This is a genomic window from Winslowiella sp. 2C04, from assembly GCF_050037805.1.
Lineage (GTDB): Bacteria > Pseudomonadota > Gammaproteobacteria > Enterobacterales > Enterobacteriaceae > Erwinia > Erwinia toletana_A.
Map to the genome: position 1 here is coordinate 3855686 of NZ_CP188300.1, position 57671 is coordinate 3913356.

Sequence of the window (57671 nt, forward strand, 5' to 3'; positions counted from 1 at the left end):
TCGATAAACGCCAGATGGCGGTGTGACGCTTCACGGGCCTGTTCAGGCTCGCGGGCGACAATCGCCGCAAAAATGCTGGCGCGATGACCGCTCACTTTCGCCAACATTTCCCGGCGCGAGTAGAGCAGTTCAAAGTTCTGTCGTACGTTCTGTTCCAGCATAGGCCCCATGCAGCGTAGCAAATGTAGCAGCACGACATTATGCGCCGCTTCTGTGACGGCTATCTGATACTGCATCACCGCATCCGCTTCGGCATCTAAATCGCCGCTGTCCTGCGCCTGCTGAATCACCACGTGGCAGTCGCGAATGCGCTGCAAATCTTCGTCAGTGCCGCGTAACGCCGCATAGTAAGCAGCAATGCCTTCCAGCGCGTGACGGGTCTCCAGCAGGTCGAACTGAGATTCAGGATGGTCGGCAAGCAGTCCAACGAGCGGATCGCTCAGGCTTTGCCACAGGCTTTTTTGTACGAATGTGCCGCCGCCCTGACGGCGCAGCAGCAAGCCTTTTGCTTCCAGACGCTGGATAGCTTCACGTAAGGAGGGGCGGGAGACATCAAACTGTTTGGCGAGCTCACGCTCAGGAAGCAGCTTTTCTCCCGGGCGCAGCGTCCCTTCCATAATCAGAGTCTCGAGCTGTTGCTCGATTGCATCGGATAACTTTGGTTGGCGAATCTTGCTGTAGGCCATCATCCCTTCTTCTGCCAAATGCCGGAGTAAATTGGTAATACCAATTGCAAAAAGGTGACGCTAAAGTAACAAAGTATTCACCTTGTGTCTATATGGCTTCAGCCTGAAACCGGGGCTGGCTCACGTTGTAAAGATACTGATATCGTGCCAGAAACAGTGGAAAAACCCTAAGACAGCCAAATTAATACGGCTAATTTTTACCAAACCTTACACGTGGTTAGTGGGGTTTCTCATCCTTAACCATAAGGTAACGCTATTCGTCTTTTTTTGCGTTTCATGCCAGAAAAGATCTGTCGCAGAGTGTGAGCAAACGTCGATTTTTTATTCATTCTGCCGCACGAAAAGAGAAACCAAGTGCAATGGCCTGCACTTATCACTATTCTTGTCGCGGAGATAGCATCATCATTATTTTTAAGACGCCGATACTGTAAATTAATCAATACGTTAAATGTAATGTTTTAGTTACACGAACAACTAAAACGGCGGAAAGGCACCAATAAAAATAACGACATAACGAGGTTTATATGGAACAAGTGCAGGGCGATGCACTGAAGCGGGGATTGAAAAATCGCCATATTCAGCTAATCGCATTGGGTGGCGCAGTCGGGACAGGCCTGTTTCTGGGTATTGCACAGACGATTAAGATGGCCGGCCCATCCGTCTTGCTGGGCTACGCCATTGGCGGCTTTATCGCCTTTATGATTATGCGTCAGCTGGGCGAAATGGTGGTCGAAGAGCCGGTTGCCGGTTCATTCAGTCACTTCGCTTACAAATACTGGGGTGACTTCGCAGGCTTTGCTTCCGGCTGGAACTATTGGGTGCTTTACGTGCTGGTGGCGATGGCCGAGCTGACCGCCGTTGGCATCTATGTGCAGTACTGGTGGCCGGAAATCCCGACCTGGGTCTCTGCTGCGGTGTTCTTCTTACTGATCAACGCGATCAACCTGTCCAACGTCAAAGTCTATGGCGAAATGGAATTCTGGTTCTCGATTATCAAAGTGGTCGCGGTGATCGGCATGATTGTCTTCGGCTGCTGGTTGCTGTTCAGCGGCAAGGGGGGGCCGGAAGCACATGTCAGCAATATCTGGGATATTGGCGGCTTCTTCCCGAATGGCGTCTCCGGGCTGGTTATGGCGATGGCGGTGATCATGTTCTCCTTCGGCGGGCTGGAACTGGTAGGGATTACCGCTGCTGAAGCTGACGATCCGGAAAGAAGTATTCCTAAAGCGACCAATCAGGTGATCTATCGCATCCTGATTTTCTATATCGGCTCACTGGCGGTACTGCTTTCGCTCTATCCGTGGACCAAAGTGGTAGAAGGCGGTAGCCCGTTCGTAATGATTTTTCACGATCTTGGCGACAGCCTGGTGGCGAACGCGCTGAACGTGGTGATTCTGACGGCGGCACTGTCGGTCTATAACAGCTGCGTATACAGCAACAGCCGTATGCTTTACGGCCTGGCGAAGCAAGGCAATGGTCCAAAAGCGCTGCTGAAAGTCGACGCGCGCGGTGTTCCGATCATTGCGATTGGCGTATCGGCACTGGCGACCGCCATCTGTGTTCTGGTCAACTACCTGATGCCGGGTGAAGCCTTTGGCATTCTGATGTCGCTGGTCGTCTCCGCGCTGGTGATTAACTGGGCAATGATTAGCCTGGCGCACCTGAAGTTCCGTCGTAAGAAAGATCAGCAGGGTGTCACTACGCGTTTCAGGGCCCTGTTCTATCCACTGGGTAACTGGGTCTGCCTGGCATTTATGGTCGGTATTCTGGTGATTATGGCGATGACGCCGTCGATGGCCATTTCCGTCTGGTTAATTCCGGTCTGGGTGCTGGTACTGGCAATCGGCTACGCGATTAAGAAGAAAACGCAAAAAGCATAAAACGTCGGGGCGGCTTATCGCCGCCCTTATCCATGATTTCCCTGCCGCGACCATTGTTAACTTCCTCACACTTTCTCTCCTACAGTCAATTTGTCCATCTGCGCGACGGTTTACTGCTGCAGTTGCGAACACATAACCATTAATAATGTTTTCTCAACGCAGGCTACTGTCCAGGGGTGGGAGAACAGACGATGAAGGCAACAGCGCTTTCGATTAAAGAAAAAATCGGTTACGGCATGGGTGATGCAGGCTGCAATATGATTGGTGGCGCCATCATGTTGTTTTTAAGCTACTTCTATACCGATGTCTTCGGTCTGGCTCCGGCTCTGGTTGGGGTGCTGCTGCTGTCGGTCAGGGTGCTGGATGCGGTCACCGATCCGATTATGGGGGCGATTGCCGATCGAACCCGCAGTCGCTGGGGACGGTTTCGGCCATGGTTACTGTGGGTTTCACTGCCGTACGTGCTGTTCGCGGTGCTGATGTTTACCACGCCGGACTGGAGTTATGAGAGCAAGGTCATCTACGCCTTTGTGACCTACTTCCTGATGTCGCTGGCCTATACCGCCATTAATATCCCTTACTGTTCACTGGGCGGCGTCATCACTAACGATCCCGGCGAACGCGTCTCTTGCCAGTCTTACCGCTTTGTTATGGTTGGCATCGCCACGCTGATTCTGTCGCTTTCGCTGCTGCCGCTGGCCGAATGGTTTGGCGGAGAGGATAAAGCCCGCGGCTATCAAATGGCGATGGGCGTAATGGCGATTATTGGTCTGTGCATGTTTCTGTTCTGCTTTGCCACGGTGCGCGAACGCATTAAGCCGGCAGTGCCGAGTAATGACCAGCTGAAAGCCGACCTGAAGGACGTGTGGAAAAACGATCAGTGGGTGCGCATTTTGCTGCTGACCTTATGCAATGTCTGCCCCGGATTTATCCGTATGGCGGCCACCATGTATTACGTTATCTGGGTGATGCAACAATCCACCAGCTTTGCCACGCTGTTTATCAGCCTTGGCGTCGTGGGCATGATGATCGGCAGCACGCTGGCAAAAGTGCTGACTGACCGCTGGTGCAAACTGAAGGTGTTTTTCTGGACCAACATCGTGCTGGCCATTTTCTCCAGCGGCTTTTACTTCCTCGATCCGCAGGCTACGGTGCTGATTGTCGTGATGTACTTCCTGCTGAATATCTTCCATCAAATCCCCTCGCCGCTGCACTGGTCACTGATGGCTGACGTCGACGATTACGGCGAGTGGAAAACCGGAAAACGCATTACCGGCATCAGTTTCTCCGGCAATCTGTTCTTTCTTAAGGTCGGGCTGGCCGTCGCTGGCGCGATGATGGGCTTCCTGCTGTCGTGGTACGGCTATGACGCCGGTGCGAAGCAGCAAAGCGCAAGCGCCATTAACGGTATTATGCTGCTGTTCACCGTAATTCCTGGCGTCGGATATCTGATTACTGCTGGCGTAGTTCGCCTGATGAAAGTTGACCGTCAGCTGATGCAAACCATCCAGATCGATCTCGCAAAGCGGCGTGAAAACTATCGCGAACTCAGCGAGTACCGCGATGAAAAGTCCATTGAGATAAAACCAGAAGGAGTGGCGTAATGAGTAACCAGAGCTGGCCCAATCCGCTAATTGAACAGCGCGCTGATCCTTTTATTCTGCGCCATAACCATCACTACTACTTTATCGCTTCGGTGCCGGAATACGATCGGCTGGAAATCCGCCGCGCCAGCACTCTGACCGGTCTGCGCGACGCCACGCCGGTGGTGGTGTGGCGCAAACCGGACAGCGGCCCAATGAGCGAGCTGATCTGGGCTCCAGAGCTGCACCTGATTGACGACAGCTGGATGATCTACTTCGCTGCCGCACCAGAGCGGGCGATCAAAGACGGCCTGTTTCAGCACCGCATGTTTGCCCTCGAGTGTCGCGATGCCGACCCGCTCAATGGCAGCTGGCAGGAGCGCGGTCAGATCCAAACGCCAATCGACAGCTTTGCGCTGGACGCAACCGCCTTTCAGCATCAGGGGAAAAACTGGTATTTATGGGCACAGAAAGATCCGGCGATTCCCGGCAACTCCAACCTGTACTTAGCCGAGCTGGAAAATCCCTGGACGTTAAAAACTCCGCCGGTGATGCTCAGCCGTCCGCAGTACCAGTGGGAGTGTGCCGGTTTTAGCGTTAATGAAGGCCCGGCGGTGATCCGCCATGGCGACAAACTGTTCGTCAGCTATTCTGCCAGCGCTACTGATGAAAACTATTGTATGGGCTTGTTGTGGATAGATGCCGATGCCGATCCGATGCAGGCTGCCAACTGGTCAAAATCGGCGCGGCCGGTATTTACCACTCACTGGGAACATCGCCAGTATGGCCCCGGTCACAACTGCTTTACCGTCGACGAAAATGGCGAAGATCTGCTGGTGTATCACGCGCGTAATTATACGGAAATTGAAGGCGATCCGTTGTGGGACCCAAACCGCCATACGCGTATTAAGCGCTTTAGCTGGGATCAGAACGGCATGCCGGAGTTCGGCGTGCCGCCTGCGGAACAGTGATTACACCAGCGCGCCATAGATAGTCAGAATGGCGACCACCACCACAATCACTAATGAAACTTTCTTCGCCAGAGCCACCGCCACGCGCGGTGTCTCAACTTTATCCAGGTGCGGATCGCGTGCCAGCGAGAACTGTGCCAGGCGGGTCAGCACCTGATATTGTGAACTGTGGCGATCGCCAAGCGAAGCGAACCATGCCGGTAACGCGCGCTCACCGTGGCCCAACAGCGCATAGGCTACCCCGGCGAGGCGCACCGGAATCCAGTCAACCCAATGCAGAATCGCATCAATGCCGGACTGCGAGCGTTCCAGCGGCGAATGGTGCCGCGCCAGCCAGCTTTGCCAGCCGCGCAGAAACGCATAGCCCACCAGCAATACCGGGCCATACGCGCCGCCGACTACAAACCAGAACAGCGGAGCCAGATAGAAACGGAAGTTAATCCACAGCAGCGCATTCTGCAGTTCACGCAGAAATTCACCTTCACTACAGTCAACCGGCACGCCGTGAATCAGCGTCAGCTCTTCCGCCATCGCATCACGTGCATGGCTGTCATTGTGGCTGGCTGCTTTCAGATAAGCGTGATAGTGCAGCCTTACCGACCCAGCACCGATACACAGCAGGCCAATCAAAATCCAGAAAATCAGCTGCACCACGCCGAAAAACAATCCTTTCAACGCGATGAGAATCACCAGGACTGCCGCCATCACCAGCAGCATCATCATTAGCGTGCGCAGCAGCGAAAAACGCTGACGCCCGCGAAACAACGGCTCCAGACGATGATCCAACTGCCAGTGTTCGCCTGACTTGAATAATCTTTCCCAACCTAACACCAGCAACAGGCTAAATAAGGTCATGCATTGCGCTCCTTCGAAATGGCGTTCCTGGACTGATGGCTTAGCCCGTGACGGAATTTTTCCCAGTCGAATGCCGGTCCGGGATCGGTTTTACGTTCGGGGGCGATGTCGCTGTGCCCGGTAATGCGCTCTACGGTCAGCGGATAGTGCTGCATCAGCAACGCCGTTATCTGTTGCAACGCCTGATACTGCGCATCGGTATACGGCAGAATGTCAGTCCCTTCCAGCTCAACACCGACGGAGAAGTCGTTGCAGTTTTCACGCCCCTGCCAGCGCGAAATTCCCGCATGCCAGGCGCGCAAATGGAAAGGAACATACTGCACGATTTCTCCGTCGCGGCGGATCAGGCAGTGCGCCGAAACGCGCAGCTGAGCAATTCCGGCGAAAAAGGGATGTGCACTGGCATCAAGCTGACCGGTAAACAACGCATCAATATACGGGCCACCAAACTCACCGGGCGGCAAACTGATATTGTGTACCACCAGCAGCGAAGGTTCTTCATCTGCCGGACGCGAATTAAAATGTGGCGATGGCACCTGTTTTACACCGACTATCCAGCCATCTTGCAACTGCATGCCCTTCCCTCCTGTCACCGACTTTTCCTCAGAGTAGCACGGTTTTTTTAGCGGCGAGTTTAGAAAAAAGTTTCCAGCGTCTCAGTCACCTGCAGCCGATCGTCCACCACACACAAGCGCCGCCACTTATCAAAGGTCAGGCAAGGATGCGAGGCACCAAACGCGATAATATCCCCCGGCGTGAGCTGATGGTCGTCCGGCACCTCGAGAAAAGCATGCTGATCCATCAGCCTGAGCACCCGATAACCTGCATCAAGCCCCTGTGCATCGCTGCTGCCCTGCGGATAGACTCGTAGCGGTACTGGCATACTGTCGTGGGCAATATCCCGCTTGCCCAACGCGGCAATAACCCGCCCCGGCTCTGGCACCGACTGCACATAAGCGAACACTTCCATCGCCGGTAATAAAGCCCGATGCATTTCAGGATGACGTTCCAGCAGGGCCTGCTGCGCCTGCTGATAAATTCCATGGTCGTGCACCAGATAGCAACCGGGACGCATCAGCGTGATAAAAGCATCACGCGCATCCTCGCGCGCAAAGGCTTCGGCCACCAGATCGTACCAGGCAGAACCGGATGCGGTAATAATTGGCCGCGCGCTGCTGAACTGGCCAGAGGCTTTTAGCGCCAGGGCAATCTTTACCAGCCGCGCGATAAATACTTCCACTTCCTGCTGCTCGCTGTCGCTGTTAATCACCCCTTCATAACCTTCAATGCCGCTGAGCGCCAGCGCGGGATACTGTGCCACCGCCGCTATCACCTCATCAATCTGCTGCTGGCTGCGGCAGCCACAGCGCCCATTCACCACGCCAACTTCCAGCATCACATTCAGCGTTAACCCCTGCGCGGTGAAAAACTGCCCAAGCTGATGCACATTTTCCGCACTGTCGACCAGGCAGTGAAACTCGACGCCTGCGCGCAATAAATCAGCCACGATCTGCATATTGGCCTGCCCCAACAGCTGATTAGCCATCAGAATGCGGCGAATGCCATGCTGCGCGGCGACCGCGCTTTGTGCCGCAGTGGCGAGGGTAATTCCCCACGCTCCTGCTTCTATCTGGCGCTGGAACAGCTGCGGTGCCATGGTCGTTTTGCCATGCGGTGCCAGCTCAGCACCGTGACGGGAGGCGTACTCTTGCATCCAACTGAGGTTATGCAGTAATGCGGAACGGTGTAACACTAACGCCGGCAGTGAGACGTCCTGCAACAGTTGTTTGCCGCTGACCGGCACGCCTTTATCCCGAATCGATGTAACCTGCATACTTTTCCTTAGTCTGTTAGCTATTGATAACATTGATGTGGATACCTTCGCTCTCTGCCATGATGGCGTCAACTGCTTAACAAAAATTGTTTGCAAACGCGCTTTCACCCCCCGCACAAGATGGCAAGCCCTGAACAAACGCGCTAGAGTGTCCGGACTCTTAATTCCGAACTTTCGGAGCTTGATTATGACGACGCGTCGCTACGATTCTGATAGCCGCCGTACCGAACTGCTGGGCCGTATTGAAAATGATATTCCTGCCGCCGTTGCCCATGCGCTGCGGGAAGACTTAGGCGGTGAAGTCGATGCCTGCAACGATATTACTGCCAGCCTGTTACCCGCCGATACTCAATCGCACGCCACCGTTATTACTCGTGAAGCGGGTATATTTTGTGGCAAACGCTGGGTGGAAGAGGTGTTTATCCAGCTTGGCAACCGTACCCGGATCGGCTGGCATGTGGAGGACGGCGACAGCATCAGCGCCAATCAGACGCTGTTTGAAATTGATGGCCCGGCGCAGCTGATTCTCACGGCTGAACGCACCGCGCTTAACTTTGTGCAAACCCTGTCTGGCGTGGCAACCGAAGTCAGTCGCTATGTCGCCCTGTTGCAGGGAACCCATACCCGGCTGCTGGACACGCGTAAAACACTGCCGGGTTTGCGTACCGCATTGAAGTACGCAGTACTCTGCGGTGGCGGCAGCAACCATCGCCTGGGGCTTTCTGATGCCTTTCTGATCAAAGAAAACCATATTATTGCTACCGGATCGATTCGTCAGGCGGTAGAAAAAGCCTTCTGGCTGCATCCCGATGTACCGGTCGAAGTGGAAGTCGAATCGATTGATGAGCTGCAACAGGCGCTGGCCGCCGGGGCAGATATCGTGATGCTGGATAACTTCAGCGTCGAACAGATGCGTGAGGCCGTGGCATTAACCGCAGGACGCGCCCAGCTTGAGGTTTCCGGCAATGTAACCGATGAAACCCTGCGCACCTTTGCGGAAACCGGCATCGACTACATCTCCGTTGGCGCACTGACTAAACATATCCGCGCGCTGGATCTCTCCATGCGCTTCAAATCCGCCTCCTGATACTTTTTGTCATCCGGGAGTGACAGATCACTCCCGGATGTCTCGCTGATACCCTGCCGTTAATTTGCGAAGTGGCTTCCATTTCGTCTGTCACCTGCTGCTTGCTGACAAAAATGGTTGTCGAGTTCTCTCGCAGCGTACTGCTTTGCTGCTGGTGCATCGGATCCAGGCTGCTTAAGGTGCCCTCTGACAACTTAAGGAGAGCAACAGCGATGGACAAGCAACGCGGATTTACCCTGATTGAACTGATGATTGTGGTGGGAATTGTCGCCATTCTCAGCGCGATAGGCATACCGGCTTATCAAAACTATCTGCAAAAAGCCGCACTGACCGACATGCTGCAAACCATGATGCCGTACAAAACTGCCGTGGAGCTGTGTACTGTCGAGCGCGGCGCAACCACCACTTGTAGCGCCGGCAGTAACGGCGTGCCGGTGGGTATCGGCTCCCGCTATGTGCTGAGCGTTGCGGTAACCGCCGGAGTGATTACGCTGGTCGGTCAGGAGAGCCTGACAGGCCTGAGCGTGGTGTTAAACCCGGTATGGAACAGTACTGAAGGCCGGATGAACTGGCAGCGCGCCTGTAGCAGCAGCCAGGCAAGTCTGGTGGAGACCTGCAATGATGTGTTCCGTTTTGATGACGTAACGGCGATAAACTGATGAACAGTGAAAACCAACGCACGATTCAGACACTCTGCCAGCGTTATCAGGCGATCATTCTTGAGCACAGCGCACAACGGCTGCATGTGGCCGTCAGTGAAACGGCGGATGCGCAGATGATTGAAGCACTGCGCTTCGCCAGCCAGTGTGAAGTAACGGTAGATTGCTGGCCGCAGGCACGTATCGAGCAGTATGGCCAGATTGATCCGGCCCGACAGATGGCGCGCGAAAGCGCGCCTGACGAAACCTACAGCGCCTCTGCGGTAGATCTGGTCAATCAGATCTTGCTGGCCGCGGTTCAGCGACGTGCTTCCGATATCCATTTTGAACCACAAGCCAGCGGTTTACGCGTGCGGCTGCGAATTGATGGCGTGCTGCATCCGCTAAAAGGCAACTATGATGGCGTAACCGCCTCGCTGATCGCCCGTCTGAAAATATTAGGTAATCTCGATATCGCCGAGCGACGTATGCCACAGGACGGGCAGTTTACCCTTGAACTGAACGCGAAGAACGAGTCGTTTCGGCTGTCGACTTTACCAACGCGTTTTGGCGAAAAAGCGGTGGTTCGCCTGCTTCAGAGTGAAACCGTCGCCATCGATCTTAACAAACTCGGTATGCCCGCCGAAGCGCTTAAATGTTATCGCGAGGCGTTGGCACGCCCGCAGGGGCTGATTTTAGTCACTGGCCCAACCGGCAGTGGCAAAACCTTCACGCTCTACAGCGGGTTAAGCGCGTTAAATCATCCGGGGCAAAACCTCTGCAGCGTTGAGGATCCGGTTGAAATCCCTTTGCCGGGCGTTAATCAAACGCAAATCAACAGCAAGTCCGGGCTGGATTTTCATCGCGTGCTGCGGGCGCTGCTGCGTCAGGATCCGGATGTGATTATGTTAGGGGAAATTCGCGATGGTGAAACTGCGGAAATTGCCATCAAAGCCGCACAAACCGGGCATCTGGTGCTGTCGACCTTACACACGAATTCAACCAGTGAAACGCTGACGCGACTCGGCCAGATGGGTATTCCCGGTTACCTGCTGGCGTCCGCGTTAAAACTGGTGATTGCGCAACGTCTGGTGCGGCGTTTGTGCACGCACTGTCGCCAGCCGGATCACGTCATTAGCCATTTTCCGCCAGCGCTTTGGTCAGGCAGCGTGCAGAGCTGGCGAGCCAGCGGCTGTGATCACTGCTTTTCCGGTTATTACGGCCGGCTGGCGCTGTTTGAGCTGTTGCCGATCAGCGAGCCGCTGCAGCAAGCCATCGCGGCCAATGCCACCCCGGATGAACTCGCCACGCTGGCACAACAGCAGGGGCTGAACTCGCTGTTCACGGAAGGTCTGCATGCGGTAAATCGCGGCGAGACCTCACTGGATGAAGTTAACCGCATTGTGGGTGCCTGTGATGGCGAAACATACGCTGTTTAGCTGGCAGGCTATTGATGCCAAAGGCGACTTTATTGAAGGTGCCCATCTGAGCCAAAGTTCGCTGGCAGTAATGCAAGCGCTGATGGATGCCGGTCACTCGCCGGTGCGTATCAAAGCAGGTAAAAGCTATCGTCCCGGCGAGTGGCAATGGCAGCAAAAAATCATGCTAATTCGCCAGCTGGCAACGTTACTGAAAGCCGGAATGACGCTGTCTCAGGGACTAAAGCTGTTGGCTGAAGGCCATCCGCATCCCGGCTGGCAGGCGCTGTTACTGGATATTCAGGCAAAGATCGAGCAGGGAGAACCGTTCTCCCAGGCACTGAGCCGCTGGCCGGAAATTTTCCCACCCCTGTTCCCTGCCCTGATGCACGTCGGTGAGGTTACCGGTCAGCTGGATGAGTGCTGCTTTCAGCTGGCCACCCAGCAGGAGCGCCAGCAACAACTGCAAAAAAAAGTGGTGAAAGCGCTACGCTATCCGCTGTTTATTCTGGCGGTGGCACTGGCCGTCACCGTGGGTATGCTGGTATTTGTGCTGCCGGAATTTGTCTCAATCTATGCGGTATTCGATGCGCCGCTACCGGCTTTTACCGCAGGAGTCATGGCGCTGTCGCTGCTGCTGCAAAACAGCTTTGTACCACTGACGCTGGCGATAGCGGCAACCACTTTACTCTGGCGCAGCCAGCGTAAAAAGCGCATCAGCTGGCAGCGTAGCGAACAACGGCTGATGCTGCGCGTGCCGCTGATCGCCCGGCTGTACCGCGGCAGTCAGCTCAGCCAGATCTATACCACCCTGACGCTTACTCAACGCGCCGGACTAACCTTATTGCAAAGCTTGCAAGCGGTGGAGAACACCCTGAGCCACTGTTTATGGCGCGAAGCAATCGTCCAGCTTCAGCAGCATATTGCGGCGGGTAAGCCGCTGCATCAGGCATTGGTGCAACATAAACTTTTTACTCCGCTTTGCCATCAGCTGATCAAAGTGGGTGAAGAGGCGGGATCTCTGGATGTATTACTGGCGCGCCTCGCACAGTGGCATGAGGAGCACACTCACGAACTGGCCGAAAGTCTGGCCGCCACGCTGGAGCCACTGATGATGGTGGTGATTGGCGCAATTGTTGGCATTCTGGTGGTGGCAATGTATCTGCCGATTTTTGGACTGGGGGATGCGCTGGGATAGCGGGCGGCGGTAAATAAAGCCGCCCTGCCGGTTGGATTTAACGGTTAAACACGCGGTTTTCCTGCTCGGCCACCCGGATAAAGGTGGTGCGTTTGGTCAGCTCTTTCAGTCGTTCCGCACCAACATATGTGCAGGCTGAACGCAGGCCGCCAAGAATATCGCGCGCGGTATCCTCAACCGGGCCGCGCAGCGGTAGCTTCACCGTTTTGCCTTCTGCTGCACGATATTGCGCAACGCCGCCAACATGGCGCTTCATGGCTGATTCCGAGCTCATACCGTAGAACAGCATAAACTGTTCGCCATTCTCTTCCACGATCGTGCCTTCACATTCGTTGTGGCCCGCCAGCATACCGCCCAGCATCACAAAGTCTGCTCCGCCGCCAAAGGCCTTCGCCACATCGCCCGGCACCGCGCAGCCACCGTCACTGACGATCTGGCCGCCCAGGCCGTGCGCCGCATCAGCACATTCGATCACTGCCGAAAGCTGCGGATAGCCAACGCCGGTTTTAACCCGGGTCGTACAGACTGAGCCAGGACCAATGCCCACTTTGACAATATCAGCACCGGAAAGAATCAGCTCTTCGACCATTTCACCGGTCACTACATTGCCGGCACAGATAGTTTTACCCGGACAGGCTTCACGCGCGCGCTGTAAGAACTCAACAAAGTGCTCAGAGTAGCCATTTGCCACATCAATACAGATAAAGTTAAGTGCCGGAGAGAGTGCCAGAATCTGCTTCATTTTAATAAAGTCAGCCTCAGAGGTTCCGGTTGAAACCATCACATGTTTAAGGATAGTTTCCGGGACGCGCGCGACAAATTCCTGCCACTGCTCAACGCTGTAATGCTTATGTACCGCGGTAAGAATATCAAATGACGCCAGCGCTTCTGCCATGCGGAAAGAACCAACGGTATCCATGTTAGCGGCAATGATGGGAACGCCTGACCAGGCAATCGCTGAGTGTTTGAAGGTGAACTGACGTTCCAGCTCAACCTGAGAGCGGCTCTTCAGCGTGGAACGCTTTGGCCGGATAAGAACATCTTTGAAGCCCAGTTTTAAATCTTCTTCGATACGCATGACATATTTCCTGGTTAGTGGCGACGATCTGACGATCGGGTGCTGCTGCCCAGCTCCAGTGAAGCTATCATACGCGCTAAAATCGCAACAACAAGACTGCGAAAACAGCTTTATTTACGCTACAATCCCTTAAATTTACCTGTGAAACTCACTTGTGATCCGGTCCTCAAAATTCAGGCTCGTTATTGCATTAACCGACTGAATGATGACTTATTTTCGCAAGTTAATCTGGAATAGGGTTTATGGGCTATATCGTCGCACTGACCGGTGGCATCGGCAGTGGAAAAAGCACCATCGCCAATGCCTTTGCCGAACTGGGCGTTGATGTGGTCGATGCTGATGTCATCGCCCGCCAGGTGGTGGAGCCTGGCCAGCCAGCATTACAGGCTATTAGCGAAAAGTTCGGTGATGAAATGCTGAATGCCGACGGCACTCTGAATCGTGCCAGCCTGCGTCAGCGTATTTTCAGCGAACCGGCAGATAAACTATGGCTGAATAATTTACTTCATCCATTAATCCATCAGCAAACTCGTCGCCAGCTGGCTGAAAGCCAGTCTCCGTGGAGCCTGTGGGTGGTGCCGCTGCTGGTAGAGAACAATTTGCATCAGCTGGCGGATCGCGTGTTGGTGGTTGATGTTGAGCCGTCGATTCAGCTGGCCCGCACCATGGCACGCGACAATATCAGCCTTGAACACGCTAACAAAATTCTTGCTGCGCAGGCAACGCGTGAGGCGCGGCTGGCCGTAGCTGATGATGTCATTGATAACAGTGGGTTACCCGAAAGCGTAGCGCCACTTATTGCTGCATTACACCAGCGTTATCTCGCGCTGGCGGCGTCAGCGAAACAGGATTAACCGCATGAGCACAACGATTCTTTTTGAGCATCCACTGAATGAAAAAATGCGTACCTGGCTACGCATTGAATTTTTACTCAAGCAGCTGCAGGCCAGCCAGCAGATTACCGATCACCTTGGCGCGCTGACCTTCTTCCGCAATACCGCTGAATTACTGGATGTTTTTGAACGCGGTGAACTGCGTACTGATATCCTGAAAGAGCTGGAGCGCCAGCAGCAAAAATTGCGATCCTGGGCAGAAGTGCCGGGAGTCGATATGGAACTGATTAATTCGTTAAGCGGCCGCCTGAAAAAATGCTCGACCACGCTGATGGGTGCGCCGCGTATGGGTCAGCTGTTGCGGGAAGACCGGTTGATTGGCCTGGTGCGCCAGCGCCTGAGTATTCCCGGTGGCTGTTGTAGTTTTGATCTGCCGACGCTGCATATCTGGCTGCATGTTGATCAAGCGGTGCGTGATGCTCAGGTAGCAATCTGGATGGACTCACTGGCTCCACTGCGTGAAGCGCTGACTCTGACGCTTGATTTGATTCGTCAGTCAGGGATTTTTCGTCGTCACACCAGCCTGAATGGTTTCTTTCAGGATAACGCCGAGGGAGCCGATCTGCTGCGTTTACAGCTGATGCTGGAAGATTCGCTGTATCCACAAGTTTCGGGGCATAAGAGCCGTTATGCGATCCGTTTTCTGCCGCTCGACAGTGAGCGCGGTGAGGTCCCTGCCCGACTCGATTTTGAACTGGCTTGTTGTTAAAGGTTTGCCGTAATGAAAGATGAAGTGACCGTAGTAAACTGCCCGACCTGTGGCAAAGATGTGATCTGGGATGAACTGAGCCAGTTTCGGCCGTTCTGCAGTAAGCGCTGTCAGCTGATTGATCTTGGTGAGTGGGCGGCAGAAGAGAAGCGGATTGCCAGTAGCGGTGATTTGTCAGATAGCGATGACTGGAGCGAAGAGCAGATCAATCGTCATTGATAGCTCTGAAGCGGCGGCGGTAACGCCGCCATTCAGGCAGTGAAGCAATTATTCAGCCAGCAACCGTGCCACAATCGGGCTGTTCGCCGGTGGAAACTCTTCCGCCACCAGTTCAGCTTGCGGCACCCAGCGCATCGGTTGTCCTTCACGGCCATAGGGCTCACCGTTCCAGCCTTCGACCATAAAGAAGTGCAGCGTTACGCGAACATCCTGATAAGTATGATCGGCAGTATCGAAAGGCACCGCCGTCGTAACCTCAATTCCGGTCTCTTCCAACAGCTCGCGGCTTAATGCCTGCGCGGCAGTTTCGTCAGCTTCAATTTTTCCACCGGGAAACTCCCACATATTGGCCATATGAGAACTGGCTGAGCGCTGCGCGAGGAAGATTTGCTTACTGGCATTGCGAATGATACCGACCGCAACTTGCAGGTGCTTCATTGTTCAACTCCCTTTTTGATCCTCCTCCCCCGTAGGCCGGGGGAGGAAAGGATTATCAGGCTAAACGGCCATGACACTGCTTGAACTTCTTACCAGAACCGCATGGGCAAGGATCGTTACGACCCACTTTTCGCTCACCGGTCTGGCCAGACAGCTCTTCTGCTGCCAGAGTCTCACTGTCGACATGGCTTAAATGCTGCTGCTGTTGCAGGCGCTCAGCTTCCTGGCGGCGCTGCTCTTCCATCGCTTCCACTTCTTCTGGCATACGCACCTGCACTTTACACAGGGTGCTGATCACTTCGTATTTCAGTGATTCCAGCATCGCGCCAAACATAGCGAAAGATTCACGCTTGTACTCCTGCTTCGGATCTTTCTGCGCGTAGCCACGCAGATGGATGCCCTGACGCAGGTAGTCCATTGCCGCCAGATGCTCTTTCCACAGCGAGTCAAGCGTTTGCAGCATCACGCCTTTCTCGAAGTTACGCATCATCTCGGTGCCAACCACTTCTTCTTTACGCAGATAGACTTCTTTGCCCTGCTCCATGATGCGCTCACGCAGCGTCTCTTCATGCAGCTCAGGTTCTTTGTCCAGCCACTCAGCAATCGGCATTTCCAGATCGAAATCGTTTTTCAGACGCTCTTCCAGACCAGCAACATCCCACATCTCTTCCAGTGACTGCGGCGGAATATAGGTATCGATGGTGGTTTTGAACACATCATCGCGGATGCTGTTAATGGTTTCGCTCACGTCAGACACGTCCAGCAGTTCATTACGCTGGGTGTAAATCGCGCGGCGCTGATCGTTGGCAACGTCATCATATTCCAGCAGCTGCTTACGAATATCAAAGTTGCGGCTTTCTACTTTACGCTGCGCATTGGCAATCGCCTTGGTTACCCATGGATGCTCAATCGCTTCGCCTGGTTTCATTCCCAGTTTACGCATCATATTAGAGACGCGATCGGAGGCGAAAATACGCATCAGTGCATCTTCCATCGACAGATAGAAGCGCGATGAACCCTGGTCACCCTGACGGCCGGAACGACCACGCAGCTGGTTATCGATGCGGCGTGATTCATGACGCTCAGTACCGATAATATGCAGACCGCCGGACGCCAGCACGGCATCATGACGGATTTTCCACGCGGCTTTAATCGCTTCAATCTGTTCGGCCGTTGGCGCTTCAAGATTGGCAATCTCTGCCTGCCAGCTACCACCCAGCACGATATCAGTACCACGACCGGCCATGTTGGTGGCGATGGTTACTGCGCCTGGCTGACCGGCCTGTGCCACGATGTCTGCTTCACGGGCGTGGAACTTGGCGTTCAGTACGCTGTGCTTAATACCCGCACGTTCCAGCTCATGGGAAACCACTTCAGATTTCTCAATTGAAATAGTACCCACCAGAATTGGCTGACCATTAACGGTACGCTCGCGGATATCTTCGATAATGGCATCGATCTTCTCTTTCTCTGTCATGTAGACCAGATCCGGCAGATCTTTACGCACCATAGGACGGTTGGTTGGCACCACAATGGTATCCAGCTTGTAGATAGAGCTGAACTCAAATGCTTCGGTGTCCGCCGTACCGGTCATCCCGGCCAGCTTTTCGTACAGACGGAAGTAGTTCTGGAAGGTGATAGAAGCCAGAGTCTGGTTTTCGTTCTGAATCTCAACGCCTTCTTTTGCTTCAATTGCCTGATGCAGGCCATCAGACCAGCGACGACCCTGCATGGTACGACCGGTGTGCTCATCAACGATAATGACTTCACCGTCTTTCACGATGTAGTCGACGTCGCGGGTAAACAGCACGTGCGCGCGCAGTGCCGCCGTCACGTGGTGCATCAGCATAATGTTGGTTGGCGAGTAAAGTGATTCACCCTCTTCCATAATGCCTTCGCTGACCAGCAGCTCTTCAATATTCACCAGGCCGCGCTCGGTCAGGTGAACCTGGCGCGCTTTCTCATCAACCGAGAAGTGGCCTTCGCCCTGGAAAGTATCAGAGTCTTCTTTCTCCTGACGGATCAGGTGAGGAATAATTTTATTAACTTTGGTATACATCTCGGAGCTGTCTTCAGCCGGGCCGGAGATGATCAGTGGGGTACGCGCTTCATCGATCAGAATTGAGTCAACTTCATCCACCAGTGCATAGTGCAGCTTACGCTGTACGCGCTCTTCAGGGCTGAACGCCATATTGTCACGCAGGTAGTCAAAGCCGTATTCGTTATTGGTACCGTAAGTGATGTCGGCGGCGTAGGCCTCGCGTTTCGCCGGCGCTGGCATACCTGGCAGGTTGATACCGATGCTCAGGCCGAGAAATTCGAACAGCCCACGGTTATTCTCGGCATCACGCTGTGCCAGATAGTCGTTGACGGTGACAACGTGTACGCCTTTACCGCTTAACGCATTCAGATAAGCAGGCAGCGTCGCGGTCAGAGTTTTACCTTCACCGGTGCGCATTTCCGCGATGCAGCGGTCGTTCAGTACCATACCGCCAAGCAGCTGGACGTCAAAGTGACGCATGCCGAACACGCGCTTACTGGCTTCACGTACGGTGGCAAAAGCTTCAGGAATCAGGCTGTCTACGGTTTCGCCCTTTTTCAGGCGCGCGCGGAATTCGTCAGTTTTGGCTTTCAGCTCATCGTCAGTAAGCTTTACAAATTCTGGCTCCATCTTATTGATGGCATCTACAGCTTTACGCATACGGCGTAAAGTACGATCGTTACGGCTACCAAAAACCTTGGTTAAAATTGTCGTCAACATAATAAATACTTCTCTCCAGCCGGGCTTTTATACGGCTTACAGCGTTGTTTTGATTATTTAAGTTTGTAGAGCTGTGCTCTGAATCGTTCAGGCGAGAGTAGCCGGTCCGGCACGAATGCCCTGAACCTGCGCCAGCCACAAACCGCTGTGATAAGCAGCGCGCAGCGCTTCATTACGGCGTGGAGTATCACGGATAATAACCGGAGGACGAGACTCGTGAGTCAATAACGCATTGAGCGTGTCGAGCAGCGCGAGTTTCTGGACTTCAAGCGGTAACGCCTGCTCTGCCGTCGGCAGATGCTGTGGCGTTAAGGCAAAAGAGAGGTGGCGAATAACGATGCGGATCGCATGCTGGTGCCAGTAATCGACGTTAAAGTTCGGACGACGTGCGCTTTCCTGTAGCAGCGCCAGGCTGTCAAAACGTGCGACTTTACCAATAGTCAGGCTATTGGATGACGTTTCAGGGCTTCTCTGCTCGCTGGCATGGGTGACAGGCAGGCCAAAACTCGCCGCGACCATCCCCAACAGGAGATGCGGCCAGAAGTAACGCCTGCCAAATTGTCGCCAACGATTAAGAATGCCGATCACTTTTTTCCGCCACTGCGCCCAAACCTCTGCGGCTGGGGTCACTGAAATCAATAGTTTTACTGAGGCCAAATATTACCATTATTAGTCACTGTCGACATCAGGATATATCTATCCGCAGCGGGAAATGTCCGGTTATCTGCACAAGAAAACAGCAGCTAAACACGAAAAACCGGCAGTAACGCGGCATTGGAGGCAGTAGATGGGATTACTGAAAGAGGAAAAATAATAGAACGACTGGCCTCACTGGCCGGAGAGAGTACCAGCTCAACCAGTCGTAATAGTCAGTTCAGGCTTACGCCAGAACCAGATTTGGTGCCTTGAATGCCAGCGGAAGTTCGGCTTCGTCTTCAAACGTTGCCCATTCCCAGGCTTCCTGCTTCGCCATAACCGCCTGCAACAGCTTGTTATTTAATGCATGACCAGATTTGAATGCGGTAAACGCACCAATGATATTGTGGCCACACATAAACAGGTCACCGATCGCATCAAGCATTTTGTGACGGACAAATTCGTCTTCAAAGCGTAAACCGTCTTCGTTCAATACGCGGTAGTCATCCACCACGATTGCACAATCGAAGCTGCCGCCGAGGCACAGGCCGCGGGACTGCAGATATTCGATTTCACGCATAAAGCCGAAAGTACGTGCACGGCTGATCTGACGCACAAACGCTTCAGCAGAGAAGTTCATGCTGTAACGCTGCGCGCTGGAATCAATCGCCGGATGGTTAAAATCGATGGTAAAGTCCAGCGAAAAACCATTGTATGGCTTGATCTCAGCCCATTTGTCACCGTCTTCAACCCGGACTGGTTGTTTGACGCGAACAAATTTCTTGGCGCTGTTCAGCTCTTCAATGCCTGCGTCCATCAGCAGATAGACAAAGGGTGCTGCGCTGCCGTCCATAATCGGGATTTCAGGCGCATCAACTTCAACCACAATGTTATCAATACCCAGACCGGAAAGTGCTGCGTTCAGGTGCTCGACTGTTGAAATACGCACGCCATGCTCATTAACCAGGCAAGTTGAGAGCATGGTATCACGCACGGATTTGGCATCAGCCGGGAAATCAACCGGTGGATTCAAGTCAGTGCGACGATAGATGACCCCGGTGTTAGCCGACGCAGGGCGTAAAGTCAGCGTGACTTTTTTGCCGGTATGTAAACCGACTCCAGTCGCCTGAACAATACGTTTTAATGTCCGTTGTTTGATCATCGCATTATCTCGCAAAAATTACTCATCCGACCGCCAGTGTATATCACTGACGGGCGAACATTTTAGCACAAAGAGCGGAGAATCCAAATTCTCAGGCAATTCTTAGTCAGCCTGCTTACGCAGGAAGGCTGGAATATCCAGATAATCTGGTTCTTTATTGGTCTGTGCACTTTGATCGTTCACCACTTTCGCGGCCGGTTTTTGCTCCTGAGGCAGTGGAGCCATACCGTGCTGCTGGTAGCGATGATCCATCACTGGCTGGCTGGATTGCTTGTTGGTAACCAGCGTAATTTCTGGACGTTTGTCCATGCCGATACCGGTCGCAACCACAGTCACACGCAGTTCGTCGTTCATTTCCGGGTCGAGAGAAGTACCAATCACCACTGTCGCGTTATCAGACGCGAAAGCACGGATGGTGTTACCCACGGTTTCGAACTCATCCAGACGCAGGTCAAAGCCCGCGGTGATGTTAACCAGCACGCCACGCGCACCAGAAAGGTCGATATCTTCCAGCAGTGGGCTGGAGATCGCCATTTCTGCGGCTTCTTCCGCACGGTCTTCACCACAAGCGACGCCAGAACCCATCATTGCGTAACCCATTTCAGACATCACGGTACGCACGTCAGCGAAGTCGACGTTCATCAGACCCGGACGGGTGATCAGCTCGGCGATACCCTGCACCGCGCCTTTCAGTACGTCGTTAGCCGCACCGAATGCGTCGAGCAGAGAGATACCACGGCCCAGCACTTTCAGCAGCTTGTCGTTAGGAATAGTAATCAGTGAATCGACATGCTTGGACAGCTCGGCGATACCCTGCTCGGCAAAGGCCATGCGCTTTTTGCCTTCAAAATTGAAAGGCTTGGTCACCACGGCAACCGTCAGGATACCTAAATCTTTCGCCACTTCGGCAACGACAGGCGCTGCACCGGTACCAGTACCGCCACCCATGCCGGCGGCGATAAACACCATGTCAGCGCCTTCCAGAGCTGAACGCAGTGCTTCACGATCTTCCTCAGCAGAGTTACGACCGACTTCCGGGTTTGCACCAGCACCCAGACCTTTGGTGATTCCATTACCAATTTGAATCGTCTGACCGACCGCAGTTTTACGTAACGCTTGCGCGTCAGTATTCACAGCGAAGAATTCAACACCTTCGATGCGCTCACGCACCATATGCTCTACGGCATTGCCACCGCCCCCGCCGACGCCGATGACTTTAATCACCGCGTCATTGGTTAATTCCATAGGTTCAAACATAATTTCTCTCCGTTATGTGCCTGTCGCCTGGGGATCTAATAATACCTGTTATCTTTCACGCTACAGCGGTGTTAGCCGTAATGCGAAATTTTTTTAGGTAAGAATCCCCTTTACTAAAAATTAAAACTCTTTTCTCAGCCAGCTGTTGATACGTTTAAACCAGTTACCGACCGAGGCTCTTTTTTCAATATCAGCTTCACCGTTCAGGTGAGACTCTTTTCCGTAGTGCAGTAAGCCTACCGCTGTTGAGTAGTAAGGCTCCTGAGCATAATCGGTTAAGCCGGTTATGTTCAGCGGCTGGCCAATTCGTACCTGCGTGTGAAAAACACGCTGGGCACAGGCAGCCAGCCCTTCAATTTGTGCCGCACCGCCGGTCAGAACAATCCCCGCCGCCAGATGGTGTTTTACGCCCTGCTGACGCAGCTGTTCCTGCAACTGCAGAATCTCTTCATTAACCAGATTCAGCAGTTCGGTGTAACGCGGTTCAATGACTTCAGCCAGCGTCTGACGCTGCAGACTTCTTGGCGGACGCCCACCGACGCTCGGTACTTCGACGTTTTCGTCTTTGCCCACGATGGAGCCAAGGGCACAACCATGGCGAACTTTGATCGCTTCAGCATCGGTTGGCGGCGTACCGAAGGCGTAAGCGATATCGCTGGTCACCACATTGCCAGCATACGGAATCACTTTAGTGTGACGCAGTGCGCCGCCAGTATAGACTGCGATATCCATGGTGCCACCGCCGACATCCACCACGCAAACGCCCAGCTCGCGTTCATCCTCGGTCAGCACCGCAAAGCTTGATGCCAGACCGGCAAAGATCAGTTGGTCAACTTTGAGGCCACAACGTTCAACGGCTTTAACAATGTTTTTTGCCATGTCGTTGTGACAGGTGATCAAATGCACTTTTGCCTGCATACGCACGCCGGATAAACCGACCGGATTTTTGATCCCTTCCTGATAGTCGATCGCATATTCCTGAGGAATAACATGCAGAATACGATGCTCATCACGAACGCGGACTGACTTAGCAGTATGTACCACATTCTCTACATCTTCCTGTGTCACTTCCTCTTCGGAAATCGGAACCATCCCGATTTCATTCTGGCAACTGATGTGTTTGCCCGATAATGCGAGGTAAACCGACGAAATCTGGCAGTCGGCCATCAGTTCGGCCTGATCGATAGCGCGCTGTACGCACTTCACTACCGATTCCAGATCGTTAACGCCGCCTTTATCCATACCGCGGGAAGGACAGCTGCCGACCCCGATAATATTGACCATGCCATCGGGCAGAACTTCCCCTACTAAAGCGGCAACCTTCGCGGTGCCGATCTCGAGTCCAACTACCAGTTTTCTGTCCGTCGACTTGATCATTGTTGTTTAGCCTGTGCCTGATTCTGTTGCTGGTTACTGTCCTGCGGCTCAATAAATGCCGGTGCCCATCCTACTGCCGCGCCAGAGTCATAACGCAGATCTACGTAATCGATGCGTTTGTTCTCTGCCGTCGCCTGCTGCTGTAGCGAAGGATAGAGCTGCATAAAACGCTTCAAACGCTTCATGTCATCATTACGTCCAAGTTCGATGCGGATATCGTCGCCCGTCACCAGCTGCCATGAACGTCGTGCCGTCATTGAGGCCATCTTCAACTTAAACTTATCTGCTGCCAGCACCTGGCTCATCTCGCGATAACCGGTGAGGACTTCCTGCTCGCTGCCTTCAGGGCCATACAGCATCGGCATCTCTTCCTTGCCAAGATGATTTGCCGGGACGCTGAATGATTTACCCTCAGCATCAACCATATGCAGGTCATTCCAGCGCGCAACCGGAACATATTCAACCAGATGAATCTTTAATTCGTCCGGCCACTGCTTACGCACGCTTACCTGCTGAATCCACGGCAGACGTTCAATTTGCTGCTGAATAACGTTAACGTCCTGCGACATAAACGTTCCCGGCGAGCCCAGTGACAAAATCGCCTGACGAATATCGTCATGGGTGGTGTAGTGGGTTTTTCCGGTCACCACCAGCCTCGACAGCGGCAAGCGCGACGCGTCATTCATCCACTTCAGCACCACCAGCCCGCCGAACGCCATGGTGCCTAACACCATGAGCAGGAAAATAATGCCTGCCAGCCGTGAGCCATTACTGCGTCCGGTGCGCGCCTTCTCCTGCGCTTCCCGGTTACGTACATTCAGAGCCGCCTGAGACATATCAGTCAGCCAGCTCCAGAATACGGGTTACCAGCTGCGAGAAAGAGAGACCTGCCTGCTTCGCTGCCATCGGTACCAGACTATGGCTGGTCATGCCCGGCGAGGTATTCACCTCCAGCAGACAGAAAGCGCCTTCGCTATCCATCATTACATCAACCCGACCCCAGCCGCTGCAACCCAGCGCACGCCACGCATCCATCACCAACGCGCTTAATTCGGCTTCGCGTTCGGCGGTCAGGCCGCTTGGGCAGAAGTACTCAGTATCATCAGAGATGTACTTGGCCTGATAATCATAAAAATCACTGGCCGGCTGAATACGAATCGACGGCAGAATGTCTTCGCCGACAATCGCCACCGTGTACTCAGGGCCACTTAAAAATTTCTCAACCAGCACTTCGTCATCATGACGGAACGCTTCTTCCAGCGCTGCTGGCAGATCAGCAGGCTGATTAACACGCGAGATACCGACGCTGGAACCTTCGCAACTTGGTTTCACAAACACCGGCATACCCAGCGCGGCGATGCGTTCAGCCAGTTCGCCCGTCACCCCAGCATTCATCTGCTGACGGTTAATCACCACATACGGTGACACTGGCAGACCCGCGCCCTGCCACAGCAGTTTGGTGCGCATCTTATCCATGGTGATGGCCGAAGCCATCACGCCGCTGCCGGTGTAAGGAATTTGCAGAAACTCCAGCAGCCCCTGTAACGTCCCGTCTTCCCCGCCACGGCCATGCAGAGCGATAAACGCTTTGGCAAAACCTTCTTCTTTCAGGCGCATTGGCGAAAAGTCACGAATATCGACAGCATGCGCGTTAATACCCGCCTGCTGCAACCCTGCCAGAACCGCACTGCCTGAAAGCAAAGACACATCACGTTCTGCGGAGGTCCCACCCAGCAATACCGCTACTTTCTCAGCCATGATGTTCTTCTCCATTAGTGATTTGCGGTTGTAACTTGTTATCCGCCAGTTTACGGGCGATTTTACCTACGTTGCCGGCACCCTGAACCAGGATCAGATCGTTGCCTGACAGAGTCGGAGCCAGCATCTCCAGCACGTCGTCATGATCGGGAACCAGGATCGGATCGACTTTGCCACGGCCACGAATGGTGCGGCACAGCGATCGACTGTCAGCACCCGGGATCGCCGACTCGCCAGCGGCATAAACATCCAGCATTAACAGCACGTCTACCTGCGACAGCACATTGGCAAAATCGTCGTACAGATCACGGGTACGCGTATAACGGTGCGGCTGGAAAATCATGACCAGTTTCTTATCTGGCCAGCCGGCGCGTGCCGCTTTAATCGTCGCATCGACTTCGGTCGGGTGATGACCGTAGTCATCAACCAGCATCGCGCTACCTTCAGTACCGTTGACGTTAGCCAGCGGGTATTCGCCGAGGAAGTCGAAGCGGCGGCCAGTGCCCTGGAAGCTCTCCAGCGCACTGAGAATATCTTCATCCTCAATGCCTTCTTCACTGGCCACTGCTACAGCAGCGGCAGCATTCAGCGCGTTATGTCGGCCTGGTGCGTTAAGCGTGACGTTCATTAACGGCTTATCGTGGCGCACCAGCGTGAAATGGCCCTGAGCACCGTGCTGCTGATAATTTTCGATACGCACGTCAGCATCATCACTGAAACCGTAAGTCGTCACCTGACGGCCAACCCGCGGCAGCAAGTCGCGGATAACGGCATCATCAATACACATTACTGCACGACCATAAAACGGCAGGTTATGCAGGAAGTTAATAAACGTCTGCTTCAGATTTTCGAAGTCGCCCTGGTAAGTATCCATATGGTCGGCTTCAATATTGGTGACAATCGCCACCATCGGTTGCAGATGCAGGAACGACGCGTCGCTCTCATCCGCTTCGGCAATCAGATAACGGCTGCTGCCCAGGCGAGCATGCGTGCCCGCCGCTTTAACCAGACCACCGTTAACAAAAGTCGGGTCCAGGCCACCTTCAGCATAAATACTGGAAACCATCGCCGTGGTGGTGGTTTTACCGTGCGTACCGGCAACCGCAATACCGTGACGGTAGCGCATCAGTTCAGCCAGCATTTCAGCACGGCGGATCACCGGGATACGGGCCTCACGTGCGGCAACGATCTCCGGGTTATACTGAGAAACTGCCGTCGACACCACCACTACGCTGGCGTCACTGACGTTTTCCGGGCGATGGTTAAAATAAATGGTGACGCCAAGGGCCGCCAGATGCTGGGTAACCGGGTTCGGCGCTAAATCAGAACCACTAATCTCATAACCTTCGTTGGCCAACACTTCGGCAATACCGCCCATGCCAGCACCACCGATGCCGACAAAGTGAATGTGCCGGACGCGACGCATCTCGGGCACCATTAAACGCAGTTTCGCCAATTGTTGTGTATTCATCTTTTCTGCCTGTTGCGAGCCGTGTTGATCCGGCCCCTGAAAATCATATTTATAATGCCGTGGCGGCGACGGCGTCAGCGACGCGTTGTGTCGCGTCCGGAATCGACGCTGCGCGTGCCTTTTCAGCCATCAGCAGCAGCGTTGGGCGATCCCAGCCTGCCAGCGTTTCTGCCACCACATCCGCCGTAAACTGCGGCTGCTCAAAAATTTTGGCTGCACCCGCTTGCTCCAGCGGCAGTGCATTCCAGTACTGCTGACGATCTTTATGCTGAAACGGCACAAAAATCGCTGGTAAACCGGCGGCAGCGATTTCGCTGACGGTTAACGCGCCCGAACGACACACCACCACATCAGCCCAGGCGTAGGCCGCAGCCATATCATCGATAAACTCAGTGACTTTATGCTGCGTTTGCCCGACGTCCTGATAAGCCTTTCGCACGCTATCCAGCGCGCCTTTGCCGGTCTGATGCCAGAGCGTGATGCCATCAGCCATTTTCGCCGCGACCTGGGGCAGCGTCTGGTTCAGTATTCGCGCGCCCTGGCTACCGCCGATCACTAACACACGAATCGGGCCTTCACGCCCGGCCAGTCGCTCGCCGGGTAACGGCAGCGCCAGCACGTCGGTACGCACCGGATTGCCAACCACATCGGCATTCGGAAACGCACCTGGAAACGCCTGCAGCACTTTTTTGGCAATTTTGGACAGCCATTTATTGGTCAGTCCGGCAATACCATTTTGTTCATGCAGCACCACCGGGATACCGCAACTCCAGGCCGCCAACCCGCCGGGACCGGAGACATAGCCGCCCATCCCCAGCACCACGTCTGGCTGATACGCTTTCATAATCGCCCGCGCCTGACGCCAGGCGGAGAAAATGCGCATCGGTGCCAGTAACAGAGCTTTCACACCTTTGCCGCGCAGGCCGGTGATACGAATAAAATCAATCTCGATGCCGTGTTTGGGAACCAGATCCGCTTCCATTCGGTCTGCGGTGCCAAGCCAGCGAACCTGCCAGCCTTGCTCCATCAGATGGTGTGCTACTGCCAGCCCGGGGAATACATGCCCACCGGTTCCGCCAGCCATCACCATCAGTCGCTTACCACTCATCGGGCACCTCGTGTAAACGCCTGCGCTTTTGCCAGACGCGTTTCATAATCAATACGCAATAACAGTACGATAGCCGTCGACATAATAATCAGACTGGAACCACCGTAACTGATCAGCGGCAGCGTCAGACCTTTGGTCGGCAGCATGCCCGCGGCAGCACCGACGTTAACCAACGCCTGGAAGCTAAACCACACGCCAATCGAACAGGCTAAAAAGCCGGAAAAACGCTGGTCAAGCTCTAATGCCCGGCGGCCAATCGACATCGCACGAAAAGCGACGAAGAATACCATTAACAGGGCAAAAACCACACCGATATAACCCAGTTCTTCCCCGATAATCGAGAAAATGAAGTCGGTATGTGCTTCCGGTAAATACTCCAGTTTTTGTACTGAATTACCTAAGCCCTGGCCCCAGAACTCACCGCGACCAAACGCCATCAGCGACTGGGTCAGCTGGTAGCCGCTGCCGAAAGGATCTTCCCATGGATCCCAGAAGGAAGTGACGCGGCGCATACGGTACGGTTCAGCAATAATCAGCAAGCAAACGGCAAAAATCCCCGAGCCGATAATTGCCAGAAATTGCCATAACTTCGCCCCTGCCAGGAACAGCATCGCCAGCGTAGTAACAAACAGCACCACCACCGTACCGAGGTCAGGTTGTGCCAGCAGTAACACCGCCAGCACCACCATTACGCCCATCGGCTTACAGAATCCCCAGAAGTTGTGACGGACTTCCTCTACCTTGCGCACCAGATAGCTGGCGAGATAGCAGAACAATGACAGCTTCGATAACTCTGCTGGCTGGATACGTAGCGGCCCAAGGGCAATCCAGCGCGATGCGCCGTTGACCGAGCTACCGACGACCAGCACAATCAACAGCATCACTACCGAGGCCACCAGCATAATATTGCTGTAACGCTGCCAGACTTCCATTGGCACCCGCAGTGTTACCAGCGCCATGCCAAACGCCAGCAGCAGATAGAATGCTTCACGCTTGGCAAAGAAGAACGGATCTTCTGACAAACGCTGCCCCACCGGCATCGATGCCGATGTCACCATCACAAAACCGATAATCGCCAGACCAAAAGTCAGCCACAGCAACGTGCGGTCATACAGCACCATTGACGAGGCGTCTTTTTCACGCGATCCCATCACCCAATCTTTCAGACGATGAGAAATGCCGCCAGCAAGGCTCAGACCAGGAAAACGCATCAGCCAAGCTCCTTAGCCAGTTGCACAAACAGATCGCCACGCTGTTCAAAGTTACGGAACTGATCGAGGCTGGCACAAGCCGGCGACAGCAGCACCATATCGCCCGGCTGCAGCTGGACAGCAATCTGTTCCATCGCCTGCTGCAGGGTCTCGGTGCGTACTGAAATTTCAGGGCGTAAGTCTGCCAGTGCGGCAGCGTCACGTCCGAAGCAGTACACCCGCACGTTATCGCCTTGCAGATAGCGCGCCAGCGGGCTGAAGTCGGCTGATTTACCGTCACCGCCCAACAGCAGCCACAGCGTGCCCTGAACCTGCAAGCCATTCAGCGCCGCTTCAGTACTGCCGACATTGGTCGCTTTAGAATCGTTAATCCAGCGCACGCCGTTATGCTGCCATGCAAGCTGGAAACGGTGCGCCAGCCCGCTGAAAGTGGTCAATGCTTTCATGCTGGTTGCACGCGGCAGGCCAACGGCATCTGCCAGCGCCAGCGCGGCCAGCGCATTGGTGTAATTATGCTGCCCGACGAGATACATCTCATCGGCATTCAATACTTTTTCACCATCCGCACGCAGCCAGGTGCTGCCCTGCTGACGGTTAAGATGATAATCACCGACGTCAGCGCCAAAGCTAATGCAGCGCTTATCCGCCCCGCGCACCGGCATGGTCAGCGCGTCATCGGCATTAACCACGCATACTGCGGCATTTTCATAAATACGTAACTTCGCGGCGCGATACTGCTGCAAACCGAGCGGATAGCGGTCCATATGGTCCTCAGTAACATTGAGGATGGTCGCCGCCGCCGCTTTCAGACTGTGGGTGGTCTCCAGCTGAAAGCTTGACAGTTCCAGTACATACAGCTGCGCCGGGTGCTGCAGTAACGTCAGCGCCGGTAAACCAATATTTCCGCCGACACCCACTGCCCAGCCAGCGGCTTTCGCCATCTCACCCACCAGCGTGGTGACGGTGCTTTTACCGTTAGAGCCGGTAATCGCCACGATCGGTGCTTTCGCTTCGCGGCAAAACAGCTCGATATCACCGATAATCTCAACTCCCGCCGCGGCGGCATCCATTAAAGAAGGATGTGCCAGCGCCATACCCGGGCTGGCAATAATCAAATCGGCGGCCTGCAACCAGCCATCATCGAGCGAGCCTAAATGACGCTCCACCGTTTCCGGCAGCTTATCGAGGCCTGGCGGTGACAGTCGGGTATCCATCACGCGTGGCGTAACGCCTTGCGCTAAAAAGAAATCAACACAGGACAGGCCGGTCAGGCCCAACCCGATAATGACGACTTTTCTACCCTGATAGTCTGCCATGATTAACGCACCTTCAGTGTCGCCAGGCCAATCAGCACCAGCATCAGTGAAATAATCCAGAAGCGCACAATCACGCGCGGCTCCGGCCAGCCTTTCAGTTCATAGTGGTGGTGAATCGGCGCCATGCGGAAAATACGTTGTCCGCGCAGCTTAAACGATCCCACCTGCAGAATGACCGACAGGGTTTCAACCACAAACACCCCGCCCATAATTACCAGCAGAAACTCCTGACGCAGCAGCACGGCAATCGTGCCGAGCGCGCCGCCCAGCGCCAGCGAGCCGACGTCACCCATAAATACCTGCGCCGGATAGGTGTTGAACCATAAGAAGCCCAGACCGGCACCGACAATGGCGGTACAAACAATCACCAGCTCACCGGCATGACGCAGATAAGGAATATGTAAGTAGGCGGCAAAATTAACGTTACCGGTTGCCCAAGCCACCAGCGCAAAGCCCGCAGCCACAAACACCGTCGGCATAATTGCCAGACCATCCAGCCCGTCGGTCAGGTTGACCGCATTACTGGTACCAACAATCACAAAATAGGCCAGCAGCAGATACAGCAAACCAAGCTGCGGCATGATGTCTTTAAAGAACGGCACCACCAGCTCGGTGGCCGGGGTATCTTTGCCGATGGCGTACATCACAAAAGCAACCGCCAGCGCAATCACCGACTGCCAGAAATATTTCCAGCGGGCGATTAATCCTTTAGTGTCTTTACGTACTACTTTGCGGTAGTCATCAATAAAGCCGACGATGCCGTAACCCACCAGTACAAACAGCACGCACCAGACATACGGATTCGACGGATAGGCCCACATCAGTACCGAAATGGTAATCGACGTGAGGATCATAATGCCGCCCATCGTCGGCGTGCCGCGCTTGCTGAAATGCGACTCCGGACCGTCGTTACGCACCACCTGACCAATTTGTAATTTTTGCAGATACGCGATCAGGCGCGGTCCCATCCACAACGAGAGGAACAGCGCGGTCAGCAGGCTGACGATGGCGCGAAACGTCAAATAGGAAAAGACGTTAAAGCCAGAATAAAAAGCGACCAAATGTTCGGCCAGCCAGACTAACATGTTCCTTTCTCCTTTAAGGCCTGTACTACCTGCTCCATGGCGGCACTACGTGAACCTTTAACTAAAATGGTTAACTCTTGATGCTCGGACAGCAGCGCTGATAAACGTGCGATCAGCGCTGGCTTATCATTAAAATGCTCGCCAACACCGCTGGCCTCGCTGATACCTTTACTCAGCGTACCGACACTCAATACCCGATCGATGCCTGCCAGACGCGCCGCGTCACCCACCTCACGATGGCACTCAACGGCTTCTGCGCCCAGTTCACCCATATCACCTACCACCATCACGCGGTAACCGGGCATTTCTGCCAGCACCTGTGCGGCGGCGGTCATCGAGCCAACGTTGGCGTTATAGCTGTCATCAATCAGCAACTGCGTGGCGTTTAACGCTACCGGGAATAAACGCCCCGGCACCGCTTTCAGTGAGGCTAACCCTTGCTGAATCGCGTCAAGAGGCGCATCAACCGACAGCGCCAGTGCAGCAGCAGCCAGCGCGTTAGCGATATTGTGACGACCAGGCAGCGGCAGCGTGATTTCCGCTGCCCCTGCTGGCGTATGCAGGGTGAACTGCGTGCCCTGGGTGCTGAAACGAATATTGCTGGCATAGAAATCGCTGTCTGGCTGCGACTCAACCGAGAAACGCCACAGCGTTTTATGGTGCAGGTGGTTCTGCCAGTGCGGCCAGTCATTGCTGTCAGCATTGATAATGGCGGTGCCGGTTGCTGACAGGCCTTCGAAAATTTCGCCTTTGGCTTTCGCAACGCCTGCCAGCGAACCAAACCCTTCCAGATGCGCCGCGGCGAGGTTATTCACCAGCGCGGTTTCCGGACGGGTCAAATCGGTGGTGTAGGCAATTTCACCCTGATGGTTAGCCCCCAGCTCAATCACCGCAAACTGGTGCTCCGGCGTCAGGCGTAACAGCGTCAGCGGCACGCCGATGTCGTTATTCAGATTACCGGCGGTATACAGCGTCTCACCGCAAACGCGCAGAATCGCCGCGGTCATCTCTTTTACCGAAGTCTTGCCGGACGAACCGGTCAGTGCCACCACACGGGCCGTGCTCTGCTGGCGTACCCAGCCCGCCAGCTGACCCAGCGCAATACGTGTGTCATTAACCACCACCTGCGGCACCGCCACTGGTAAGTGCTTACTTACCAGCAAAGCTGCCGCGCCATTCGTAATGGCATCAGCAACAAACTCATGGGCATCAAAGCGTTCGCCTTGCAGCGCGATAAATAGCGCGCCCGCAGACACTTTGCGCGTGTCGGTGGTGACCTCAGCAAAATTCAGGTCGCCGCCGTGCAGCTTACCTGCGGTAATGTCGGCCAGCTGCTGCAGAGAAAGGGCGATCATGCCACCACTCCCAGTAAGCGGGCGACCGTCACACGATCGGAGTAATCCAGTCGGCGATTGCCGACCAGCTGATAATCTTCGTGGCCTTTACCGGCAACCAGCACCACGTCATCTTCCTGCGCCTGCATAATGACGTTAGTGACCGCTTGCGCACGCCCGTGCACTACCCGTGCGCGGCCTGCATCGAGTAAGCCGGAAAGAATACCTTCGACAATTGCCGCAGGTTCTTCACCGCGCGGGTTGTCATCAGTAATCACCACCACGTCGGAGAACTGCTCGGCAATCGCGCCCATTAGTGGGCGCTTACCTTTATCACGATCGCCGCCACAGCCGAACACACACCACAGCTGACCTTTACAGTGCAGTCGCGCCGCTTCCAGTGCTTTTTCCAGCGCGTCCGGCGTGTGAGCATAATCCACCACTACCGTTGCCTTGCCTGGCGCATTGAACACTTCCATGCGGCCACAAACTGGCTGTAACTGATTACCGGTAGCGATCAGGCCGTCCAGCGGGTAGCCCAGCGACAGTAAGGTCGCCAGCGCCACCAGCAGATTACTGACGTTAAACGCGCCCATCAGGCGGCTGTCGATAACGCCATTACCCCAGCTGGATTCGAAGGTAATTGAGGCACCGTTGTCGTGATAATTAACCTCGGTGGCTTTCAGCCAGCGACCACGGCAACCCGGCTGCAGATTGTTTTGCATGGTGACGGCAACGGCATCCGGCAGGTTAAGTAACCAGCGGTAACCGACTTCGTCATCAGCATTGATAATCATCTGCCCGACCTGATGCTCAGAGAACAGCAGCCATTTGGCGGCTTCATAACGCGTCATATCACCATGGTAATCCAGGTGATCGCGACTGAGATTAGTAAATGCGGCAGCGGCAAATGGCAGCGCCGCAACGCGATGCTGTACCAGCCCGTGTGAGGAGACTTCCATGGCGGCGACGGTCGCGCCCTTTTCCACCAGGGAGTGCAGCACGTGCTGAACATCCACCGCAGAGCCAGTGGTGTTTTCAGTCGACACCAGCTGACCATACAGGCCGTTACCGACGGTACCCATTACCGCGCCGGTTTCACCCAGCAGATTGGCCCACTGCGCCAGCAGCTGGGTGGTAGTCGTTTTACCGTTGGTTCCGGTCACGCCAATCAGGCGCAGTTGCTCGCCCGGTTGCTGATAAAAGCGCCCGGCCAGCGCCGATAAACGCTGTGGCAGCTGTGCCAGATAAATCACCGGCACGCCGTGCATTTCGACGATATCACCATCTTCTGCGACGCCTTCGGCTTCAGCAATCACCGCAGCCACACCCTGCGCGATAGCTTGCGGGATAAAACGTCGCCCATCGGCCTGATGGCCGGCAACCGCCACAAACAGATCGCCGGATGCCGCCTGGCGGCTATCCAGTGTCATTTCACGAAGCGGGCGCTCCGGTGCACCGGGCACCCATGGAGCCAGTAAGTCGCGCAAGTTACGATCTGCCACCTGATCCCTCTTTCTTGTTAAGTACCACATCGTTCTTATCCGTGGTCGGCAGCGCATCCGGCTCGATGTTCATGGTGCGTAATACACCGCCCATGATGGCACCAAACACCGGCGCAGAAACCGCACCACCATAATATTTACCGGCCTGTGGATCGTTAATCACCACCACCAGTGCAAAACGAGGATGGCTCGCAGGCGCAACGCCTGCGGTATAAGCAATGTATTTATTGACGTAGCGACCATCCGGGCCGACTTTTTTCGCGGTACCGGTCTTAATCGCTATGCGATAACCTTTAATTGCCGCTTTTACGCCACCGCCGCCCGGCAATGCCACGCTTTCCATCATGTGCACCACGGTTTTCACCAGGTCTTCAGGGAAGACGCGCTCGCCATTAACCGGCGGGTCAACTTTGGTAATCGACAGCGGACGAGCGATGCCATAGCTGCCAATCGTTGCGTAGACTCGCGCTAACTGTAACGGCGTTACCATTAGCCCGTAGCCGAAAGAGAAGGTGGCCCTCTCTATGTCAGACCACCGTTGTTTTTGAGGATATAAGCCACTGCTTTCTCCGACCAACCCCAAATTGGTCGCCTTACCCAATCCAAAGCGCGCGTAAGTATCTACTAACGCTGAGGATGGCATCGCTAACGCCAGCTTTGAAACACCGACGTTACTCGATTTCTGCAAAACCCCGGTCAGGGTCAATTCGCTGTAGCGCGCCACGTCTTTGATCTCATGACCATTAACGCGGTACGGCACGGTATTCAGTACGGTATTCTCTTTCACCACGCCACGTTGCAGCGCAGTCATCACCACCATCGGCTTCACCGTTGAACCGGGTTCGAAGATGTCGGTGATGGCACGGTTACGCATGACGTCTTTTGGCGTACCGCTGAGGTTATTCGGGTTATAGGCCGGGCTGTTCGCCATCGCCAGCACTTCGCCGGTATTCACATCCACCAGCACCGCAGTACCGGATTCGGCTTTGTTAAACGCCACGGCATTGTTCAGCTCGCGATAGACCAGCGCCTGCAAGCGCTCATCAATGCTTAACGCCAGGTTATGTGCGGCCTGGCTGTCCACCGAGGAGATATCTTCAATTACCCGGCCATAGCGGTCTTTACGCACGGTACGTTCACCGGGCTGGCCAGTCAGCCATTTATCGAAGCTCTTCTCTACCCCTTCGATGCCCTGACCGTCGATATTGGTAAAGCCAATCAGATGTGAGGTGACCTGCCCGGCGGGATAGTAACGACGCGACTCTTCGCGCAAATAAATGCCCGGCAGTTTCAGTTTTTTGATGTAGTCGCCAATCGCCGGGTTAACCTGGCGCGCCAGATAGACAAAACGCCCTTTTGGGTTGGCATTTACGCGGCCAGCCAGCTGATCGAGCGGAATAGACAGCGCATCGGACAGCGCTTTCCAGCGGCTGTCGAGGGTGACGCCGCCATGTTCATGCAACACTTTCGGATCGGCCCAAATGGCGTTTACCGGCACGCTGACCGCTAACGGACGCCCGGCGCGATCGCTGATCATTCCGCGCGCGGTAGGCACTGCCTGCACGCGCAGCGAGCGCATATCACCTTCACGCACCAGCTTGTCCGGGTTGATCACCTGCAGATAAGCCACCCGCAGCAGTAAGCCAGTCAGAGCCAGTAAAATACAACCGCACAGCAACGCAAAACGCCAGCTTACAAAGCTGGCCTGATCTTCCTGTTTTTTCAATTTAAGCGTCTTGGTTGCAGCTTTCATTGAGTCCGTGGTTCCTTATTATTGCTGTACCACTATATTTTCCTGCGCCGGATCGACATGCTGCATCTGCAGCTTCTCGGTGGCCGTGCGCTCAACCCGGCTATGATCGCCCAGGGCATTTTCTTCCAGAATCAGGTTGCGCCACTCAATGTCCAGCGCATCCCGCTCCAGTACTAACTGTTCACGCTGCGCGGTCAGCAGGCGGGTCTTATGGGCAGTTGTTACCACCAGAACCGCTGAAACCAGCACCGCAACCACCAGGATTAACGGAATCTTTCCGTGACGGAGCAGATCGCCACCGATAACACCGGGTAAGCTGTGGCGCTCATTGCCAATCACGAGGCGGTCCTTTCTGCGATACGCAATACTGAACTGCGGGCGCGTGGATTTTCACCCACCTCAGCTTCGCCCGGCATCATCTTGCCCAGCGCCTTCAGCTGACGACCACCGAGGCTGGCCAGCTGCGCTTCGGTCATAGGAATACCGGCCGGAACCTGCGGGCCTCGGCTTTGTTCACGCATAAAGCGCTTCACAATGCGGTCTTCCAGCGAGTGAAAGCTAATTACCGATAAGCGTCCTGACGGCGCCAGCGCGATCAGTGCGCCTTTCAGCGCCAGTTCAATCTCTTCCAGCTCGCTGTTAACCCAGATGCGAATCGCCTGGAAGCTGCGGGTAGCCGGATGCTTAAACTTGTCTTTGACCGGAGTAGCCGCGTAAATCACATCGGCCAGCTCTTTGGTGCGCGTCATTGGCTGTTCGCGATTGCGTTCGACGATGGCGCGCGCAATACGTTTGGCAAAACGCTCTTCACCGAAAGTCTTCAGCACAAAAGCAATATCGCTCTCTTCAGCCTGCAACAACCATTCTGCTGCTGAGTGACCGCGCGTTGGGTCCATACGCATATCCAGTGGCCCGTCACGCATAAACGAAAAACCGCGTTCAGCATCATCAAGCTGCGGCGATGAGACGCCGAGATCCAGCAAGATACCGTCGATCTTGCCGGTTAATCCCCGCTCTTCCACATACTCTGCCAGCGCAGAGAATGGGCCATGAATGATGTTAAAACGGGGATCGGTTATTTCTGCAGCGGCTGCGATAGCCTGCGGATCACGATCAATGGCGTAGAGACGGCCCTGTTCTCCAAGTTGGGAAAGAATCAGGCGCGAATGTCCTCCGCGCCCGAACGTGCCATCAATATAGATGCCGTTATCCTTGAGGTTGAGGCCATTTACCGCCTCATCTAACAGCACCGTGGTATGTTTAAAATTATCCTGCATAGCTATAACGACAAATCCTGCAATCGATCAGATAACGGTTCCTGCGTCGACTGCTCAGCGTCAATATCATCCTTGACTTGTTGATACCAGGTCTGTTCATCCCACAGTTCAAACTTGTTGAACTGTCCAACCAGCATCACTTCTTTAGTGAGGTTCGCATGTTGACGAAGGGTATTCGCCAGCAGTAAACGACCTGCATTATCCATCTGGCACTCGCTGGCATGACCCAATAACAGTCGCTGAACGCGACGTTCGGCAGGGTTCATGCTGGACAAGCGAGACAGCTTTTGTTCAATGATTTCCCATTCGGGTAAGGTATAAAGCAACAGGCACGGCTGGTGGAGGTCAATGGTACACACCATTTGCCCCTCGGATTCCCCGATCAGCGTTTCGCGATAGCGCGTTGGCACGGCAAGCCGGCCTTTACTGTCGAGATTGACTAACGTTGCCCCACGGAACATGCCAGTCTCACCCCCGAATTACCCCTTCTCACCACTTTACACCACAAATTCCCACTAAAAGAGTTTACGGAGCGAAGGAAAACATTGTCAAGCCGCAGTACCAGCCTGAAGGCATTATTTCTGAGAGGAAGAAAAGGAAGGAAAGTTAAAAATAAAGCCTGCCTGAACCAAAACAAAAAAATAAGCCGATGAATAATGACAAAAAAATCACGTTAAATTAAATTATGCTCAAAAATATAGCAGCCCAGGTGGGATTAAATTAACCTGCAAACTTTGCGAGCCGGTCTGCATTTTAGGGTATTTCTGAGAGCTTGCACAGTGGGCTGTAGCCGCATGGTGCCTGAAGGCAGCGAGAAACCCCAGCTTATTCAGGGTGACGAATTCAGTCGTTATGAAGGTTATTTTCAATACTTACTATAATTTACCTTAAACTTTCACCAGCATTTTGAATTCTCAGGCAGATTGCCTGTGTAAATTTAAATTTCAGTAAAAATATTAATAGATGTAAAAAAGGCAGCCTGCGCTGCCTTCAATTCAGATTACCTTACGATTTAACTTCCCGCGGCGGAACAAATTACGCCGGATACGGGTTAAACCTGGTTTCGGTTTTCTTGGTTCGTCGAGACTGGCCAGTACCAGCTCCAGCACGCGTTCCGCCACATCACGGTGGCGTTGCCCTACCGCCAGCACCGGACACTCAAGAAAATCGAGCAGTTCATGATCGCCAAAGGTGGCAATCGCCAGATCAATTGGCAAGCGTCCTTCACGTTTCAGCGTCACATCCATCACGCCCTGCAACAGACCAAATGAGGTGGTGAACAGCGCATCAGGCATCGGATGTTCATTCAGGTAGTTTTCAAACAGTGCCGCCGCGGCGGTACGTTCGTAGCTATTGGCATAAATAAAGTCGATATTACGCGGATCGCCTTCCCACGCCTGGCGGAAACCCATCTCGCGTAAGAAGCTGACCGAAAGCTCCGGCAGCGCGCCAAGAAACAGCACATTGTTGACCGGCAGCTTGCGTAATTCGGCGGCCAGCATCTCGGCATCATCCTGGTCGGCACCGACCACACTGGTAAAGTGTTCACGGTCCAGCGCGCGATCCAGCGCAATGATTGGCAGCGGATCGTTAATCCAGCGCTGATAAAACGGATGTTCTGGCGGCAGAGCAGTGGAAACGATAATCGCATCGACCTGACGCTGGAGCAGATGCTCAATACAGCGCATCTCGTTTTCCGGCAAATCTTCAGAACAGGCAATCAGCAGCTGATAACCACGCTGACGCGCCTGGCGCTCAAGATAGTTCGCAATACGCGTGTAGCTGGTATTCTCCAGATCGGGAATAACCAGTCCTATTGAGCGCGTGCGTCCTGCACGCAGTCCCGCAGCGACCGCATTGGGATGGTAATTATGCTCACGCACCACTGCCATCACTTTTTCGACGGTCTTGTCGCTGACACGATACTGCTTAGCTTTGCCATTAATGACATAGCTGGCCGTCGTGCGCGACACACCGGCAAGGCGCGCAATTTCATCCAGTTTCACAATAACCCCACACTTCTGTCGCTACGACCGCGCTGTTAATAGCCATATCGTAGCCATGGATAAGAGATTTGTTACATCTAACAGCAGAAAACAGCGGTGAGCAACCGCTTTTCATCGACTTAGCGGCTCTGATTAACAAAAGTTTTTAGCCGCCGGACGCTTAAGCCAGATTGATATAAGCCATAAAAAAACCCGACCGAAGTCGGGTTGATGATAAATACGGCACGGTACAGCAGGATATCAGCGCAGAATGCGGTCACCACCGCGCGACACACCAACGATACCCGAGCGCGCGATTTCAACAATTTCCGCGACTTCACGTACGGTATTCAGGAAGGCATCGAGCTTGTCACTGGTACCTGCCAGCTGAACCGTGTAAAGCGCAGGCGTCACATCGATGATTTGCCCACGGAAAATTTCCGTGCTGCGCTTCACTTCCTCACGACCGTAACCGCTGGCCTGAATCTTCACCAGCATGATTTCACGCTCAACATGCGATCCTTTGCACAGCTCGCTGACCCGCAGTACATCCACCAGCTTGTGCAGTTGCTTCTCAATCTGCTCCAGCACTTTCTCATCACCGACGGTCTGAATCGTCATGCGTGAGAGCGTCGGATCATCGGTCGGTGCCACCGTCAGGCTTTCAATGTTGTAACCGCGCTGGGAAAACAGGCCAACCACGCGGGACAATGCGCCGGACTCGTTCTCCAGCAATACTGATAAAATGCGACGCATAATTATGTCCTCTCCGTTTTGCTCAGCCACATCTCGTCCATACCACCGCCGCGAATATGCATCGGGTAAACGTGCTCAGTACCGTCGACATTAACATCAACAAATACCAGACGCCCTTTTGCCAATTCTTCCAGCGCGTGTGTCAGTTTCTCTTCCAGCTCTTGCGGATGGTTAATCGCCACGCCAACGTGACCATAGGCTTCCGCCAGGCGCACAAAATCAGGCAGTGATTCCATATAGGATTGCGAATGGCGTCCGGAATAGATCATATCCTGCCACTGCTTCACCATACCAAGGTAGCGGTTGTTCAGATTCAGAACCAGCACCGGCAGGCCATATTGCAGCGCGGTCGACAGCTCCTGAATATTCATCTGAATACTGCCATCGCCAGTCACGCAGACCACGGTTTCATTCGGCAGCGCCAACTTAACGCCCAGTGCAGCGGGCAGGCCAAAGCCCATGGTGCCCAGCCCACCGGAGTTGATCCAGCGACGCGGCTTATCAAACTGGTAGTAAAGCGCGGCAAACATCTGATGCTGACCAACGTCGGATGTTACATAAGCATCACCGTGCGTCAGACGACAAATGGTCTCGATCACCGCTTGTGGCTTGATTTTATCGCTGGTGCGATCGAACTCCAGGCACTGACGAGAACGCCACTGATCGATGCTCTGCCACCAGTCGCGCAGGTTATCAAAGTTCTGCGTCGCATCGGATTGCGCCAGCAGTTCCAGCATCTGCTCCAGCACCTGCTTCGCATCACCGACAATCGGCACATCGGCGGCAACGGTTTTCGAAATCGACGTCGGGTCGATATCGATATGTAACACCGTGGCATTCGGGCAATATTTCGCCAGATTATTGGTGGTGCGATCGTCGAAACGCACGCCAACGGCGAAGATAACGTCAGCGTTATGCATCGTCATATTGGCTTCATAGGTGCCGTGCATACCGAGCATGCCAACAGACTGACGGTGCGTGGCCGGAAAAGCCCCCAGCCCCATCAGGGAAGTGGTCACCGGCAGATTGAGTTTCTCCGCAATCTCGCGCAGCTCATCGTGACAGGCTGAGTTTATTACGCCGCCACCGGCATAAATAACCGGCTTTTTCGCCGCTAGTAAGCTATTTAATGCGCGTTTAATCTGCCCTTTATGACCCTGAGTGGTCGGGTGATAAGAGCGCATGCTGACCGATTCGGGCCAGGCGTAAGGCAGTTTATTGGCCGGATTAAGAATATCTTTTGGCAGATCGATAACCACCGGGCCAGGGCGACCGCTGGACGCCAGCCAGAAGGCTTTTTTAATCGCGCCAGGAATATCTTCGGTGTGTTTCACCAGGAAGCTGTGTTTGACGATTGGACGTGAAATACCGACCATATCGCACTCCTGGAAGGCATCGTAACCAATCAGCGACGAGGCTACCTGACCTGACAGCACCACCATCGGAATCGAATCCATATAAGCGGTAGCAATACCGGTAATCGCATTGGTGGCACCAGGACCGGACGTCACCAGCACCACACCGACTTCACCGGTGGCACGCGCGTAGCCATCGGCCATATGCACCGCGCCCTGCTCATGGCGCACCAGCACATGGTCAACACCACCGACCGTTTGCAGAGCGTCATAAATATCGAGTACCGCTCCGCCCGGATAACCGAACACATGCTTTACGCCCTGATCGATTAACGACCGGACCACCATCTCGGCTCCTGACAACATCTCCATTTCTTGCCTCCAGGCTTAAGGTGCTGATTCCACTGACTCAGTTCTTGTCATTTGCGCTGCGCGACAAAGTGGAGCGTCGCGCAGACGATGCCAGAGGAAGTCAGAACCTTGTGTTTTATTCTCAGGCGGTGGAAATCATTTCCACAACCCAGGTACAGGGTCGCGAGGCCCTTGCTGATTTCTCGTTAGAGTTGTGTGGTTACCATAACCGCGAAAAAGTTAGCAGGCAAACACCAAACGTTCACGCCTGGAATAATGACGAAATTAAGCAGCTGGAGGAAAGTGAATAGCCTCGACAATTCCACTAAAAGAGTCGCTAAACAAAAGCGGTTTATGCTGCGGGAAATAGCCTGAACAGTGCGATCTAATTCTTCTTAAAATTAACTCATGCTTAATCAGAGACAAGCCTTTCAAAGGTGCGCGTATTTATAGTTATATCTGCTGACCTTTGATTAAGCGACGCTATAATTCTCCAGCGATAATCACTTTAGGCTGTTAAATGAATCCAGCAACAGCCAACACAAAAACAATAACTATCAATAAGTTATACACAATACCTTATTCGCAATCACTTGATTTTATACAGTATATCATCCTGATTTTTTCTTATGCTTTGCCATTCCTCTGCCAACATAAATAACTGCAGAATATTTTACTCAGCCCGTCTGACGCCGAGCTGGAATTGATCGCAGTCAGAAGGTTGACATTAACGGCTGAACCACGTATCAATATTAGCAACACAAAAATTACGGAGTTTGATTCAATGATTCGTACTAACCGCCTACTCGGTCTACTACTAAACGCATCCAATATGCGCGGTAGGCTTGTGGGCGGAATCAATCACTGATTCAGACTTGCAAAACTTAAAAAACCCGCGCCGATGCGCGGGTTTTTTTATGCTCGTAGCAAAAACGGCAGCTTTCAGGAAGGACGATTACGATGAGCTCACAAATTATTATTTTCGATACCACTCTGCGTGATGGTGAACAGGCATTACAGGCCAGTCTGAGTGTGAAAGAAAAACTGCAAATCGCGCTGGCGCTGGAGCGCATGGGCGTTGATGTGATGGAAGTCGGTTTCCCGGTCTCCTCACCAGGCGATTTCGAATCCGTGCAGACCATTGCGCGCCAGATTAAAAACAGCCGGGTTTGTGCGCTGGCACGCTGCGTAGAGAAAGATATCGACGCCGCGTATGAGTCACTGCGCATTGCTGATGCTTATCGTATCCACACCTTCCTGGCAACTTCGCCAATGCATATCGCCACTAAGCTGCGCAGCACTTTGCCGGAAGTGATTGATCGTGCAGTACGCATGATAAAGCGGGCGCGTAACTACACTGATGACGTGGAATTTTCCTGCGAAGATGGTGGCCGCACGCCGATTGACGATCTGTGTCGGGTGGTTGAAGCAGCAATTAATGCCGGTGCCACCACAATTAACATTCCGGATACCGTCGGTTATACCCTGCCAGATGAATACAGCAATATCATCTCTTCACTGATTGCCCGCGTGCCCAATATCGACAAAGCCATCCTGTCAGTGCATACCCACGACGATTTGGGTATGGCAGTCGGTAACTCTATCGCGGCAATTCAGGCCGGCGCACGTCAGGTTGAAGGTACGCTGAACGGTCTGGGCGAGCGCGCCGGTAACTGTGCGCTGGAAGAAGTGATTATGGCGATTAAAACCCGCAGCCAGATTATGAATGTGCATACCAACATTCAGCATCAGGAAATCTACCGCACCAGCCAGATTGTCAGCCAGATCTGTAATATGCCGATTCCGGCGAACAAAGCGGTGGTCGGCTCCAACGCCTTCGCCCACTCCTCCGGTATTCACCAGGATGGCGTGCTGAAAAACCGTGAAAACTACGAAATCCTGACGCCAGAATCGATCGGTCTGCACAAAGTTCAGCTGAATCTGACCTCTCGCTCCGGTCGCGCAGCGGTTAAACACCGTATGGAAGAGATGGGCTATAAAGAAGCCGACTACAGCCTGGATGCACTGTACGACGCATTTCTGAAGCTGGCGGATAAAAAAGGCCAGGTATTCGATTACGACCTGGAAGCGCTGGCGTTTATCAACAAACAAAATGAAGAGCCGGAACATTTCCAGCTGCAAGAGTTTAACGTGCAGTCCGGCTCCAGTATCACCGCAACGGCTTCAGTACGTCTGGGCTGCGGTGACGAAGAGAAATCTGAAGCCGCGACCGGTAATGGCCCGGTGGATGCCGTCTATCAGGCGATCAACCGCATCACTGAATTTGATATCGAACTGGTGAAATATCAGCTGACCGCCAAAGGTCACGGTAAAGATGCGCTGGGCCAGGTGGATATCGTGGTTAACTATAATGGCCGTAAATTCCACGGCATTGGTCTGGCGACCGATATCGTTGAGTCATCGGCCCAGGCGATGATCAACGCCCTGAACAATATCTGGCGCGCACGTCAGGTCGAGCAAGAATTACAACGTAAATCGAAGAACAAAGAGCAAAAGGAAACGGTGTAAACATGTCTAAGTCTTATCATATCGCTGTATTGCCGGGTGACGGCATTGGACCGGAAGTCATGGCGCAGGCGTCAAAGGTTATGGACGCCATTCGTCAGCGCTTTGCGATGCGCATCACTACCAGCGAATATGACGTCGGCGGTATCGCCATCGATCGTCACGGCGCTCCGCTGCCAGCGGCCACCATTGCTGGCTGTGAGCAGGCTGACGCGATTCTGTTTGGCTCTGTTGGCGGCCCAAAATGGGAACATTTACCGCCGGCCGAACAGCCTGAGCGTGGCGCATTACTGCCGCTGCGTAAGCATTTCAAACTGTTCAGCAACCTGCGCCCGGCCAGCCTGTATAAAGGTCTGGAAGCATTCTGCCCGCTGCGTCGTGATATCGCCGATAACGGCTTTGATATTCTGTGCGTACGTGAACTGACCGGCGGCATCTATTTTGGTCAGCCAAAAGGCCGTGAAGGCAGCGGTATGCACGAACGCGCCTTCGACACCGAGGTTTACCACCGTTTCGAAATCGAACGTATTGCCCGCATCGCTTTCGAGTCAGCGCGTAAACGTCGCAGTAAAGTGACTTCCATCGATAAAGCTAACGTCTTGCAGACCTCGGTAATGTGGCGCGAAATCGTTAGTGAAATTGGTAAAGAGTATCCGGATGTGCAGCTGAGCCATATGTACATCGATAACGCCACCATGCAGCTGATTAAAGATCCGTCACAGTTTGACGTGCTGCTTTGTTCTAACCTGTTTGGTGACATTCTGTCGGATGAATGCGCGATGATCACCGGTTCGATGGGCATGCTGCCTTCCGCCAGCCTGAACGAACAGGGCTTTGGCTTGTATGAACCTGCTGGCGGCTCGGCGCCGGATATTGCCGGTAAAAATATTGCCAACCCGATTGCGCAAATTCTCTCGCTGTCACTGCTGCTGCGCTACAGCCTTAATGCAGATGAAGCGGCAGACGCCATTGAGCGCGCAATTAACCGTGCGCTGGAAGAAGGTTTCCGCACCAGCGACTTAGCGGGTGACGGACAGGCAATCAGCACTGATGAAATGGGTTCCATAATCGCCCGGTTCATCACCGAGGAAAAATAATAAAATGAGCAAAACATTATACCAGAAGTTATTTGATGCACATGTCGTCCACGAAGCACCAAACGAAACGCCACTGCTGTATATCGATCGCCATTTAGTGCACGAAGTCACTTCACCACAGGCGTTCGATGGTCTGCGCGCGCACGGACGCAAAGTCCGTCAGCCGTCCAAGACCTTCGCCACCATGGACCATAACGTTTCGACCCAGACCAAAGACATTAACGCGTCTGGCGAGATGGCGCGTATCCAGATGCAGGAACTGATTAAGAACTGCGCCGAATTTGGCGTGCAGTTATACGACCTGAATCACCCGTTCCAGGGCATCGTACACGTGATTGGTCCTGAGCAAGGCATGACTTTGCCTGGCATGACGATTGTGTGTGGTGACTCCCACACCGCCACCCACGGCGCGTTCGGCGCGCTGGCATTTGGTATCGGCACCTCGGAAGTTGAGCATGTACTGGCTACCCAAACGCTGAAGCAGGGTCGTGCTAAAACCATGAAGATTGAAGTGGTTGGTGAAGCCGCAACCGGCATTACCGCGAAAGATATCGTGCTGGCAATTATCGGTAAAACCGGTAGCGCAGGCGGTACCGGCCATGTGGTGGAATTCTGTGGCCCGGCGATTGAAGCGCTGAGCATGGAAGGCCGTATGACGCTGTGTAATATGGCGATTGAGATGGGCGCAAAAGCCGGTCTGGTCGCACCGGACGATATTACTTTCAACTACCTGAAAGGACGCCAGTTCGCGCCGAAAGACGCCAACTGGGACGCCGCCGTTGACTACTGGCGCAGCCTGAAATCCGACAGCGATGCGCAGTTCGACAGCGTGATTACGCTGAATGCCGCCGATATCGCACCGCAAGTCACCTGGGGTACCAACCCAGGCCAGGTCATGGCGGTGAATGAGCTGATCCCGAATCCTGCCTCATTCAGCGATCCGGTTGAGCGCGCCTCAGCAGAAAAAGCGCTGGCTTATATGGACTTGCAGCCAGGCATCAAAATGACTGACGTACGCATCGATAAAGTGTTTATTGGTTCCTGCACTAACTCACGTATTGAAGATCTGCGTGCCGCCGCTGAAATTGCCAAAGGGCGTAAAGTGGCTGCTGGCGTGCAGGCGATTGTGGTGCCGGGTTCCGGTCCGGTTAAAGCGCAGGCGGAAGCGGAAGGTCTGGATAAGATCTTTATCGAAGCCGGTTTTGAATGGCGTCTGCCGGGTTGCTCAATGTGTCTGGCGATGAATAACGACCGTCTGAATCCGGGCGAACGCTGTGCTTCCACCAGTAACCGTAACTTTGAAGGTCGTCAGGGACGCGGTGGACGTACTCACCTGCTGAGCCCGGCAATGGCTGCGGCAGCCGCCGTCACCGGTCACTTTACTGATATCCGCGAACTGCATTAAGGACAAGATTATGGCTACTAAATTTACTCAGCACAGCGGGATTGTCGCGCCGCTGGACGCGGCGAACGTCGATACTGATGCCATCATTCCTAAGCAGTTTCTGCAGAAAGTCACGCGTACCGGTTTTGGCGTGCACCTGTTTAACGACTGGCGTTACCTGGATGATGCCGGTGAGCAGCCGAACCCTGAGTTTGTGCTGAACAAGCCAGAATTCAAGGGTGCCAGCATTCTGCTGGCGCGTGAAAACTTCGGCTGTGGCTCTTCACGTGAACATGCGCCATGGGCACTGACTGATTTCGGTTTCCACGCGGTGATCGCCCCCAGCTTTGCCGATATCTTTTACGGCAACTCATTTAATAACCAGCTGTTGCCGGTTAAGCTGAGCGAAGAGCAAGTGGATGAGCTGTTTAAAAAGGTTGCTGCCGATCCGGGCATCGCCTTCACCGTCGATCTGGAAAAGCAGGAAGTGATCGCCGGCGATCGGCACTACAGTTTTGAGATCGACAGCTTCCGCCGTCACTGCATGATTAACGGCCTCGACAGTATTGGCCTGACCTTGCAGCACGATGCAGAGATTGGTGATTACGAAACCCGACAGCCCGCATTTTTGAATTAATCAGTCTGCGGTACAGCTTCAGCACGGGGGCCGAAAACGGCCCCCGACCAGTCTCAGGCCTTCAGACATCTTTTACCCGCATCGACAGCCCCAGCGCCACCAGCGATAATGCCAGCGTCATCCAGTACACCGAATAATGCCCCCAGGTTTCCGCCAGCGCGCCCTGCAGAATCCCCGCCAGAATCACGCCGGTTGAAATACTGTTGGTAAACAGCGTGGTTGCCGCGCCGGGACGGCCCGGCATCAAATCCTGAAAATAGAGCATGCCAATACCGGCAATAATTCCGATAAACACCGCGTTAAAGATCTGAATAACCATCAGCATGGTGCGCGACTGAAACAGCACCAGCCCAAGGTAAAACAGCACGCCTGAAGCAATGGCAAACAGCATCATATTGCGCTTACCGAAGCGTTTTACGTAGTGCCCCGCCAGCAGCATCGCCGGAATCTCCAGCCCGGCGGCCGTCCCCATCAGTAAGCCTGCCAGTCGATCGGGTAGCCCAAGCACGCTGCTGATATACAGTGGCATATCGATGATATACATGGTGTTACAGGTCCACATCATCATCGAAGCGATAAACAACATGCGCACATTTTTATCTTTCCACGCACTGATTTGCGTCAGCAGCACTTCCGGCGACTGCTCAACGCGCGGAACCGACGGCAAAGCAAACCAGATCAGCGCCAGGCAGATAACAAACAGCGCGGCGGCCACGATAAACATGGTGGTAAAACCATAATTCAGCGCCAGTGCGAAAGAGAGCGGCGGCCCAATCACCCATGCCAGCGACAGCTGGGCGCGCATCACTGAACTGAACATCACCACTTCTCGCGCCGAACTGTCGGCATATTCGCGCGCCAGAGCAAAAATCTGCGGCATCGCCACGCTGGCCAGCGCCGAAAGGAAAACGCCGGCGGTAATCAGCGTCAGATAGTGACGATTAAAAGCAAACAGCAACGCATTCAGCAGCGCCATCAGGCAGCAAAACAGAATCAGCATCCGCCGATCGCCACGGCTGTCAGATCGCTTCGCCAGTAGCAGGCTTACCGCAATTCCGGCAATGGCATTGACGGTATAAAACAGCCCAACCCAGAACGGCCGGACTTCCACTTCGCGGCTGAGAAACAGGCTCAGGGTCGGAGCCTGCAAGGCACCGGCGATGCCAACCATAAAAGAGACTGCCATAAAAGCGACATAAACCGGATTGATGCGACGACGACGGGTCAGCAGCGATTTCATACTTTGATCCTTCCTGGATGGAAGAGGCGAAAAAATGACAAATAAGAAGCGTAGAAGAAACCACAGGGAAAAGAAAAAAGCCAGCAGACATTAATCCACTGGCAGGTGAAAGCACCATACTCAGAATGAGATGAAAGTGCGCCATCAAAAGCGATGCCTCCCGCGCTTCCATCTGTGGCTATTATTGCCATAATACCGGAACTAAAAAACTGATGGCTTTCACTGCGGAGTTCCCCTTTTATGTCCTCTCCCCGCTTGCAGCAACAATTTATTCGCCTGTGGCAGAGCTGTAATGGCCAGTCGCAAGAGACCACGCTTAATGAGCTGGCTAATCAGCTCAGCTGTTCGCGCCGTCATATGCGCAATTTATTGAACGCGATGCAAGGGCACGGCTGGCTGGAGTGGCAGGCGGAAGCCGGACGCGGCAAACGATCGATGCTGACTTTCCTCTATACCGGCCTCGCGCTGCAACAGCAGCGCGCCGAAGATCTGCTGGAGCAGGATCGCATCGATCAGCTAGTGCAGCTGGTCGGCGATAAAAACCAGGTGCGCCAGATGATTACTTCCCATCTCGGGCGCAGCTTCCGTCAGGGCAAACATATCCTGCGGGTGCTTTATTACCGCTCGCTGCTTAATTTATTGCCCGGTTCCCCCTTACGCCGTTCAGAAACGCACCTCGCGAGGCAGATTTTCAGCAGCCTGACGCGGATAAATGAGGAAAACGGGGAACTGGAGGCGGATATTGCCCATCACTGGCAGCAGATTTCCGCTACCCACTGGCGCTTCTACCTGCGTCCGGCGATCCACTTCCATCATGGCCGCGAGCTGGAGATGGCCGATGTTATTGCCTCGCTGACGCGCCTGACCAGCCAACCGCTGTTCAGCCATCTGATCCGCATTGAATCTTCCACTCCGTGGGCGCTGGATATTCATCTGAGTCAGCCGGATAACTGGCTGCCGTGGCTACTCGGAAATGTCAGTACCATGATTCTGCCGCGTGAATGGCCAACCCTGCCCGACTTTTCGCGCCAGCCGATCGGTACTGGCCCCTACTCCGTGGTGCGCAATCAGCAGTCACAGCTAAAGATTCAGGCATTTGACGACTATTTTGGCTATCGCGCGTTAATAGATGAAGTGGCGATTTGGGTATTACCGGAAATCACAGATGAACTGGTTTACTCCGGCGTGAAACTGCAGGGCAAAAAGCAGGACGAAAAATCAGAAGAGAGCCGGCTGGAAGAGGGCTGCTACTTTCTGCTGTTCGATCAGCGCTCGCCGCAGGGCCGCAATGAGCAGGTACGCCGCTGGGTCAGCTATATCTTTAACCCAATAGCGCTGCTGAACAACTCCGGCATCGGCTATCAGCGCTACTGGTTCCCGGCTTATGGTCTGCTGCCGCGCTGGCACCACCGGCGCGATATGACGCCAGCGGAAAAACCGCAGGGGCTGACCAGCTTAACCCTCACCTGGTACAGCGATCATATCGAACACCAGGGCATTGCCAATGCGCTGGAACCGATCCTTGCGGCGCATGGCGTAAAACTGATTACTCAACAGATCGATTACGACAGCTGGTATCGCGGCGAAGCCGAAAGTGATATCTGGCTGGGCAGCGCCAATTTTACCCTGCCACTGGAGTTTTCGCTGTTCGCCTTACTGTATGAGATCCCGCTGATCCATCACTGTGTGCAGATCGACTGGGAAGCGGATGCCGAGCGCTGGCGGCAACAGACATTGTCGCTGGCCGACTGGAGTAAACTGCTGGTCGACAGTTACAGTCTGCATCCTTTGTTCCACCACTGGCTACTGTTGGAGGGGCAGCGCAGTATGCGCGGGGTCCGCATGAACACCCTCGGCTGGTTTGATTTTAAATCAGCCTGGTTTGCCCCGCCGGAATCATGAGTCTTTCACTGAGGGCAGTAAATCAATAGAATGGGCCGTTCTCAACGGGGTGCGGAAAAACCTTGTGATGCCGACTGTTTGCCATCCACCGTTTTTCCGCTGAGAAAAACCCGTCGAACCTGATCCGGCTCATACCGGCGTAGGGATTTGAGAGTGCCCGTCGCTCAGATCATGCGCCTCATATAATCCCCTCTCAAGGAGAGCGCATAGTGTTAAACAGGACCCTGCCTTTGTTACTGCTGTTAGCGGCACCGGCATTTGCTGCCAAACCGACGCTGACCGTCTATACCTATGACTCTTTCTCCGCTGACTGGGGACCTGGCCCGGCGATCAAAAAAGCCTTTGAAGCCGACTGCGACTGCCAGCTGAAATTCGTCGCGCTGGAAGATGGCGTTTCCCTGCTGAATCGTCTGCGGATGGAAGGGAAAAACAGCAAGGCTGACGTGATCCTCGGTCTTGATAACAATCTGTTGCAGGCGGCAGAGCAGACCGGCCTGTTTACCGACAGTAATGTCGATACCCGCAAACTGACTATTCCTGGCGGCTGGCACAACAGCACCTTTGTGCCGTACGACTACGGCTACTTTGCTTTTGTCTACGATAAAACCAAACTGACTAACCCGCCGAAAAGCCTGAAAGAACTGGTCGACAGCGATCAAAACTGGAAAGTGATTTATCAGGATCCGCGCACCAGCACACCAGGGCTTGGCCTGCTGTTGTGGATGCAAAAAGTCTTCGGTGATGACGCGCCGCAGGCCTGGCAGAAACTGGCGAAGAAAACCGTTACCGTCACTAAAGGCTGGAGCGAAGCCTACGGCCTGTTCCTGAAAGGCGAAGGTGACCTGGTGCTGAGCTACACCACTTCGCCGGCTTATCATCTGATCGAAGAGAAGAAAGATCGCTATGCCGCCGCGGATTTCGCCGAAGGTCACTATATGCAGGTGGAAGTGGCCGGACAGCTGGCCAGCAGCAAGCAACCGGAACTGGCACAGCGCTTTATGAAATTTATCGTCAGCCAGCCGTTCCAGCAGGCTATTCCAACCGGCAACTGGATGTATCCGGTTACCGACATTAAGCTCCCCGCGGGCTTTGAGACGCTGACAGTACCGAAAACCTCGCTGGAATTCAGCTCACAGCAAGTCGCCGATCAACGCGCGCAATGGATCAGTGCATGGCAACGCGCCGTCAGCCGTTAATCGCTGGCTGGATGATCCCTGGCGGCCTGGCGGCGACACTGCTGGTCGCCGTCGCGATACTGGCGTTTGGCGCACTGTGGTTTAACGCGCCGGAAACCGACTGGCGCGCCATTGCGCAGGACAGCTATCTGTGGCACGTGCTGGGCTTCTCCTTCTGGCAGGCGTCATTATCGGCACTGCTGTCGGTCATTCCGGCTATTCCGTTGGCAAGAGCGCTGTATCGCCGCCGCTTCCCCGGACGCGCCGCGCTACTGCGACTCTGCGCGATGACGCTGGTGCTGCCGGTGCTGGTGGCGGTGTTTGGTATTCTCAGCGTTTATGGTCGTCAGGGCTGGCTGGCGCAGCTGTGCCAGCTGCTAGGCATTGACTACCCATTTTCACCCTACGGCCTGCAGGGCATTCTGCTGGCGCATGTGTTCTTCAACCTGCCGCTGGCAACGCGCCTGTTGTTACAAACGCTCGAGCAGATTCCCGGTGAGCAGCGGCAACTGGCTGCCCAGCTCGGTATGCGCGGCTGGCACCATTTCCGGCTGGTGGAATGGCCGTGGCTGCGGCGGCAAATTATGCCGGCCGCTGCGCTGATCTTTATGCTGTGCTTCGCCAGTTTTGCTACCGTGTTATCGCTGGGCGGCGGCCCGCAAGCCACCACCATTGAGCTGGCGATTTTTCAGGCACTCAGCTACGACTACGATCCCGGACGCGCGGCGCTACTGGCGCTGCTGCAAATGGTCTGTTGCCTCGGGCTGGTAATGCTCAGTCAGCGCCTGAGTAAAGCGATTCCGGCAGGCACGGCGGCGGTAAGCGGCTGGCGTAATCCGCAGGACAGCTGGCGGGCAAAACTTGTCGATGGCCTGTTAATCACGCTGGCGTTGCTGTTATTGCTGCCACCGCTGCTGGCGGTGATTGTCGATGGCATCAATCAGGGCTTCGGCTCGGTGCTGCGGCAACCGGCATTGTGGCAGGCGACCTTCACGTCGCTACGCATTGCAATTGCTGCCGGGCTGCTTTGCGTGATGCTGACCACCATGCTGCTGTGGACCAGCCGCGAACTGCGCCTGCGTCATCGCGCACTGGCGGGTCAGGCGCTGGAGCTGAGCGGCATGCTGATTCTGGCGATGCCCGGCATTGTGCTGGCTACCGGCTTTTTCCTGCTGCTGAGCAGCACGGTCGGTCTGCCGCAGTCCGCCGACGGACTGGTGATTTTCACCAATGCCCTGATGGCAATCCCCTACGCGATGAAAGTGCTGGAAAACCCGCTGCGGGATATCGCAGAACGCTATAACCGGCTCTGCCTGTCTCTGGATATTCGCGGCTGGAACCGGCTGCGGCTGATCGAGCTGAAAGCCCTGAAGCGCCCGCTGGCACAGGCACTGGCCTTCGCCTGTGTATTATCCATTGGTGACTTTGGCGTGGTGGCGCTGTTTGGCAACGACGATTTCCGCACCCTGCCGTTCTGGCTGTATCAGCAGATTGGCTCGTATCGCAGTGAGCAGGGCGCGGTTACCGCACTGCTGCTGCTGCTGCTCTGTTTCCTGCTGTTTACACTTATTGAAAAGCTGCCGGGTCGCCATGCTAACGCTGAATAATTTAACCTATCTCTATCATCATCTGCCGATGCGTTTCTCTCTGACGATGCAGGCCGGTGAGCGGCTGGCGATTCTGGGCCCAAGCGGGGCCGGTAAAAGTACCCTGCTGAGTCTGATTGCCGGTTTTCTGTCGGCCAACAGCGGCGAACTGATACTGAACGGTGCAGATCATACTGTCAGCGCACCGGCGCAACGCCCGGTGTCGATGTTATTTCAGGAAAATAATCTGTTTCCGCATCTGAGCGTGGCGCAAAATATCGGGCTGGGGTTAAATCCGGGCTTAAAGCTGAATGCGCACCAGCGGCAAATCATCAGCGATATCGCCGCGCGCGTCAGCCTTAGCGACTATCTTGAGCGGCTCCCTGCGCAGCTGTCCGGCGGACAGCGGCAGCGTGCGGCACTGGCGCGCTGTCTGGTGCGCCAACAGCCGCTGCTGCTGCTGGATGAGCCCTTTTCTGCACTCGATCCCGCGCTGCGTAAAGAGATGCTCAAGCTGGTGGATGAGGTATGCAGTGAGCGAAACATCACTTTACTGATGGTGTCGCACAGCCTTGAAGATGCGCTACAAATTGCCGCACGTAGCGTACTGATCGTTGACGGTCGGGTTTACTGGGATGGGCCAACTACCGCTCTGGCAGAGGGCGAAACCGCCGCTGCGGAGATTTTAGGGGTCACGCGGAAATAGCCGGGGCCAGCAAAGCTGGCCCACAGCACGGCCTTACTGGCCGAAAAATACCTGCCACAGCAAATGACGGAACAGCGGCATCATTGGATGGAACTGAATAGCAACAAAACTGGCGATGCCAGCAACGGCAACCGTTGGTGCCAGCCAGCGCAAGCGCGCGATCGGTAAATACGGCGTTGCCCAGTCGTTTTGCTTATTCGCCCGCTTCCAGCGCCAGCACAGCCAGAAACCGAGCCACACCAGTAACGCCACCGCCAGCAGCAACCACTTAAACATGCCGCTTTGCGCATCGTGCGGCACGTCTATTGCTACCCCGGCGAGAATGCCCGGCATAAAATAGAGCGGCGGCCACAGCAGGCAGCCAATCACATTCGGCGGAACAAACTTCCTGATCGGTAACTCCAGCATCCCGGCGACCATCGGAATCAACGGTCGGGTTGGCCCGATAAAACGCCCAACCAGAATGGTGAACATACTGTGCTGATGCAGTGCATGCTCGGTTTTATCCAGCATCGACTTGTGCTTTTGCAGAAAAGACCAGCGATGCAGCGGCCCCTTAAACTGCCAGCCAATATAATATGAGATCCAGTCGCCCAGCAGGCAGCCGATAATTCCCGCCCCCCATGCCGGATACAGCCCCATCTGGCCGCTGCCAATCAGCGCACCTAACGTCGCCATCAGCACGGTTCCGGGTAATAACAAGCCCACTAATGCCAGTGACTCGAGAAATGCCACCAGCATCACGGCGAACAGCGACCACGCCAGCGATTGGGTAATTAATTGTTCCAGCCAGGCTTCCATAAGCTTCCATCCGGTATTCAGGATGTTGGATTGTCCTGACAGCTTGCGGCAGCGTCAAGGCTTGTTTTGTATGCGAACATTGACAGTTATCGCAAGCTTTACCACCCGACGGTTTAAGGTGCCATCATCACGACCTTAAACTGGCTGGGAACGGCACGCATCCCGACCGTATTGTTGCTATTTTGCAGGCTCAGGCTGGTCAACCGCGTTGCCGGTGAGCCTTTCAGCAACACGGTAAACGAAGCCGTCAGATGACGGGCCGGGCCCATTACCGTTCCCGAAGCGACCCCGAGATTAATTCCGGCATTATCGCCATTGGTCAGCGGAATAATCGTTGCCAGATTATGCGCCGGCATCCCAAGAAACAGAATATTCATTGCCACGGGAATAGCGGTTGGCCCCAGTGCGATATTTGGATATGGCAGCGGAACCGGCAACGGCATTGGCGTCAGACAAACATCCGGCAGCGCCAGATCGCTCCCCATTAACTGGCAATTGGCAAACATAGACTCTCCTGCTGCTTAACCCATATGGATCTGACCGGCATCAACTTTGGCGATAGCCTTAGCGGTAATCACCGTATTTTGCGCATGCATCCGCAGATAATTTTCCGCTTTAATATCCAGCTGTCCGGCGCGCAGATGCTCGGTCTGACTGGTTTTGCGAAACACGTTATTACTAATCTGGGTAATGGTTTGCCACACCGACTCACAGCGCTTGCCCACCAGGCTGGTCAGGTTCACCCAGGCGGAAAGCGACTCACCGCTGTATTTCAGCGCATGAATATGGCAATCCGCCTCTTCCGCCGTCATCCGCAAACTTTTACTGTTGAGGCTTAACTCGCCCTGACTGACGATGCGCAAATGGCTTTCAGTACTCAGCTCGGCGACCTGTCGCGGTGAGCTACGATCAAGAATCGCCAGCACCCATATACCTTGTTCAATCGTCACCAGCAGCACCGCATCTCCGACGGCCGGAACCAGCAGGCAGCTGGCGGCACGCCGGCAGTGCCAGCCACGTTCAGCACATTCAACGGTCAGAGTGCCATCGGGAAACAGATGGGTCACGCGCCCGGCCGACTGCTGCGGCGACAACAGCACGGCGGGATAGGTCTGGTTAGCGGTATTCATAGTACAAAACCTCGGTTAACGACGACTTTGGCGAAGTAGACTCCAGGCTTCTGCGGCTAATAATTCGCTATCGTGTTCGATAATATGATTACGATCGGAAAAATGCGCCCCAGCGTGCCGGGCTAAATGGAAACGCGTTCTGAAAAAAACCGCGTGGTTAAAATTGGCGTGACTGATATCTGCCCCGCTGAGATCGGCCCATGTCAGATCGCTTTCGGCAAAGTTTGCCGCCGCGGCATTGACCTGCTGCAAAATCGCCTGATAAAAACGGCTAGCGGTGAAATCGCAGCCCTCCAGCATGGCACCAACAAAAATAGCCTGATCAAAAACGCTGTGCTGGCAACGCGCTCCGCTGAGATCCGCCGTGGTAAACAGCGCTTGTGCGGCATTCACGCGTTGCAAATTGGCTCCCTTCAGCGACGCACCGCTGAAATTACACTGCGTCAGCTGCGCGCGGGAAAAATCAACTGCATCCAGGTTATTGTCAGAAAACTGACAGCCGATAAACACCTGCTGCGCATAGCACTGCTTATGATGGTTACAGGCAAAAAATACCGCTCGTTCGAAACGGGTACGTGCAAATCGGGTGTGACGTAAATCTATGTTAAAAAAAGTAGTCAGCAGACAGCGCATCTTGTCCATCAGTGCGCCCTCCAGCAAACAGTGATAAAACGTGCAATGGCTTAGCGGCGCGCCGGTAAACCCCGCGCGCCGCAGTGAACAGGAGATAAACTGATTTTTATCCTGCTGACTGTCATTAAACTGCGCATCGTTAATTTGGCAGTGGTTAAAAATGGTGTCGGTTATCGCTGTTCGTGCCATATTCACCGCGTTCATTTCACACTGATTAAATACCGCCTGTTCGAGGCGCGCTTCGCTGAATACCGCATCGTTGAGCTGGCAGGCGGTGAACACCGTCTCATGCAGACTGGCACCGGAAAAATCAGCGCCGCTGACATCCACCTCCTGCAATAGTCCTCCGGCTAAATCCAGCCCGCGTAAATTTGCCCCGCGTAACGACACCTGCTCAATCTGTTCGCCGTTTTTGATCTTCAGTTGCAACGCTTCAGCGCTGAGACGGTTCATTGCCGCTCCCGCTTTGGTAGCGTCCTGGTGCGGCTGATAAAGGTATCGTTCAGCTGCGTCGTTTCCGTGATCAACGATTGCGAGAGATCGGTGCGAAACAAATTTGCCCCACGCAGATCGGCCCCGCTCAGCAGGCTTTTTTGCAACACCGCACCGATCAGGTTGCTGTCCACCAGCGAGGCATCACGAAAATTGGTGCGAATAAACAGACTGCCTGCCAGATTGCTGCGGCTCAGATCTGCCTGCTGACAATTGGCTTCACTGAGATCGCTGTTCACCAGCTTCGCCTGGTGAAAACAAGCGTTATCAAGCTGCAACTGACGCAGATTACATTCGGTCAGCGTCGCGAGCGTAAAATCGGCTCCTGACAACTGGCTTTCAGCGGTGATTGCGCAGTTTCGCAAACAAGCACGATGGAAGTTGCTGTACTCCGCACGGCTCTCTACCAGTGAACACCCCGTCAGTCGTGCCTCAGCGAAGTCCGCCTTATCAAGCTGGCACTGTACAAAGCTGACTTTAGTTAAACTTGCCGCGCTGAAATCGGGCTCCGCTAACGACAATCCTAAAAACAACAGGTTATCGAGCGTAGCCTGATGAAAGCGCGTCTGAGATATCATCGCGTTATGCACCACCATCTCGCTCAGTGATGCATCGTCAAAGCGGCAGTGATCCAGTACCGTCTCATGCCAGACAGTACTGAGGAAATGCGCCCCGGAGAAATCGCTGTGCTGACAACGGGCAAAGGCCAGCGAGGCATTGTCAAATACCGCATGACGCAGCGATGCCTGGTTGAACTCAGCGCGGGCGAGTATTGCCTCGCTGAAGTTAGCCCCGTCCAGCTGACTGTGGCTGAAATCCGCACTCTCCAGCAGCGCACGTGAGAAATTAGCTCCCCGCAGATCCATATAAGACAGATCGGCACCGGTAAAATCCAGTCCGCTGAAGTCGCCATTGAGCGCCATCGTCGTCATTGCGCGATTACGCAATACCTGCACCGTTTCGCCCTCGATACGTGCTGCCGCTGGCTGTGCCTGCACCGACATCAAATAGATTTGATGCAGTGAGGAAATGGTTTCTGCGCGCTGCTTCTCGCTCATCTCCTGACTGTGCAATAGCTGATGCATCTGATGCAGCGCTTCCGGCCCGCCGGGCAAGGCAGCGGACGGCGCATTAGCTTGATTGTGGTGCGCAAAGTGTCGTTCTGCTTGCTCGTGCAGCTGGTCAGCCTGCTGCTCCAGCTGCTCAATAAATGCCGGAAGCGCATCCAGATCGGGTAAGCTCAGCTCGCTCAACCCGGAAGGCTGTTGACTGCTCTCCTGCTCCTGTTCGTCCAGCCGGGCGCGATGCTGCTGTCGCAGGTGGATTTCACGGCTGCGCAAATTTGCCGCAATCGGGCTATCCTGCACCGTCCGCTCGGTATCCAGCCATGGCCCAATGGCATCTTCCGGCAGCAGAT

The 57671-nt window shown here is 54.4% G+C and carries 53 protein-coding genes and 1 riboswitch (2 of these 54 running past the window's edge); of the genes, 20 read left to right on the forward strand and 33 right to left on the reverse strand.

All coding sequences use genetic code 11. From position 1 onward, the window contains the following. Nucleotides 1–686: the 5' portion of a pyruvate dehydrogenase complex transcriptional repressor PdhR gene (gene pdhR / locus ACP3TC_RS17545; RefSeq protein ID WP_313857591.1), read on the reverse strand. Its footprint begins 79 nt before the window's first position; only the first 686 of its 765 coding nucleotides appear in the window; its start codon is at nucleotides 684–686; the stop codon falls past the left edge of the window. Nucleotides 687–1210: 524 nt separating this feature from the next. Here pdhR and aroP point away from each other — a divergent pair. The 3 genes from aroP to ACP3TC_RS17560 all read left to right on the forward strand — a co-directional run bounded on the left by aroP (nucleotide 1211) and on the right by ACP3TC_RS17560 (nucleotide 5120). Further along, nucleotides 1211–2566, forward strand: a complete 1356-nt coding sequence (gene aroP, locus ACP3TC_RS17550) for an aromatic amino acid transporter AroP (protein ID WP_313855796.1) — start codon at nucleotides 1211–1213, stop codon at nucleotides 2564–2566. A 191-nt stretch (nucleotides 2567–2757) separates the two neighbouring features. Further along, nucleotides 2758–4170, forward strand: a complete 1413-nt coding sequence (locus ACP3TC_RS17555) for a glycoside-pentoside-hexuronide (GPH):cation symporter (RefSeq protein WP_426816926.1) — start codon at nucleotides 2758–2760, stop codon at nucleotides 4168–4170. Further along, a complete protein-coding gene (locus tag ACP3TC_RS17560) occupies nucleotides 4170–5120 on the forward strand; it encodes a glycoside hydrolase family 43 protein (RefSeq protein ID WP_313855793.1) in 951 nt (316 codons plus the stop codon). Before ACP3TC_RS17555 ends, ACP3TC_RS17560 begins: the two co-directional genes overlap by 1 nt. On the opposite strand, the gene ampE is transcribed toward ACP3TC_RS17560, so the two are convergent. From ampE to ACP3TC_RS17575, 3 genes are read right to left on the reverse strand one after another with little or no spacing between them, the layout of a single operon-like run. Continuing rightward, nucleotides 5121–5975, reverse strand: a complete 855-nt coding sequence (ampE, locus tag ACP3TC_RS17565; protein WP_313855792.1) for a beta-lactamase regulator AmpE — start codon at nucleotides 5973–5975, stop codon at nucleotides 5121–5123. After that, nucleotides 5972–6550, reverse strand: a complete 579-nt coding sequence (ampD, locus tag ACP3TC_RS17570) for a 1,6-anhydro-N-acetylmuramyl-L-alanine amidase AmpD (protein ID WP_426816927.1) — start codon at nucleotides 6548–6550, stop codon at nucleotides 5972–5974. The genes ampE and ampD overlap by 4 nt, the downstream gene beginning before the upstream one ends. Before the next feature lie 59 nt (nucleotides 6551–6609). Next, nucleotides 6610–7809, reverse strand: coding sequence for an amino acid deaminase (locus ACP3TC_RS17575; protein ID WP_313855788.1), 1200 nt, complete (start codon nucleotides 7807–7809; stop codon nucleotides 6610–6612). A gap of 187 nt (nucleotides 7810–7996) precedes the next feature. On the opposite strand from ACP3TC_RS17575, the gene nadC reads away from it, so the two are divergent. The 4 genes from nadC to hofC all read left to right on the forward strand — a co-directional run bounded on the left by nadC (nucleotide 7997) and on the right by hofC (nucleotide 12150). Further along, nucleotides 7997–8896 carry a carboxylating nicotinate-nucleotide diphosphorylase gene (gene nadC, locus ACP3TC_RS17580; RefSeq protein WP_313855785.1) on the forward strand — a complete coding sequence of 300 codons (900 nt, stop codon included), beginning with the start codon at nucleotides 7997–7999 and terminating at the stop codon, nucleotides 8894–8896. 212 nt (nucleotides 8897–9108) lie between these two features. After that, entirely contained in the window at nucleotides 9109–9555 is a 447-nt protein-coding gene (ppdD, locus tag ACP3TC_RS17585; RefSeq protein ID WP_426816928.1) for a prepilin peptidase-dependent pilin, read from the forward strand. Then, nucleotides 9555–10973: a type II secretion system protein GspE gene (gene gspE / locus ACP3TC_RS17590; protein WP_313855782.1), complete on the forward strand. Its 1419-nt coding sequence runs from the start codon at nucleotides 9555–9557 to the stop codon at nucleotides 10971–10973. The genes ppdD and gspE overlap by 1 nt, the downstream gene beginning before the upstream one ends. After that, nucleotides 10951–12150 (forward strand): protein transport protein HofC, encoded by a 1200-nt coding sequence (hofC, locus tag ACP3TC_RS17595; protein WP_313855780.1) that lies wholly within the window; start codon nucleotides 10951–10953, stop codon nucleotides 12148–12150. Before gspE ends, hofC begins: the two co-directional genes overlap by 23 nt. Nucleotides 12151–12187: 37 nt before the next feature. Here hofC and ACP3TC_RS17600 read toward each other — a convergent pair whose 3' ends face one another. After that, nucleotides 12188–13228: a GMP reductase gene (locus ACP3TC_RS17600; RefSeq protein ID WP_313855779.1), complete on the reverse strand. Its 1041-nt coding sequence runs from the start codon at nucleotides 13226–13228 to the stop codon at nucleotides 12188–12190. Nucleotides 13229–13470: 242 nt separating this feature from the next. Between ACP3TC_RS17600 and coaE the strand changes: the two genes are divergently transcribed. From coaE to yacG, 3 genes are read left to right on the forward strand one after another with little or no spacing between them, the layout of a single operon-like run. Further along, nucleotides 13471–14082, forward strand: a complete 612-nt coding sequence (gene coaE, locus ACP3TC_RS17605) for a dephospho-CoA kinase (RefSeq protein ID WP_313855778.1) — start codon at nucleotides 13471–13473, stop codon at nucleotides 14080–14082. Between the two features lie 4 nt (nucleotides 14083–14086). Beyond that, nucleotides 14087–14830, forward strand: coding sequence for a cell division protein ZapD (gene zapD / locus ACP3TC_RS17610; protein WP_313855776.1), 744 nt, complete (start codon nucleotides 14087–14089; stop codon nucleotides 14828–14830). A 12-nt stretch (nucleotides 14831–14842) separates the two neighbouring features. Further along, complete coding sequence (gene yacG / locus ACP3TC_RS17615) at nucleotides 14843–15049, forward strand: DNA gyrase inhibitor YacG (RefSeq protein ID WP_313855774.1); 207 nt, start codon at nucleotides 14843–14845, stop codon at nucleotides 15047–15049. A gap of 48 nt (nucleotides 15050–15097) precedes the next feature. Here the strand turns inward: yacG and mutT are convergent, their stop codons facing one another. The 22 genes from mutT to ilvI all read right to left on the reverse strand — a co-directional run bounded on the left by mutT (nucleotide 15098) and on the right by ilvI (nucleotide 40966). Then, on the reverse strand, nucleotides 15098–15487 hold the full coding sequence (mutT, locus tag ACP3TC_RS17620; protein ID WP_313855773.1) for an 8-oxo-dGTP diphosphatase MutT: 390 nt from the start codon (nucleotides 15485–15487) through the stop codon (nucleotides 15098–15100). Nucleotides 15488–15542: 55 nt separating this feature from the next. After that, nucleotides 15543–18248 carry a preprotein translocase subunit SecA gene (gene secA / locus ACP3TC_RS17625; RefSeq protein WP_313855772.1) on the reverse strand — a complete coding sequence of 902 codons (2706 nt, stop codon included), beginning with the start codon at nucleotides 18246–18248 and terminating at the stop codon, nucleotides 15543–15545. A gap of 87 nt (nucleotides 18249–18335) precedes the next feature. Next, the gene (secM, locus tag ACP3TC_RS17630) at nucleotides 18336–18836 is read right to left on the reverse strand and encodes a secA translation cis-regulator SecM (protein WP_313857590.1); all 501 of its coding nucleotides are present in this window, start codon (nucleotides 18834–18836) and stop codon (nucleotides 18336–18338) included. Nucleotides 18837–19128: 292 nt separating this feature from the next. Then, the gene (gene lpxC, locus ACP3TC_RS17635) at nucleotides 19129–20046 is read right to left on the reverse strand and encodes a UDP-3-O-acyl-N-acetylglucosamine deacetylase (RefSeq protein ID WP_313855771.1); all 918 of its coding nucleotides are present in this window, start codon (nucleotides 20044–20046) and stop codon (nucleotides 19129–19131) included. A gap of 102 nt (nucleotides 20047–20148) precedes the next feature. After that, nucleotides 20149–21303, reverse strand: a complete 1155-nt coding sequence (ftsZ, locus tag ACP3TC_RS17640) for a cell division protein FtsZ (RefSeq protein ID WP_052900285.1) — start codon at nucleotides 21301–21303, stop codon at nucleotides 20149–20151. 120 nt (nucleotides 21304–21423) lie between these two features. Beyond that, a complete protein-coding gene (ftsA, locus tag ACP3TC_RS17645) occupies nucleotides 21424–22680 on the reverse strand; it encodes a cell division protein FtsA (protein WP_313855770.1) in 1257 nt (418 codons plus the stop codon). After that, nucleotides 22677–23516, reverse strand: a complete 840-nt coding sequence (gene ftsQ / locus ACP3TC_RS17650; protein ID WP_313855769.1) for a cell division protein FtsQ — start codon at nucleotides 23514–23516, stop codon at nucleotides 22677–22679. The genes ftsA and ftsQ overlap by 4 nt, the downstream gene beginning before the upstream one ends. A 1-nt stretch (nucleotide 23517) precedes the next feature. Beyond that, on the reverse strand, nucleotides 23518–24438 hold the full coding sequence (locus ACP3TC_RS17655; protein ID WP_313855767.1) for a D-alanine--D-alanine ligase: 921 nt from the start codon (nucleotides 24436–24438) through the stop codon (nucleotides 23518–23520). Further along, nucleotides 24431–25909 (reverse strand): UDP-N-acetylmuramate--L-alanine ligase, encoded by a 1479-nt coding sequence (murC, locus tag ACP3TC_RS17660; protein WP_426816929.1) that lies wholly within the window; start codon nucleotides 25907–25909, stop codon nucleotides 24431–24433. Before murC ends, ACP3TC_RS17655 begins: the two co-directional genes overlap by 8 nt. A gap of 49 nt (nucleotides 25910–25958) precedes the next feature. Continuing rightward, nucleotides 25959–27017 (reverse strand): undecaprenyldiphospho-muramoylpentapeptide beta-N-acetylglucosaminyltransferase, encoded by a 1059-nt coding sequence (gene murG / locus ACP3TC_RS17665; RefSeq protein ID WP_426816930.1) that lies wholly within the window; start codon nucleotides 27015–27017, stop codon nucleotides 25959–25961. Further along, nucleotides 27014–28228 carry a cell division protein FtsW gene (gene ftsW, locus ACP3TC_RS17670; protein ID WP_313855763.1) on the reverse strand — a complete coding sequence of 405 codons (1215 nt, stop codon included), beginning with the start codon at nucleotides 28226–28228 and terminating at the stop codon, nucleotides 27014–27016. The genes murG and ftsW overlap by 4 nt, the downstream gene beginning before the upstream one ends. Then, entirely contained in the window at nucleotides 28228–29544 is a 1317-nt protein-coding gene (murD, locus tag ACP3TC_RS17675; RefSeq protein WP_426816931.1) for a UDP-N-acetylmuramoyl-L-alanine--D-glutamate ligase, read from the reverse strand. Before murD ends, ftsW begins: the two co-directional genes overlap by 1 nt. A 2-nt stretch (nucleotides 29545–29546) precedes the next feature. Next, the gene (gene mraY, locus ACP3TC_RS17680) at nucleotides 29547–30629 is read right to left on the reverse strand and encodes a phospho-N-acetylmuramoyl-pentapeptide-transferase (protein WP_313855760.1); all 1083 of its coding nucleotides are present in this window, start codon (nucleotides 30627–30629) and stop codon (nucleotides 29547–29549) included. Continuing rightward, the gene (gene murF, locus ACP3TC_RS17685) at nucleotides 30623–31984 is read right to left on the reverse strand and encodes a UDP-N-acetylmuramoyl-tripeptide--D-alanyl-D-alanine ligase (RefSeq protein ID WP_426816932.1); all 1362 of its coding nucleotides are present in this window, start codon (nucleotides 31982–31984) and stop codon (nucleotides 30623–30625) included. The genes mraY and murF overlap by 7 nt, the downstream gene beginning before the upstream one ends. Next, entirely contained in the window at nucleotides 31981–33468 is a 1488-nt protein-coding gene (murE, locus tag ACP3TC_RS17690; RefSeq protein WP_426816933.1) for a UDP-N-acetylmuramoyl-L-alanyl-D-glutamate--2,6-diaminopimelate ligase, read from the reverse strand. The genes murF and murE overlap by 4 nt, the downstream gene beginning before the upstream one ends. Further along, nucleotides 33455–35221: a peptidoglycan glycosyltransferase FtsI gene (locus tag ACP3TC_RS17695; protein ID WP_426816934.1), complete on the reverse strand. Its 1767-nt coding sequence runs from the start codon at nucleotides 35219–35221 to the stop codon at nucleotides 33455–33457. Before ACP3TC_RS17695 ends, murE begins: the two co-directional genes overlap by 14 nt. An 18-nt stretch (nucleotides 35222–35239) precedes the next feature. Next, nucleotides 35240–35560: a cell division protein FtsL gene (ftsL, locus tag ACP3TC_RS17700; protein ID WP_313855755.1), complete on the reverse strand. Its 321-nt coding sequence runs from the start codon at nucleotides 35558–35560 to the stop codon at nucleotides 35240–35242. Then, a complete protein-coding gene (gene rsmH / locus ACP3TC_RS17705) occupies nucleotides 35557–36498 on the reverse strand; it encodes a 16S rRNA (cytosine(1402)-N(4))-methyltransferase RsmH (protein WP_313855754.1) in 942 nt (313 codons plus the stop codon). Before rsmH ends, ftsL begins: the two co-directional genes overlap by 4 nt. Before the next feature lie 2 nt (nucleotides 36499–36500). Further along, a complete protein-coding gene (gene mraZ, locus ACP3TC_RS17710; RefSeq protein ID WP_313855752.1) occupies nucleotides 36501–36959 on the reverse strand; it encodes a division/cell wall cluster transcriptional repressor MraZ in 459 nt (152 codons plus the stop codon). A gap of 534 nt (nucleotides 36960–37493) precedes the next feature. Next, nucleotides 37494–38504 carry a catabolite repressor/activator gene (gene cra, locus ACP3TC_RS17715; RefSeq protein WP_313855749.1) on the reverse strand — a complete coding sequence of 337 codons (1011 nt, stop codon included), beginning with the start codon at nucleotides 38502–38504 and terminating at the stop codon, nucleotides 37494–37496. Nucleotides 38505–38744: 240 nt separating this feature from the next. After that, nucleotides 38745–39239 carry an acetolactate synthase small subunit gene (gene ilvN, locus ACP3TC_RS17720; protein ID WP_313855747.1) on the reverse strand — a complete coding sequence of 165 codons (495 nt, stop codon included), beginning with the start codon at nucleotides 39237–39239 and terminating at the stop codon, nucleotides 38745–38747. 2 nt (nucleotides 39240–39241) lie between these two features. Further along, nucleotides 39242–40966 carry an acetolactate synthase 3 large subunit gene (gene ilvI / locus ACP3TC_RS17725; protein WP_313855745.1) on the reverse strand — a complete coding sequence of 575 codons (1725 nt, stop codon included), beginning with the start codon at nucleotides 40964–40966 and terminating at the stop codon, nucleotides 39242–39244. A 20-nt stretch (nucleotides 40967–40986) separates the two neighbouring features. Here ilvI and ACP3TC_RS17730 point away from each other — a divergent pair, with 20 nt between their 5' ends. The 6 genes from ACP3TC_RS17730 (at nucleotide 40987) to leuD (ending at nucleotide 46589) form a co-directional block, all read left to right on the forward strand. Next, nucleotides 40987–41256 carry a hypothetical protein gene (locus tag ACP3TC_RS17730; RefSeq protein ID WP_313855743.1) on the forward strand — a complete coding sequence of 90 codons (270 nt, stop codon included), beginning with the start codon at nucleotides 40987–40989 and terminating at the stop codon, nucleotides 41254–41256. A 473-nt stretch (nucleotides 41257–41729) separates the two neighbouring features. Beyond that, a complete protein-coding gene (gene leuL, locus ACP3TC_RS17735; RefSeq protein ID WP_390902527.1) occupies nucleotides 41730–41813 on the forward strand; it encodes a leu operon leader peptide in 84 nt (27 codons plus the stop codon). Between the two features lie 92 nt (nucleotides 41814–41905). After that, a complete protein-coding gene (gene leuA, locus ACP3TC_RS17740; protein ID WP_313855742.1) occupies nucleotides 41906–43474 on the forward strand; it encodes a 2-isopropylmalate synthase in 1569 nt (522 codons plus the stop codon). A 2-nt stretch (nucleotides 43475–43476) separates the two neighbouring features. Continuing rightward, nucleotides 43477–44568, forward strand: a complete 1092-nt coding sequence (gene leuB, locus ACP3TC_RS17745) for a 3-isopropylmalate dehydrogenase (protein ID WP_426816935.1) — start codon at nucleotides 43477–43479, stop codon at nucleotides 44566–44568. 4 nt (nucleotides 44569–44572) lie between these two features. Next, on the forward strand, nucleotides 44573–45973 hold the full coding sequence (leuC, locus tag ACP3TC_RS17750) for a 3-isopropylmalate dehydratase large subunit (protein ID WP_313855738.1): 1401 nt from the start codon (nucleotides 44573–44575) through the stop codon (nucleotides 45971–45973). A gap of 10 nt (nucleotides 45974–45983) precedes the next feature. Then, nucleotides 45984–46589: a 3-isopropylmalate dehydratase small subunit gene (gene leuD / locus ACP3TC_RS17755; RefSeq protein WP_313855737.1), complete on the forward strand. Its 606-nt coding sequence runs from the start codon at nucleotides 45984–45986 to the stop codon at nucleotides 46587–46589. 61 nt (nucleotides 46590–46650) lie between these two features. Here leuD and ACP3TC_RS17760 read toward each other — a convergent pair whose 3' ends face one another. Beyond that, nucleotides 46651–47829, reverse strand: coding sequence for a sugar efflux transporter (locus ACP3TC_RS17760; RefSeq protein WP_426816936.1), 1179 nt, complete (start codon nucleotides 47827–47829; stop codon nucleotides 46651–46653). A gap of 240 nt (nucleotides 47830–48069) precedes the next feature. Between ACP3TC_RS17760 and sgrR the strand changes: the two genes are divergently transcribed. The 4 genes from sgrR to thiQ all read left to right on the forward strand — a co-directional run bounded on the left by sgrR (nucleotide 48070) and on the right by thiQ (nucleotide 53198). Continuing rightward, entirely contained in the window at nucleotides 48070–49731 is a 1662-nt protein-coding gene (gene sgrR / locus ACP3TC_RS17765; protein ID WP_313855734.1) for an HTH-type transcriptional regulator SgrR, read from the forward strand. Nucleotides 49732–49766: 35 nt separating this feature from the next. Further along, a riboswitch (TPP riboswitch) is annotated at nucleotides 49767–49895 on the forward strand. 45 nt (nucleotides 49896–49940) lie between these two features. Continuing rightward, the gene (gene thiB / locus ACP3TC_RS17770; RefSeq protein ID WP_426816937.1) at nucleotides 49941–50927 is read left to right on the forward strand and encodes a thiamine ABC transporter substrate binding subunit; all 987 of its coding nucleotides are present in this window, start codon (nucleotides 49941–49943) and stop codon (nucleotides 50925–50927) included. After that, on the forward strand, nucleotides 50903–52513 hold the full coding sequence (gene thiP, locus ACP3TC_RS17775) for a thiamine/thiamine pyrophosphate ABC transporter permease ThiP (protein WP_426816938.1): 1611 nt from the start codon (nucleotides 50903–50905) through the stop codon (nucleotides 52511–52513). Before thiB ends, thiP begins: the two co-directional genes overlap by 25 nt. Further along, nucleotides 52497–53198 (forward strand): thiamine ABC transporter ATP-binding protein ThiQ, encoded by a 702-nt coding sequence (gene thiQ, locus ACP3TC_RS17780; RefSeq protein WP_313855729.1) that lies wholly within the window; start codon nucleotides 52497–52499, stop codon nucleotides 53196–53198. The genes thiP and thiQ overlap by 17 nt, the downstream gene beginning before the upstream one ends. Before the next feature lie 33 nt (nucleotides 53199–53231). On the opposite strand, the gene ACP3TC_RS17785 is transcribed toward thiQ, so the two are convergent. The 5 genes from ACP3TC_RS17785 to ACP3TC_RS17805 all read right to left on the reverse strand — a co-directional run. Continuing rightward, entirely contained in the window at nucleotides 53232–53999 is a 768-nt protein-coding gene (locus ACP3TC_RS17785) for a DedA family protein (protein ID WP_313855728.1), read from the reverse strand. Between the two features lie 113 nt (nucleotides 54000–54112). Then, the gene (locus tag ACP3TC_RS17790; RefSeq protein ID WP_313855727.1) at nucleotides 54113–54505 is read right to left on the reverse strand and encodes a DUF4150 domain-containing protein; all 393 of its coding nucleotides are present in this window, start codon (nucleotides 54503–54505) and stop codon (nucleotides 54113–54115) included. 15 nt (nucleotides 54506–54520) lie between these two features. Beyond that, on the reverse strand, nucleotides 54521–55129 hold the full coding sequence (locus ACP3TC_RS17795) for a DUF3540 domain-containing protein (protein ID WP_313855726.1): 609 nt from the start codon (nucleotides 55127–55129) through the stop codon (nucleotides 54521–54523). A gap of 15 nt (nucleotides 55130–55144) precedes the next feature. Beyond that, the gene (locus ACP3TC_RS17800) at nucleotides 55145–56215 is read right to left on the reverse strand and encodes a pentapeptide repeat-containing protein (RefSeq protein WP_426816939.1); all 1071 of its coding nucleotides are present in this window, start codon (nucleotides 56213–56215) and stop codon (nucleotides 55145–55147) included. Next, a protein-coding gene (locus tag ACP3TC_RS17805) for a DUF2169 family type VI secretion system accessory protein (RefSeq protein WP_426816940.1) crosses the window boundary here: on the reverse strand, nucleotides 56212–57671 show its 3' portion. Its footprint extends 1054 nt past the window's final position; only the last 1460 of its 2514 coding nucleotides appear in the window; the start codon falls outside the window, past its right edge; its stop codon occupies nucleotides 56212–56214. Before ACP3TC_RS17805 ends, ACP3TC_RS17800 begins: the two co-directional genes overlap by 4 nt.

Coding starts and splice junctions, on each gene's coding strand:
- aroP (WP_313855796.1), top strand. CDS start 1,211: ATGGAACAAGTGCAGGGCGATGCACTGAAGCGGGGATTGAAAAATCGC.
- ACP3TC_RS17555 (WP_426816926.1), top strand. CDS start 2,758: ATGAAGGCAACAGCGCTTTCGATTAAAGAAAAAATCGGTTACGGCATG.
- ACP3TC_RS17560 (WP_313855793.1), top strand. CDS start 4,170: ATGAGTAACCAGAGCTGGCCCAATCCGCTAATTGAACAGCGCGCTGAT.
- ampE (WP_313855792.1), bottom strand. CDS start 5,975: ATGACCTTATTTAGCCTGTTGCTGGTGTTAGGTTGGGAAAGATTATTC.
- ampD (WP_426816927.1), bottom strand. CDS start 6,550: ATGCAGTTGCAAGATGGCTGGATAGTCGGTGTAAAACAGGTGCCATCG.
- ACP3TC_RS17575 (WP_313855788.1), bottom strand. CDS start 7,809: ATGCAGGTTACATCGATTCGGGATAAAGGCGTGCCGGTCAGCGGCAAA.
- nadC (WP_313855785.1), top strand. CDS start 7,997: ATGACGACGCGTCGCTACGATTCTGATAGCCGCCGTACCGAACTGCTG.
- ppdD (WP_426816928.1), top strand. CDS start 9,109: ATGGACAAGCAACGCGGATTTACCCTGATTGAACTGATGATTGTGGTG.
- gspE (WP_313855782.1), top strand. CDS start 9,555: ATGAACAGTGAAAACCAACGCACGATTCAGACACTCTGCCAGCGTTAT.
- hofC (WP_313855780.1), top strand. CDS start 10,951: ATGGCGAAACATACGCTGTTTAGCTGGCAGGCTATTGATGCCAAAGGC.
- ACP3TC_RS17600 (WP_313855779.1), bottom strand. CDS start 13,228: ATGCGTATCGAAGAAGATTTAAAACTGGGCTTCAAAGATGTTCTTATC.
- coaE (WP_313855778.1), top strand. CDS start 13,471: ATGGGCTATATCGTCGCACTGACCGGTGGCATCGGCAGTGGAAAAAGC.
- zapD (WP_313855776.1), top strand. CDS start 14,087: ATGAGCACAACGATTCTTTTTGAGCATCCACTGAATGAAAAAATGCGT.
- yacG (WP_313855774.1), top strand. CDS start 14,843: ATGAAAGATGAAGTGACCGTAGTAAACTGCCCGACCTGTGGCAAAGAT.
- mutT (WP_313855773.1), bottom strand. CDS start 15,487: ATGAAGCACCTGCAAGTTGCGGTCGGTATCATTCGCAATGCCAGTAAG.
- secA (WP_313855772.1), bottom strand. CDS start 18,248: ATGTTGACGACAATTTTAACCAAGGTTTTTGGTAGCCGTAACGATCGT.
- lpxC (WP_313855771.1), bottom strand. CDS start 20,046: ATGATCAAACAACGGACATTAAAACGTATTGTTCAGGCGACTGGAGTC.
- ftsZ (WP_052900285.1), bottom strand. CDS start 21,303: ATGTTTGAACCTATGGAATTAACCAATGACGCGGTGATTAAAGTCATC.
- ftsA (WP_313855770.1), bottom strand. CDS start 22,680: ATGATCAAGTCGACGGACAGAAAACTGGTAGTTGGACTCGAGATCGGC.
- ftsQ (WP_313855769.1), bottom strand. CDS start 23,516: ATGTCTCAGGCGGCTCTGAATGTACGTAACCGGGAAGCGCAGGAGAAG.
- ACP3TC_RS17655 (WP_313855767.1), bottom strand. CDS start 24,438: ATGGCTGAGAAAGTAGCGGTATTGCTGGGTGGGACCTCCGCAGAACGT.
- murC (WP_426816929.1), bottom strand. CDS start 25,909: ATGAATACACAACAATTGGCGAAACTGCGTTTAATGGTGCCCGAGATG.
- murG (WP_426816930.1), bottom strand. CDS start 27,017: ATGAGTGGTAAGCGACTGATGGTGATGGCTGGCGGAACCGGTGGGCAT.
- ftsW (WP_313855763.1), bottom strand. CDS start 28,228: ATGCGTTTTCCTGGTCTGAGCCTTGCTGGCGGCATTTCTCATCGTCTG.
- murD (WP_426816931.1), bottom strand. CDS start 29,544: ATGGCAGACTATCAGGGTAGAAAAGTCGTCATTATCGGGTTGGGCCTG.
- mraY (WP_313855760.1), bottom strand. CDS start 30,629: ATGTTAGTCTGGCTGGCCGAACATTTGGTCGCTTTTTATTCTGGCTTT.
- murF (WP_426816932.1), bottom strand. CDS start 31,984: ATGATCGCCCTTTCTCTGCAGCAGCTGGCCGACATTACCGCAGGTAAG.
- ACP3TC_RS17695 (WP_426816934.1), bottom strand. CDS start 35,221: ATGAAAGCTGCAACCAAGACGCTTAAATTGAAAAAACAGGAAGATCAG.
- rsmH (WP_313855754.1), bottom strand. CDS start 36,498: ATGCAGGATAATTTTAAACATACCACGGTGCTGTTAGATGAGGCGGTA.
- mraZ (WP_313855752.1), bottom strand. CDS start 36,959: ATGTTCCGTGGGGCAACGTTAGTCAATCTCGACAGTAAAGGCCGGCTT.
- ilvN (WP_313855747.1), bottom strand. CDS start 39,239: ATGCGTCGCATTTTATCAGTATTGCTGGAGAACGAGTCCGGCGCATTG.
- ilvI (WP_313855745.1), bottom strand. CDS start 40,966: ATGGAGATGTTGTCAGGAGCCGAGATGGTGGTCCGGTCGTTAATCGAT.
- leuL (WP_390902527.1), top strand. CDS start 41,730: ATGATTCGTACTAACCGCCTACTCGGTCTACTACTAAACGCATCCAAT.
- leuA (WP_313855742.1), top strand. CDS start 41,906: ATGAGCTCACAAATTATTATTTTCGATACCACTCTGCGTGATGGTGAA.
- leuB (WP_426816935.1), top strand. CDS start 43,477: ATGTCTAAGTCTTATCATATCGCTGTATTGCCGGGTGACGGCATTGGA.
- leuC (WP_313855738.1), top strand. CDS start 44,573: ATGAGCAAAACATTATACCAGAAGTTATTTGATGCACATGTCGTCCAC.
- leuD (WP_313855737.1), top strand. CDS start 45,984: ATGGCTACTAAATTTACTCAGCACAGCGGGATTGTCGCGCCGCTGGAC.
- ACP3TC_RS17760 (WP_426816936.1), bottom strand. CDS start 47,829: ATGAAATCGCTGCTGACCCGTCGTCGTCGCATCAATCCGGTTTATGTC.
- sgrR (WP_313855734.1), top strand. CDS start 48,070: ATGTCCTCTCCCCGCTTGCAGCAACAATTTATTCGCCTGTGGCAGAGC.
- thiP (WP_426816938.1), top strand. CDS start 50,903: ATGGCAACGCGCCGTCAGCCGTTAATCGCTGGCTGGATGATCCCTGGC.
- thiQ (WP_313855729.1), top strand. CDS start 52,497: ATGCTAACGCTGAATAATTTAACCTATCTCTATCATCATCTGCCGATG.
- ACP3TC_RS17785 (WP_313855728.1), bottom strand. CDS start 53,999: ATGGAAGCCTGGCTGGAACAATTAATTACCCAATCGCTGGCGTGGTCG.
- ACP3TC_RS17790 (WP_313855727.1), bottom strand. CDS start 54,505: ATGTTTGCCAATTGCCAGTTAATGGGGAGCGATCTGGCGCTGCCGGAT.
- ACP3TC_RS17795 (WP_313855726.1), bottom strand. CDS start 55,129: ATGAATACCGCTAACCAGACCTATCCCGCCGTGCTGTTGTCGCCGCAG.
- ACP3TC_RS17800 (WP_426816939.1), bottom strand. CDS start 56,215: ATGAACCGTCTCAGCGCTGAAGCGTTGCAACTGAAGATCAAAAACGGC.